The organism is Rhodococcus sp. IEGM 1305, from assembly GCF_030058635.1.
Lineage (GTDB): Bacteria > Actinomycetota > Actinomycetes > Mycobacteriales > Mycobacteriaceae > Rhodococcus_F > Rhodococcus_F opacus_D.
On record NZ_JASHKX010000023.1, the window covers coordinates 1 to 56,483 of the forward strand.

Genomic DNA, 56,483 nt, shown 5'->3' on the forward strand with positions numbered 1-56,483 from the left:
ACGGTGAGGTCGTCCCGCTCCCCGAGCCAGGCGTCGAGGACACGCTGCTGTAGCGGGGTGACGTCCTGGTACTCGTCCACGACGAAGCACCGGTATCGGTCGCGGAACTCCTCGGCGACAGCCGAATGCTCCTCGAGCGCTGCCGCCGTGTGGAGCAGGAGATCGTCGAAGTCGAGGAGCATCCCGTCCTGGCCGCGGGCCTTGAGCTGCTCGTAGCCGTGATAGACCTCGGCGACCTTCGCGGCGTCGACCGGCGCCTCCCGGCGTAACTTGGCCACCGCACGCGGGTAGTCCTCCGGCGCGATCAGCGAGGCCTTGGCCCACTCGATCTCGCTCGCCAGGTCGCGGACGCTCTCCGTGCTGGTGGACAACCCGACCCGTCCGGCGGCGGACGACACGACCGCGAACTTGCGGTCCAGCAGCCGCCACTCCGTGTCGCCGATCACCTGCGGCCAGAAGTACCTGAGCTGCCGGAGTGCGGCGGCGTGGAACGTGCGCGCCTGGACCTGCGCTCCCCCGTCGCCGATCCCCAGGCTGCGCAGCCGGCCGCGCATCTCACCTGCCGCGCGAGCGGTGAACGTGACCGCCAGCACCTGTCCCGCGGCGACGTGCCCACTGGCCACGAGGTGCGCGATACGCCGGGTGATGGTCCGGGTCTTCCCTGTTCCGGCCCCCGCCAGCACACACACCGGGCCCCGGGGAGCGAGTACCGCTGCGGACTGTTCGGGATCGAGACCGGTACTCGTCACCTCTGCTGCGCCGGCTGCTGACATGGCGTCCATCATGACAGGGGCAACCGACACGGCGCGAAGCGGACGAACACCGCAGTGGGAACACACGACGGAGTCGTGGTGTTATATCCGCCGTGACTGCTACCGACACCCCGGCCCTGACCATCTACTCCACCACCTGGTGCGGCTACTGCCGGCGCCTGAAGACGCAGCTGGACGAATCCGGCATCGGCTACATGGAGATCGACATCGAGGACGACCCGGCGTCGGCGGAGTTCGTCGGCAGCGTCAACGGCGGCAACCACGTCGTCCCCACCGTCAAGTTCGCCGACGGCAGCACCGCGACCAACCCGTCGTTGGCGCAGGTCAAGAAGCTCCTCGGCGTCTAGGACTCCGTCGCTGCTCCCGCCCAGGACTCGATGATTCCGCGAGCGATGGAAATCGAGCCCGGGAGCAGCAGCGGGGCGTCGGTGTCCGACGCCCAGTCGCCGAGTTCGAGTGCCGTGCGCACCTCGTCCCGAGTGAACCACCGGGCCTCGGCGATCTCGCCGTCCGCGAACGTCAGCGGGGCGTCGGGATCGCCGACGGCCGCGAACCCGATCATCACCGAACGGGGAAACGGCCACGGCTGGCTGCCCAGGTAACGCACGTCACGGACGTCGACACCCACTTCTTCCTTGATCTCCCGGACCACGCACGTCTCCAGCGACTCACCGGCCTCGACGAATCCGGCCAGGATCGAGAACCGCCGCGCCGGCCACGTGGGCTGCCGGGCTAGCAGGACGCGGTCTCCGCCGTCGTGCACGAGGCAGATGACCGCCGGATCGGTGCGGGGAAATTCTTCGTGCCCGGTGCTCGTCGAGATCCGCGACCACCCCGACGTCGTCGGCTCGGACGGCGCGCCGTCGAGCGCGCTGAAGCCCGCGCTGTCGTGCCAGTTGAGCATCGCGAGGGCCCCGGTGAGTACGCCGGCGTCCGCGTCGTCCAGCGTCCCGCCCAGCATCCGGAGATCCGCCAGTTCGCCGGTCAGCGCCTGCACCCGCACCGCCCACACGTGCCGGTCCTTGCGGATGCCGAGGAAGACCGCCCCGCGTTGCGGTTCGGGGCCGAGTTCGGTGGCCTCCGCGAAGACGAGGCCGTCGTCCCCTACCCGCACCTGTCCGCGGTGATTGACGCGCAGCAGCAGTGCATCCCGCCAGCCCGCTCGCAGCGCGTCCGTGTCCGAACGCAATTCCTCGGCCCGCCCGACGGCGGAGCGGGACAGGAGCGGGGTGTCGTTCAGCCGGAATTCAGTCACGCCGTCGACACTACTGCCGGTCAGTTGGCGACCCGACGGATGTACAGCAGTCGGTCGTTCTCCTCGATCGAATCGACCTCCGGTGAGCCGACCCGGATCAGCCGCCCGTCCCGCACCACGCCGAGCACGATGTCCGCGAGGTGACGCGGGGAGCCGCCGATCTCGTCCCGCTCCACGGGGCGCTCCGCGATCGCGAAACCGGCCTCCGGAGTCAGGAGGTCCTCCATCATCTCGACGACGCTCGGCGTCTTCGTGGCGATGCCGAGGAGCCGGCCCGCGGTCTCGGAGGACACGACGACCGAATCGGCGCCGGACTGCCGGAGCAGATGCGTGTTCTCGGATTCGCGGATCGCCGCGACGATCTTCGCCTTCGGTGCGATCTCGCGCGCCGTCAGCGTCACCAGCACCGCGGTGTCGTCACGGTTGGCCGCGACGATGATCGCCGACGCGTTCTGCGCGCCCGCCAACCGCAGCACGTCCGATTTGGTGGCGGACCCGTGGACCGTGACGAGCCCCTTGCTGGCCGCCGAGTCGAGCACCGCGTGATCGGTGTCGACCACCACGATCTCCGACGGCGGAACGTCGTCGCCGAGCATCGCGTCGATCGCGGTGCGTCCCTTGGTTCCGTAGCCGATCACCACGGTGTGATTGCGCACGTGCTGCCTCCAACGCTGGATTTTGAACGCCTGCCGGGAGCTCTGCGTGAGCGCGGAGAGAGTCGTACCGACGAGGACGATGAGGAAGAAGATTCGAAGAGGCGTGATCAGGAGAACGTTGACGAGCCTCGCGGACGGGGTGAACGGCGTGATGTCGCCGTAGCCCGTCGTGGACAACGACACCGTCGCGTAGTAGATGCAGTCGAGCAGCGACAATTCGTTGTCCTGCGCGTCGCGGTAGCCCGCCCGGTCGATGTAGACGATGAGAACCGCCAACATCAACGCCGCCAGGGCGATACCCACGCGGCGGTAGATCGCCCGCGCCGGACTGGTCTGCAGCTCCGGAATCCGGAGCACCCCCACCAACGCGAAGTCAGGCCGGTCGGTCAGGGTGTCCGACCTGGTCAATCTCTCACGCAGCCTACCGGCCATATGTTCGTCCCCACGTTGCACTGAACTCCGACATCGGCTGGCAGCCTAACCCCGATTGCCCCGTCGGTGACACGTCGGAGCCTCGTTGTCGCGAACCGAGTGGTTCGGGCAAGCTGACGTCATGCAACGAGAGAGCCACACACCACGACCGAGCCAGAAGCCCGCACTCCGCCTTGCCGCGCTGCTGCTCGGCGCCGGCACGATGCACTTCGTCGCCCCCAAGTTCTTCGACTCCACGATCCCCACCCAACTTCCGGGCGAGGCCCGCACCTACACGTACGTGTCGGGGGTCACCGAGCTCGCCATCGGCACCGCGCTCGCCGTGCCGCGAACCCGCAGGCTCGGTGGCGTCCTCGCTGCTCTCCTGTTCGTCGCCGTCTTCCCCGCCAACGTCAACATGGCAGTGGACTGGCTGAAGAGCTCCAAGACGACGAATGCGCAGAAAGCCGGTGTGCTGCTGCGTCTTCCGCTGCAGATCCCGTTGGTCACCGAGTCGCTGAAGGCTCGACGTCAGGCCTGATCTCCTCGTCGGGAGAACCGGCGGAACGGAGCAGACGGGCAAGCGCGTCGGCGTCGGGCAGGTGGTCCGGCGCGATCGTCCGCCCTGTCCGCACGTAGTGGAACGCGGCGCGAACCCGCTCGATCGGAACGTCCATCAGTTCGGCCCACGCCAGCCGGTACGCGGCCAGCTGCATCACGACGGCCTTCTCGTTGGCCGCGCTCGGCTCGGCGCCGGTCTTCCAGTCGATCACCGTCCACCCGCCGTCGGGGTCGGTGAACACCGCGTCGATCCGGCCGCGCAGCACCGTGCCCGCCACCGAAGTCTCGAACGGCACCTCGACCTCGGTCGGGTTGCGGTCCGCCCAGGACGAGCGCAGAAACGCATCCTGCAGGGTCGCGAGGTCGGTGTCGGGGCCCGCATCCGTGTCGGCGGCACCGGGCAGCTCGTCGAGGTCGAGCAGCCGGGTGGCCCCGAAGCGGCGCTCCACCCAGGCGTGAAACGCGGTACCGCGCCGCGCGAGCGGATTCGGCGGGAACGGCAGCGGACGCCGCAGCCGGGCGGCCAGGGCGTCCGGGTCGGCTTCCAACTCGACGAGCTGGCTCACCGACAACTGACCGGGCAACACCACCTCGGTGCGCGCGTTCGCCCGCGCCTCCCGCTCCGCGAGAAGCGCGTCGACGTCGGCTGCCCAGTTCTCGGGATCGTCGTCCTCGCCTGCCGGTGCCGGCTCGCCGGCACTCGTCAGCGCCGCGACGACCAGCGCCGCGCCCCGCTCGACCGACTCCCGGCGGAGCCCGAGCGGATCCCGCGGCCACACAGCCGACTTGGGGGTACTCGTCAGCGGGTTCTGCTCGTCGGGTTCGGGTGCGGGCGCCCAGATGTCGACGATCCCGATTCCCTCGTGCTCCTCGTCGGTCACCGTGTCGCGCAGTTCGGTGAGGAACTCCGACGGACCCTTGGGCTCGGTTCCGGATTCTGCCCAGTGGTGACCCGACGCGAACAGCACCCGTTCGGTGCGGGTGAGTGCGACGTAGAACAGCCGGCGGTCCTCGTCGAGTTTGCGCGACGCCAGCGCCGCCTTGTGCGCCTTCACGGCCTCCTCGAGGTCTTTCCGGTCGTACAGGTTCTCGAGCTCGAGAACGGGCACGCCGTCGGCCGACTCCCCCGGCCGCGCACGGTCTCCGCGCAACGACGGCGGCAGTTCACCGACGGCACCGAGCCAGGACCCGGACGCCGTCCGCGACGGAAAGACGCCCGCCGTGAGGTGCGGTACCGCCACCACTTCCCACTCCAGCCCCTTCGCGGAGTGCACCGTCAGCACCTGGACGCGGTGCGGGTCCACCTCGACTTCGCCCGGCGCCAAACCTTTTTCGACCGATTCGGCGGCCGACAGGAACGCGAGCAGTCCGGTGACGGTGGCCGACGTGCGGCTCGCGTACCCGGCGACGACGTCGGCGAAGGCGTCGAGATGTTCACGGCCGGCACTGCCCCGCGCCGACCGACGCGTCCGGGCCTGCGCCTCGATGCCGATACCCAGAGCCCGTTCCACCTCGGCCACCAGCTCGGTGAGTGGCTGCCCGATCCGCTCACGCAGAGACGCCAACTCCGCCGCGACGGCGGTGATCCGGGCGAAGCCGACCTGCGAATAGCGTTCGGCGGGGCCGGGATCCGCGAGGGCGTCCGCCAGCCCGGCCTGCTCCGCGTGTTCACCGGGCAACGCCTGGCCGACGGCGTCGGCCAGAGCGGACGAATCGGTGACGGCGCCGGTGGTGCCGTAGCCGGTTCCGATGGCCAGTTCGGATGCTCGCCGCGACAGCGCCGTCAGGTCGGCGGCCCCGATCTGCCATCTCGCCCCGGTCAGCATCCGCACGGCGGCACTGCCCGCCATCGGGTCGGCGACCACCCGGAGCATCGCGATCACGTCGGCCACCTCGGGGGTGTGGAGCAGTCCGCCGAGCCCGACCACTTCGACCGGCAGCCCCCGGGAACGCAGGACCTCCGCGATCGGTGCGGCGTCCGCGTTGCGGCGGATCAGCACCGCGGCGGTCGGCGGATCCTCGCCCCGGCTCGTGGCGTCCGCGTACTGTTCGGCGATGCGGTCGGCCACCCATTCGCGCTCCTGCACGACGTCACCGGTGAGGGCCAGCCGCACATCACCCGGGACGGCCTGTGGTCGTGCCCGCAGCGTGCTGACCGACACGCCCCGCTCGCGCAGGGACGCCGAAGCCATGTTGGCCAGCGCCAGGGCCTCCGGCGGGTTACGCCAGCTCGTGAGCAGTTCCAGGGTCGGCGCCGGATCTCCGTTCGCCAGCGGGAAATCCGTCGCGAAGCGGGGCAGGTTGGCCGCCGAGGCACCACGCCAGCCGTAGATGGACTGCATGGGGTCGCCCACCGCGGTGAGCGCGAGTTCGCCGTCGAGGCCTCCGCCGAACAGGGACGACAGCAGCACCCGCTGCGAGTGTCCCGTGTCCTGGTACTCGTCGAGCAGCACCACCCGGAAGCGGGTGCGCTCGGCGAGTCCCACCTCGGGATGGTCCGCGGCGACCCGTGCCGCCAGCGACATCTGGCTGCCGAAGTCGAGCGCACCTTCCCGGCGCAGAGTGTCCGCGAGACGGTGCACCAGTGGAAGGAGTTCCACCCGCCGGTGCTGGGTGTCGAGGATGTCGAGCAGTTCCTTTCCGGGGCCGCCGCGCTGCCGCGGTCCGGCGGGCAGGGTGTGGACGAGCTTGTCGAGCTCGGTGTGGGCCTCCCGCAGATCGTCCGGTTCGACGAGATGCTCGGCCAGTTGCCCGGACAGCGCGAGCACGGCTTCGGTGACGGACGCCGGATTCCGGTCGGTGTCGAGGTCGCCGTCCCACGAGCTGACCACCCGGTGCGCCAGCTGCCACAGTTCCGTCTCCGACAGGAGCGTCGCCGAGGGTTCGATGGGCAGCAGGAGCCCGTGCTCGGACAGCAGTCGCCCGGCGTAGGAGTGGTAGGTGCTGACTTCCGGTTCGCCCGCGAGGATCCGCGACCGCAGGTCGCCGCCCGGGTCGACCCTGCGGAGCAGGTCCGAACCCGCCAGCCGGGCAAGGCGTTTCCTGATCCGGGCGGTCAGCTGCTGCGCCGCCTTCCGGGTGAACGTCAGCCCCAGCACCGCCTCGGGGTCAACGACACCGTTGGCCACCAGCCACACGACGCGGGCCGCCATCGTCTCGGTTTTGCCCGCGCCTGCCCCCGCGACGACGAGAGTCGGGCCTAGGGGGGCCGCGATGACGGCAGCCTGCTCCGGTGTCGGTGGATGCTGCCCCAGGCCGACGGCGAGTTCCACCGGGTCGATACGGATCGTCATTCCGACGTCACCTGCCGTCCCTCGTCGTGCGCGGGGCAACTCGTGCGCACCGGGCAGTGCCGGCAACCGTCGTTGACGCGGGCGAGGAACTCCGGCCCCTTGGTGGCCGCCGCTGCCGCGTGGATGACCGCGAGCCACACCTCGAGGTCCTCGTCCTCCAGCGGTGCCTGCACCCGCTGGGTCGCGCCTTCCTTTTTGTGCGGTTTGGCGACGAAGACCAGCCGCGCCCCACCGGGTTTCGACGCCGGCTCCCCGTCGATCGCGCCGACCGCCGCCGCCACCTGGTACGCCGCCAGCTGGGCGTGCTGCTGGGCGTCGTCCTTGGTGACGGGTGAGCGGGCGGTCTTCACGTCGACGATGACGGGCCTGCCCTCGGCATCACGCTCGAGCCGATCGATCCGCCCCCGCAGCCGGATCGTCGGGGAACCCTCTTCCCGCGGTTCCAGGACGCCGTCGACTGCCACCTCGACACCGACCTCGGTGAGTTCGGACCGGGTGTTACCGAGCCAGGCGGTGAACGTGGCGAGCATGTCCCGGGTGCGGTCGAGTTCGCGCCGCGAGTACCACTGTGACCCCAGATCGATCGACTCCCAGGCATTCTCGAGCGCGCGTGCCACCTGATCGGGCGGTATCCGCCCGGCGAGCGCCTGCACCAGCGTGTGCACGAGCGTTCCGGCGATGGCGTGAGTGTTGTCGCCGTCCGTCCCGCCGTGGCGTTCGAGCAGCCACCGCAGCGGGCACGTGTTGAGCAGGTCGATGGTGGACGGCGACAGCGACACCGGGCCGTCCTCCTCGTTCCACAACGCCACGCCGGTGCTCGGCGCGGCGGTGCCGTACCACTGGTCCGGGTGTGCACCGCGCACTCCGGCGTCGGCGAGCCGGGCGAGTTGGCGCGCCGCGCGTTCCTGCCGGGCGGGGTCGGATTCCGCGACGTCCGGATCGCAGACCACGCTGCGCAATTCGGCGACCAGGGCGGGGAGAGCGAGGACCCGGGTCGCGGGATCCTCCGCCTGCACGACCGCCTCCTCGACGTCCGAATCCTGGTCTCCGGCGAGCAGTTCGTCGACGAAACGGGAGTGGACGAGGTCGGCGTCGCCGCTGGCCGAGTCGACCGCGGTGACGAGCAGACTCCGCCGCGCCCGGCTGCACGCCACCAGGAACAGCCTGCGTTCCTCGGCCAGGAGCGGTGCGGTGCGCGACATCCGGTCGGCGGCCGTCTCGCTGCCGTCGGACACTCCGGCGGTCAGATCGATCAGCGCCTCGGTGCCGAGCAGACTTCCGCGGGCCCGCAGACTGGGCCACAGCCCTTCCTGCACACCGGCGACCGCGACGACGTCCCATTCGCGGCCGGCAGCCGAGTGGGCGCTGAGCACCGAGACGGCGTCGACCGGGACTGCGGAGACGTTCCGTGTGGTGGGAATGGCCTGCCCGGTGAGGTAGTCGACGAACCCGGCGAGCTGTGCGCGCGGGAGGCGGTCGACGTAACTCGCCGCGGCGTCGAACAGGGCGACCACGGCGTCGAGGTCGCGGTCGGCCTGGGCACCGATCGGACCCCCGCGGGCGGAGGCCGCCGACCAGCGGCGTTCGAGTCCGGTGGCCTGCCATGCCGCCCACAGCACGTCCTCGATGCCGCGCCCGCGGTCCAGGGGAACCTTCGCCTTGCGCAGCACGGACAGCACCCGGTTCAGGGATGCCGCTTCGACGTCGGTCAGCTTGGCCGTGACCCTGCGGGTGCTGTCGGTCTCGCCCACCAGCACGAGACGGAGGAGCTCCGCCGAGTCGCGGTCGCCGCCGGACGCCAGCTCGGCGCGCCGCAGACCACGGCGAAGACGCCGGAGCGCCACGGGTTCTGCGCCGCCGACCGGGCCGGCGAGCAGGGCGAGCGCGTCCTCGCCCGTGAATTCCTGACCCGACAGGGCCCGCAGCACCAGCATCAGTCCCGACACCCCGTGCTGACGGGCCAGCGGCAGCTCGGACGCCGCGGTGGTGACGGGCACACCCGCACCCAGCAGGGCGCGGCGCAGCGGCGCCAGGGCCCGTGGAACCGAGCGCACGATCACCGCCATCTCCGACCACGGCACCCCGTCGAGGAGGTGGGCGCGACGCAGGGTGTCGGCGATGAGCGCGGCCTCTTTCGCCGCCGTGCTCAGCACCCGGACCGACGTCCGGCCACCGTCCTGCGCGGGGCTCCAGATCCGATGCGGCAGGTGTCCTGGTAGCCGGGACGTGATCCGGGCCGCCGTGGTCGCGACCTCCGCCGAACTGCGAAAGTTGACCGGCAGCAACACCTGCCGGGGATCGCCCTTGTCGGCCAGCTCGGCGAGGAATGTCGGGTCGGCTCCGCGAAAGCCGTAGATCGACTGGTCCGGGTCGCCGGCGACGACCGTGGTGCGGGTACCGGTGCCGAGGAGCCGGACGAGTTCCGCGGCCTGCGGATCGAGGTGCTGGGCGTCGTCGACGAGCAGGTGCCGCACCCGGGCCCGCTCGGTGCGCAGCAGGTCGGGGTCGGTGGCGAACGCGGTGAGGGCCGCGCCGATGAGTTCGGCGGCGTCGAGTGCGGGCGCCGTGGCCTCGGGGGCCTCGACACCGACGGCTCCGCGCAGCAGCATGCCGTGCTCGTACCGGGCGGCGAACATCCCCGCCGCCACCCACTCGGGACGGGAGTGCCGCTGGCCCAGCTTGATCAGGTCTTCCGGGCCGAGACCGCGCTCGCTCGAGCGCAGCATGAGGTCGCGTAGTTCGACGGCGAAGCCGCCCAGCGCCAGTGCGGGACGCAGACGTTCGGGCCACATCTCGCCGCCGTCCGCGATGTCGCCGTGCAGCATCTCGCGCAGCACCGCGTCCTGTTCGGCGCCGGTGATGAGCCGCGGGGGTGGATTTCCGTGGGCGGCGGCCTGCAGTCTCAGCACCGCGAAGGCGTAGGAGTGGACGGTGCGGACGAGCGGTTCGCGCGTGGCGCGGGGGCCGTGATGTTCGTCGTGGCCGATGAGGGCGGCGGTGACCGCTTCGCGCACCCGCCCCGCCGCTCGCTTCGACTGCGTCAGGACGAGCACCGACTCCGGGTCCTCGCCGCCGGCGATCCGGTCCACCGCGACGTCGACGAGAAGCGACGTCTTGCCCGTTCCCGGGCCGCCGAGCACCTGCCAGGGATTCCAGCCCAGGCCGAGGGGCGTTGCGGTGAGGACCCGCTGCGTGGCGTCGTCCCACACCCGGGCCTCGCGGACCGGGTTCTGGCGGTGCACGAGCCGGGCACGGGGAACCGACGTCCTGGTGCGCACCGCCGATTCCGTCATGGATGGCATTCCACCAGAGCGGTCCGACATCCCGTGCGGCGACCCGATCCGGCATCATGGGTCACGTGTCAGCACTGAATACGTACCTGTTCGGCGCCGAGGACGGCACGGAGATCCTCGCCCTGCACGGACTCACCGGTCACGGCAGACGGTGGGAGGCGCTGGCCACCGACCACCTGCCGGACGCCCGCTGGATCTCCCCCGACCTGCTCGGCCACGGCCGCTCCACGTGGTCGCCGCCGTGGAATCTCGAGGCCCACGTCAGGAGTCTCGTCGACACGCTCGACGCACACGCCCGGGGACCCGTGCTGGTCGTGGGTCACTCGTTCGGGTGTGCCCTGGCACTGCACCTGTCGCGGGCCGTCCCCGACCGCGTCCGGGGACTCGTGCTGCTCGATCCCGCGATCGGGCTCGATGCCGAGCTGATGCAATCGGTGGCGGATCTCACCATCTCCTCCCCCGACTACACCGACGTCGCGGAGGCCCGGTCCGAGAAGGTGCACGGCTCGTGGGGCGAAGTGGCCCGCGACGTCCTCGAGAACGAGATCGCCGAACACCTGGTGCCGCTGGCGAACGGCCGGGTCAACTGGCGGCTGTCCACCCCCGCCGTCGTCACGGCCTGGGGCGAGCTCGCACGCGAGGCCGTCCTGCCGCCCGCGCACCTGCCGACCGTCCTCGTGCAGGCGTCGAAGGTGCAGCCGCCGTACGTCACACCCGAGTTCCGCAAGGCTCTCACCGACCATCTGGGCGACAACCTCACCGCCGTCGACCTCGACTGCGATCACATGGTGCCGCAGGCCCGGCCCGACGAGGTCGCCGAGCTCGTCCGCACACTCCTCTGATGGTCGCGACGACGGAGGAACAGGTCGAGGCGGTCCGCGCGCTGGTCGCGTCGATTCCACCCGGCCGGGTGGCCACGTACGGCGACATCGCCTCGGCGGCAGGGCTGTCCAGTGCGCGGACGGTCGGCTGGATCATGCGCACCGACTCCGCCGACCTCCCCTGGCACCGGGTGCTGGGCGCGTCGGGACGACCGGCGCCGCACCTCGCGCACCGGCAGATCGCGAAGCTCGAACTCGAGGGTGTTCCCATCCGGGACGGCCGCGTGGATCTCGCGGCGGCCCGGCACCGGTTCGATCGGTCCGGCTGACGTCCCGCCCGCCTCAGCAGGTGCTCGGCGCGGGATCACCGCGGAACCGGGCGTCCATCCAGTCCAGCCCCTGCGGCAGTCCCAGCGCCGCCGCCGACAGGTGGTCGGGGGTCGGAGTGAGCAGCGTCTGCACCGGTGTGCCCGCGTCGCAGTACCGCCGCAGGGTGGTGTCGATCGAATCGACCGGGATCAGTGCGTCCGTCGGGCTGTGCCATTCGAAGATCGGCGTGGTGGGCACGCCCGCATACAGCTCCAGACTGTTCTCCTCCATCACCTTCCACGCTTCCGGATCGTCCATGAAGTTCTTGTTGTCGGTCATCTGTGACGCGCTGCGCCCGAGTCCGAACAGCATGATCTCGTTGGTGCATCCGTTGCCGATCATCTGCTTCATCCAGCGGCCCTGATCGTTGAGCTGGCCGCTGACGTCGATGCGGTCCGGGTATTCGCGTTCCAGGCCCAGTGCGGCGGCCATCGCGAGACCGAACGCGGGGTGCGGGTTGGTGCCGAGTGCCTCCGCCATCTTCACCAGGTTCATCGGGGTTCCGCCCTCGGCGGCGCCGACGATGTTCAGTTCGGGGGCGTAGCTCGGCGCCAGCGCCGCCGCCCAGGCCGTGGCCATGCCGCCGCCGGAGTATCCGCCCAGTCCGACCTTGCTGTTCTGCACCTGCAGTTCCGGGACCCGTTGCACGGCGCGGATGCCATCGAGGGTGATCTGGCCACCGAGCTTCGCTGCGCCGTACGCCATCCTCGGTCCGAGATGGTCGGGCAGCGCCACTGCCCACCCGCGCGCGAGTGCGATGTTGAGTCCCGCAGCCTCGCGGATCTGGTGCAGGGGGTCGGTGGTGTAGAGCTCGGTGACGATCTTGCACTTGTTGCCCAGCGAATTGATGATGTGCTGGTACGACACCAGCGGTCCGTCCGGGACGTGGTTCGGGGGCAGCACGTACGTGGTGTTCGCCGCGATCGGCTTGCCCTCGGAGTCGGTGGTCCGGAACAGCAGCTCCCACATCGCGCTGCCGGGGAAGTAGTACGACGGCGGCAGCTGCCGGATCTTCAGGACCTCGCCCGGTGCATGGTCGGCGACGTCCGCGGGCTGGAGGTAGAAGGGGTCGGGGTCGGCGACGGGGAAGATCGCGTCGGCAGCGGGTGCGGACAGCAAGGGGGGCAACGGCAACGGTGGTTGCGCCGAGGAGGTGCCTGCGCCCACGAGGGCGGCAGTCAGCGCGAGGACCGAGCCGAGTACAGCGGCGCCGAAGGATCTGCGGAACAACGAGCCCATGACATACCCCAATTCAGCGAGCGGTCGACGGCATCACTATGCCAGAGCGTCGATAAAGATCAGCCCCTTTCCCGGTACCGAACTGGTCTCTGACCGATACTTCGATTCACAGGTACTTTCACGCCGGACACCCGCGCGTCACACGACGAGCGTCGGCGCCGCGGACATCGACGCGTCGCCGGACACGACCAGGGTGGCAAGGATATTCACGGCTGCGGTCAGCTCGGACACCGGCCGCGTGAAGGGCAACCGCTGGTGGTCGTCGAACAGATGGCCGGTACCGAACCGGGGCCCGGGAGCCAGGAGCAAGCCCCTCGACCGGGCCGCGGCGACGAGTTCCGTCGAACTCGTTCCGGCCGGGAGCGCGCACCACAGGGACAGCCCCCCGGCGGGCAGCACGTAGTTCCACCCGGGCAACCGATCGTCGACAGCCGCCGCGAGCGCGTCCCGCTGCACCCGGAGGTCCCGGCGCCGCTGCGCGACCAGACGGTCGTGCCGGGCGAACAAGCGGACGGCCGCAAGCTGATCCAGCACCGAGACCGACAATTGCCTGCGTGCCATGATCTTGGCCATCTGTGCGGTGCGGGCGGCCTCGGCACGCACCCAGCCGATGCGGATACCTCCCCACACGGTTTTGCTGAGGCTGCCGATCGCCACAGCCGCCGATTCCGGGACCGGGACGCCGAACGGCTCGTGGTCGTCCGAACCGTCCAGCACGAGTTCCGCCGCCACCTCGTCCACGACGGTCACCACGCCGTGGCGCGCCAGGGTCGCGGCCAGTCGCCGCCTGCCCTCGGGGGTCGCCCTGGCTCCCGAGGGATTGGAGAAGTCCGGCATCAGGTACGCCACCGTCGGGGCGCTCTGCCGCGCGGCCCGGTCGACCTCGGCGACGAACGCGTCCGGGTCGGTCGCATCGATCGCCACCGGAACGGGTCGGCCGCCGGCCGCCTGCACGGACTCGACCGCCCCGGGATAGGTCGGGTGTTCGACCAGGACGCGGTCGCCCGCCTCGACCAGAGCCTCGAAGACCACTTCGGTGGCATCACCTGCGCCACCCGTGACGAGGATCTGATCCGGGGTGGTCGGGCGACCCCTGCGGGTGTAGTGGCCTGCTATCGCCGCCCGGAGCGTCGTCAGTCCGCCGGGGTGGTATCCGTGCTGGGACATGAAGCGGGGCAACTCGTCGACGGCGTCCAGGTAGGCCTCCCTGAGTTCGGGGGCCGCCGCCGGCGCGGCATTGACGAGGTCGATGACACCGTCCACCGGCGCGCCCACCATGCTTCCCCACGCCGGCGGTCCCGACGGCATCGCCACGAAGGTTCCCGATCCGTGTCGCGCCGACGCCCAACCGGACTCGCGGAGTTCGCGATACGCGGCACTGACCGTCACCCGGCTGAGCCGGAGCTCCTCCGCGAGGGCCCGTTCGGCGGGCAGCCGGACTCCCACGGCCATCGACCCGTCCGCCACTCTCTCGCGGAGGGCGTCGGCGAGCCCGCGGTACAGCGGTTGCCCGCCGGTGGGCGCCGCACCGAGCAGCACCGCCAACTCGGTCGCCGAGACGCTTCGGACTGGTTCGACACTCATATAGGCCACTTTCCCACAGAGGACTGGAATTCGCGGTCCACTTTGCCCCGACAATCGATACATGCTGGTAATTGGAATCCTCTTGGCCCTCAGCCTGGCGTCGGTGGCCTGGCTCTGCGTCAGCACGGCGCGCGGCGGACGGTCCGGGCTCGCCGGACCTCCGCGCAGCCACCTGCACAGCGACTGAGGATGTGCGGCAGCATGAGGGAATGAACTCTGCCGCACCCGTTCACGCGATCGTCCTCGCCGGTGGACGAGCCACTCGGATGGGCGGCGTCGACAAGCCGGCCGTGGTGGTCGGCGGACGCCGGATGCTCGACACCGCCCTCGACGCCGTCGACGACTGTGAGCGCATCGTCGTCGTGGGACCTCGGCGCGCCGACCTCGATTCGACGGTGCTCCAGACGCAGGAGACGCCACCGGGCGCCGGGCCGGTCGCGGGGGTGGCCGCCGGACTCGCCGTGCTCGACGCCGAACCGGACGACCGGGTGATTCTGCTCGCGTCGGACCTGCCGTTCGCGGAGCCCACGATGGTGGAGGCCCTCGCCGCCGCCGTGCAGGACGCCGACACCGTGTTCGCGGTCGACGAGTCGGGCCGCCTGCAGTTCCTGTTGTCCGCGTGGCGTGTCGGTGCGTTGACCGACCGCGTGCGCGCGCTCGGGTCGGCGGTCAATCAGCCGATGAAGGCGCTCGTTCCGGACGCGTTCGCGACGGTTCTGTTCCGCGGCGTCACCGATTGCGACACATCGGAGGACGTCGAGCGGGCCCGGAGCAGGGCCGCGGCGGCGCCCGTCACGATCGCCGAGGCCCGGGAGGCGATCCTGACTGCTGTCCCCCCGCTCCAGCCGCGGTCCGCGGCGCTCGGCACGGCGCTCGGCGCCACCCTCGCCGAGCCGCTGCTCGCCGCCGAAGCTCTCCCGCGCATCGCCGTCTCCGCCATGGACGGATACGCCGTCGCAGGCGACGGTCCGTGGGTGCTGCGCGACGACATCCGGTACGCGGGGAGCTCCGAGGAACTCGAGCTGGCGGAGGGCGAGGCGGCCCGGATCGCGACGGGTGCGCACCTCCCCAGTGGCGCCACCGCCGTCGTGCGGGACGAATTCGCCGTGGCGACAGACACCTCCGTGGGGCCGCGACTGTCCCGCCGGGAGGACGCCCCCGTGCGCGACGACGCGCGGCGGCGTGGCGAGGACTGGCACGAGGGGTACCGGCTCGCGGCGGAGGGCACGACCGTCACGCCCGCCCTCGTCTCCGCCGCCGCGAGCGCGGAGGTGACCACCGCGGGGGTCCGCGGACCAGTCCGCGCGCACGTGGTGGTGACGGGGGACGAGATCCGGCGGGACGGTCCGCTGCGACACGGGCAGACGCGGGATGCGCTGGGACCCGTTCTCCCCCAGTTCCTCTCGTGGTGCGGCATCCGGACGGTCGCGGACGCCCACCTGCGCGACACGTCCGACAGCTTCGACGAACTGTTCCGGGAAGTCCGCCAGCCGGATCTGATCGTGATCGTCGGGGCCACCGGCGGCGGCGCGGCCGACCAGTTGCGTGCGGCGCTCGACCGGGCGGAGGCCCGGACCGTGGTGGGGCGGGTGCGGTGCCGCCCGGGCGGTTCGCAGGTGACCGCGCTGCTGCCCGACGGGCGGGTGGTGCTCGGGTTGCCCGGGAATCCGTACGCCGCGGTCGTGACGCTCCTGACCACGGTTCCGTCCATCGCGGCCGCACTCACGGGCCGCACCCCGGCACCGCGTCAGCTGGTGCGTATTGCGAATGCGTCCGAGGTCAGTGGCGACGCCACCCGGATCCTGCCCGCGGTCCCGCAACCGGATGGCACGTGGCGCGTCGACCCCGGCATCCGCACCGCGCATCTCGCGGGCCTGATCGACCGCGAAGCGCTGGCGCTGGTACCGGCGGGCGCGGCCGACGGTGAGCTGGCCGAGCTGGTGCCGCTACCGCGCTGACGGGTCAGCGCTGGAACGACAGGGTGTGCAGCGCGGCCGGAATTCCGCTGCGGTAGCGCTCCGCCACGAGGTCGACGAGGGCCGGATCGACACCGAGCGGCTCGGCCACTCCGTCCGCACCGGCATCGGCGAGGCGCGCGTGGAACAGTCCGTGGGCCAGGAGATACGACGCGACGAACACGCGCTTCTCGCCGCTCGCACGCAATCCGGCCACCACGTCGGGGACGCGCGGCTGCGCTGTCGCCACGTAGCCGATCCGGACCCGCGACGCGACGAGCTCCGACAGCAACGCCGCGGCGCGCCGGACGTCGCGCAGGGCCCGCGGGTCGGACGAGCCGGCCGCGGCGAGCACGACCGCGTCGCCGGGCCGCCAGCCCGCGTCGACGAGGCGCCGCAGCAGGACCTCCGCGAGAACGGGGTCCGGTCCCAGCGCCCGGGTCACGGCCACCGAGGGGTGACCACTGTCCGCGACTTCCCGCGGAACATCGGTGTGGACGTGGTAGCCGGACGCGAGGAACGCCGGGACCACGACGGCGGGCCCGGTGATGTCGCGGAGCACCTCGGCCGGTGAGGGCCCGAGAACGTCCACGAAGGACACCCGGGTGGGTCCGACCTGCTCGGCGACGGCGTCGGCGAGCGCGGCGATCATCTCCACGCCCCGGGGACTCCGCGTGCCGTGTGCCACCAGTACGAGTGCTGTCTCGTTCATTGCTGTCCCTCCTCACGTGAATCGACGCAGTCGACGGGGTCGAGAGCGAGGCGGTATCCCCGCTTGACCACCGTCTGGACGGCTTTCGGTGCGCCCAGGGACGCCCGCAGCCTCGCCACGGCCGTCTCCACGGCGTGGGTGTCGCCACCACCACCGGGCAGCGCCGCGAGCAGTTCGTCCCGGGGTACGACCCGGCCGGGCCTGGCGCCGAGCGTGCGCATCAGCGACATCGCGGCGGGGGGCAGCTGCCGCACCTCGCCGTCGACGACGACGCAGCCGCCGCGGATGCTCAGTTCGTGTCCGGCGGTCTGGATCTTGTTCGCCCGCCTCGGCAGTTCGTCGGCGATGTGCCGCGCGAGGGCACCCAGCCGCGAGCGCGCCGGCGTCGTCGTCGGCACCTCGAGTTCGCGCAGCGGTCCCGCGGTCACCGGCCCCACACAGGCCGCGAGGACTCGGTGCCGGAACGAGTGCAGCACCATCTCGATCATTCCGGTCTCCTTGGCGCGGGTCAGCAGCGAGGCGACCGCCGGTGCGCTGGTGAAGCTGACCGCGTCGAGGCCGCCGGAGGCGATCAGTTCGATCATCCGGTCCATCGGGGCCTGGTCCTCGAGCGGTGTCCACCGGTAGACGGGGACGGCGATCACGTCGGCGCCCGCGCAGCGGAGCACCTCGCAGAAGTCCGCGACGGGCTCCCATTCCGTGGTGGCACCGTGCAGCTGGACCGCGATGCGCTTGCCTTCGACGCCCTCACCGAGCAGGTGATCGAGCACCTCGGCCGACGACTCCGAGGCGGGTGACCACTCTTCCCGCAGGTCCGCGGCCCGGATCGCGCCCTTCGCCTTGGGTCCGCGGGCCAGCAGGCGGCTCGACGCCAGTGCGCGGCCCAGCTCCTCCGCTTCGCCCCAGCCGTCCGCGGCCTCCATCCAGCCGCGGAAGCCGATCCCCGTCGTCGCGACGACGATCTCCGGCGGGTTGTCGATGATCTGGCGCGTGACGCGCTCGAGTTCCGTGTCGTCGGCCAGCGGGATGATGCGGATGGCCGGGGCGTGCACCACGGTGGCACCGCGCCGCGTCAGCAGCGTGGCGAATTCTTCCGCACGCCGGGACGCCGTGATTCCGATCGTGAATCCGCACAGCGGCGTGTCGTCGTTCACGCGTTCGTGCTGTGAACCTGGACGACGCCGGCCCACACCCGCACGTCGTACACGGGCAACCACACCGACTCGTCGTCGAGGCAGCGTCCGTCGACCAGCGAGAACACCTGCTTGAGCAGCGGCGACGCCACGGTGGGCTCGCCGGCCCGGTCACCAACGAGGCCGCGGGACATCACGGCCGCGCGCCCGAACGGGTCGATGTTGCCCACGGCGCGCAGCGTTCCGTCCTCGAGCAGGAACAGTGCCACCTGCTCCCCGCCTCGCAGCAGTACCGCCACCCCGAGACCGGGAATCAGCTGGCTGAGCGGGCACGCGGACGTCCATTCGAGACGGCCTGACTGGACGCTTTCACGCCTGGTTCCACTGGCACTGTGCACGTTCATGTCGACGACGGTCATCACAGTCCTCCTTCGGGCTGGTGTGTATCCGTGCTTGGATACATCGTTCGGGGTCGGTGTTTCCGCAGCGTTAAGCGGGGATTACTCCGGTGTAGAAGCTGCGAATTTCGGCATTCCCATCAACACGGGGACCTTTCGGACGCCCGTGTCGTCGAACGAGACGGTCGGATCGGCTTCCTCGGGCGCATTGACGAACGACACGAACCGCGACAGCTTCTCCGGGTCCTCGAGCACGCCCGCCCACTCGTCCTTGTATCCCAGAACGTGCTTGGCCATGGCCGCCTCGAGGTCGGCGGCGATGCCCAGGCTGTCCTCGCACACCACGGCCTTGAGGTGGTCGAGCCCGCCTTCGAGGGAGTCGACCCACGGCGCGGTGCGCTGAAGACGATCCGCGGTGCGGATGTAGAACATGAGGTACCGGTCGATGTAGCGGACCAGGGTCTCGTCGTCGAGCCCACCGGCGAGCAGCTGGGCGTGCTTCGGGGACTGGCCGCCGTTGCCGCCGACGTACAGGTTCCAGCCGTTCTCGGTGGCGATGACGCCGACGTCCTTGCCGCGTGCCTCGGCGCATTCGCGGGCGCAACCCGAGACACCGAACTTGAGCTTGTGCGGGGACCGCAGGCCCCGGTACCGGTTCTCCAGGTCGACCGCCATGCCGACGGAGTCCTGCACGCCGTACCGGCACCAGGTGGATCCGACGCAGCTCTTCACGGTGCGCAGCGACTTGCCGTAGGCCTGACCGGACTCCATGCCCGCGTCGACGAGTCGCTTCCAGATCGCGGGCAGCTGTTCGACGCGGGCGCCGAACAGGTCGATGCGCTGACCGCCGGTGACCTTGGTGTAGAGGCCGAAGTCGCGGGCCACCTCGCCGATGACGATGAGCTGTTCGGGCGTGCATTCGCCGCCGGGCATCCGCGGCACCACCGAGTAGGTGCCGTTCTTCTGGATGTTGGCGAGGAAGTGGTCGTTCGTGTCCTGCAGGCCCGCCTGGTTGCGGTGCAGGATGTGATCCGAGTCGGTGGACGCCAGGATCGATGCGACGACGGGCTTGCAGATGTCGCAGCCCGACCCCTTCCCGTACTTCGAGATGAGCGCGGAGAACGTGCGCGTGTCGGTGGCCTGCACGATCTCGAACAGTTCGGCGCGGGACTGCTCGAAGTGCTCGCACAGCGCCTTGGACATCACCACGCCGGACGACGCGAGGAGCTGCTTGATCGTCGGCAGGCAGCCGCCGCACGTCGTTCCGGCGTTGGTGCAGCTCTTGACCTGCGCGATGTCGCAGGCACCGTCGGCGATGGCCCCGCAGATGGAACCCTTGGTGACGCCGTTGCAGGAGCACACCTCGGCGTCGTCGGGCAGGGAGCCGGCGCCGGGCTTCTCCCCCGCCGGCGAGATGAGCGAGGCCGGATCGCCCGGCAGTTCACGGCCGACGAGCGGGCGCAGCGACGCGTATGCGGACGCGTCGCCGACGAGGATGCCGCCGAGCAGCGTCTTCGCGTCGTCGGACACCACCAGCTTGGCGTAGGTGCCCTTGGCGGCGTCGCTGAGGACCACCTCCAGGGCGCCGGGGGTCTGAGCGTGCGCGTCGCCGAAGCTGGCGACGTCCACACCCATCAGCTTGAGCTTGGTGGACAGGTCGGCGCCCGGGAACTCCGCCGCCCCGCCGAGCAACCGGTCCGCGACGATCTCCGCGGTGGTGTAGCCGGGTGCGACGAGGCCGTAGCACCGTCCCTCCACCGCGGCGCACTCGCCGACCGCGTAGATGTTCTCGTCCGACGTGCGGCAGCCGAGGTCCGTGATAATCCCGCCCCGCTCGCCGACCTCGAGTCCGGCGTCGCGGGCCAGCTGGTCCTGCGGCCGCACACCCGCGGAGAACACCAGCAGCGCGGCCTCGATCACCGAACCGTCGGACAGTTCGACGCTGATCCCGTCCGGACCCTCGGTGATGCCTGCGGTGCCGACACCCGTGTGGACGGTGAGACCCAGGTCGGTGACCAGGTTGGCGAGCAGCGCTCCACCGCCCTCGTCCACCTGCAGGGGCATCAGCCGGGGTGCGAACTCGACGACGTGCGGTGTCATGCCCATCAATTTGAGGGCGTTCGCGGCCTCGAGTCCGAGCAGACCACCGCCGACGACGACACCGACGGCGCCGGGACCGGCCGCGTCGGCCCGCTTCCGGATGCCGTCGAGGTCGTCGAGCGTGCGGTAGACGAAGCACTCCGGCCGGTCGTGCCCGGGGATCGGCGGCACGAACGGGTACGAACCGGTGGCCATCACGAGAGCGTCGTACGCGACGACCTCGCCCGAATCGGTGGTGACCTTGCGGGACTCCCGATCGATGGTCGCGGCCCGGCGGCCGATCCGGAGATCGACGAGAGCGTCGTCCGGGTAGTCGTTGCCCGCGAGCGCAAGCTCCTTGGGGTCCCACGCCCCCACGTAGGAGGACAGTCCCACCCGGTCGTACGCGGGGAGGGGCTCCTCGCAGAGCACCGTCACCGACCAGTCGTCCGACTCGTCGCGCGCACGCAACGCCTCGACGAATCGATGTCCGACCATTCCGTGTCCGATGACCACTGCTGACTTGCGGCTCATGCCGTCGCTCCTTCTAGCTGAATTACTCGAGTTCATGCGGTACTGCGTGAGGTCACGCCGAGACCGACACCTTTTCGTCGTCGCCGGAGACGGTGAGCCCACGGGTGACGGACGGGCGGCGCAGGAAGACGAACCAGGTGACGAAGATGCAGGCGATGTAGAAGGCGAGGAACACCCAGAACGCCATGGTCGCCGACTTCGCGGTGCCCCCGTAGGACGCGCGCAGCACCAGGTTGATGCCGACGCCGCCGAGGCCACCGATGGCGCCTGCGAACCCGATGAGCGCGCCGGACATCGCCCGCGACCACGCCGCCTTGGCGTCCCGGCTCAATCCCTCGAGTCCCTGCGCCTTGGCCTCGAAGATCGACGGAATCATCTTGTAGACCGAGCCGTTGCCGATGCCCGCCAGCAGGATGAGGGTGATGAAGCCGAACACGAACGCCACCAGCACTCCGGCCGTGGCCGCGCCGGGCGTGCCGTCGTCGATGGTCCCCGCGGTGACCAGCACTGCGGCGGCGAGCGCCATGGCGACGAACGTGTACAGCGTGATCTTGCCGCCGCCGATGCGGTCGGCGAGCTTGCCGCCCATCGGCCGCGCGATGGAGCCGAGCAGCGGTCCGATGAAGGCGATCTGGGCGGCGTGCAGCGCGGCCGCGGCGGGGGTGGCGCCGCCGGCGAGGAAGTTGATCTGCAGCACCTGGCCGAACGCGAAGCTGAAGCCGATGAACGAGCCGAACGTGCCGATGTAGAGGAAGCTGATGACCCACGAGTCGGAGAACTTCAGCGCCTTGGCCATCGACCGGAGATCGGACTTCTGGTTGCCGAGGTTGTCCATGAACAGGGCGGCGCCGACCGCGGCGACGGCGATGAAGACCAGGTAGACGGCGCAGACGATCCACGGCTCCGTGTTACCCAGGGTGGCGATCACGAGCAGGCCGATCACCTGGATCATCGGGACGCCGATGTTGCCGCCGCCTGCGTTGAGGCCGAGCGCCCAGCCCTTGAGGCGCTGCGGGTAGAACGCGTTGATGTTGGTCATCGACGAGGCGAAGTTGCCGCCGCCGACGCCGGCGAGGGCGGCCACGAGGATGAACGTCGTGTACGACGCGCCGGGGTTCATCATCAGGTACAGCGTGAACAGCGTCGGCACGAGCAGGACGAGGGCGCTGAAGACGGTCCAGTTGCGGCCGCCGAAGCGGGCCGTCGCCACCGTGTACGGGATCCGCAGAATCGAGCCGACGAGGGTCGGGACCGCGACGAGGAAGAACTTGCCCGCCGCGTCGATGCCGTAGATGTCGGTCGGCATGAACAGGACCATGACGGACCAGATCGACCAGACGGAGAAGCCGACGTGCTCAGCGACTACCGACCAGATCAGGTTCCGCTTGGCGATGTCCTTGCCGCCCGCCTCCCAGGCGTCGACGTCTTCCGCATCCCAGTGCTCGATGTAGTGCTTCTTCACCCGGGCCTCCTCGTTGTGTGGGAGACCCAAAGGTAGAAAACCGGTGTTGCGGCGGTGCTGCGGTCGGTGACCGCAACGTCAACTGATCCTCACTTTTCAGCTGGGCCGATGTGAGGTTTCCTGCATGTTTCCTAGACGTGTCGAAGAGCGTCCTGCGGCTCCGAATCGACGTGCCAGCTGTCCTCGAGCATGCGCGGCTTGCATGCCTGGAACGCTGCGATGAGGAGGATCACCACGCCGCACGTCAAGAATCCGAACGACAGGGTCCACCCGCCGGAGGCATCGTGGAACACGCCGAACAGTAACGGACCGAGGCACGCGACGGCGTAACCCACACCCTGGGTGAAACCGGACAGCGTCGCCGAGCCGAGATGGCTGCGCGTGCGGAGATTGATCAGTGTCAGCGACATCGGGAAGGTGCTGGGCCCGAGCCCGAGCAGCACGATCCACAGGATCGGCGCGCTCATCGGGGCGAGCAGGAGTCCGCTGAAGGAGACGAGGTAGCAGACCGCGCACCCGATCACGATCGGGAACGGGTTGCGCATACGCGCGCACAGCGTGGGGGCGCCGAACGCTGCGACGAGGCCCATGAACGAGAACAGTCCCACCATGGCACCGCCGAACGCCTCACTCGCGCCGGCGTCGGACAGGATGTCGGGAATCCAAGTGAACATCGAGTACGTGATCATCGACGTCATCCCGAACATGCCGGCCATTCCCCAGCCGACGGGCGATCGCCAGGCCTTCCCGTGGGGACGCTCGGCCGGAACGTCCGCCGGCGGCTGCGCCGTCACGACCACGGCGCGACGTCGTTCGCGGGCGAGGAGGAAGATCCACGGGACCGCCGCGGCGAAGCCGAGGAGCGCCCACACGCCGATCGAGAACCGCCAGCCGAATGCCTCGGCGAGGGGGACGGCCACGAAGGCGGGCGCGATGGTGCCGAGCTGCACGCCGACGATGTACACCGAGCTCATCACGGCCAGCCGGTCGGAGAAGTAACGCTTGACGAGCGGCGGAATCACCACGTTGCCGATTCCCATGCCTGCCAGCGCGAGCGCCGACAGTGCCAGCAACGACCAGGTGTCGCTCATCAGGGCTCTCGTGAGCATGCCGACCGCGGCCATCAGCATCGCGACGAGGGCGGTCCGTTCCAGGCCCCACCGCTTGGCGATGAGCGGCGTCCCCAGTCCGAACAGCGCGAACATCGCCGTCGGCACCATTCCGAACACCCCGACGACCGTCGGCGAGAATCCGATGTCCTCCCGGATCTGCGAGGCAAGCGGGGTGAACGAGGTGACCGCCAGCCTCAGCACGAGAGCAGACATGGCGATCGCACAGAAGACGAGGAGGCGGCCGCGTAGAAGAGTCACAAGAGAAATCATAGGATGACAGGATGACCTTTGGAAAACCAGTGCGCCGCTCGAGTCTGATCTCACAGGTCACCGAGCAGCTGCGCGACGAGATCTGCAGTGGTCGGTGGGCGGTCGGCGCGAAGATCCCCACCGAGACCGCGCTGTCCGAACTCACCGGAACGGGACGCAACACTGTCCGCGAGGCGGTGCAGGCCCTCGTCCACACCGGCCTGCTCGAACGGCGGCAGGGATCCGGCACGTACGTCGTCGCCACCTCTGACGTCGGGGGCACACTCGGCAAGTACTTCGCCGGCGCACACGAGCGCGACGTCACGGAACTGCGGCAGGCGCTCGACGTCACCGCCGCCGCGCTCGCCGCCCGGCGCCGCACCCCGGACGACGTCGCACGCCTGCAGAGCCTCCTCGACGAGCGCTCCCGGTGCTGGGCCGAATCCGACACGGAGGCCGCCGTCGCGGCGGACGTGAGCCTGCACCGCGCGATCGTCGAAGCGAGCCACAACGCCGTGTACCTGGAGTTCTACGACTCGCTTCTGCCCTCGATCGCCCAGACCGTCGACCGGCACGTCCACGCGACCGGTGTCGGGTTCCACGACGAGCACGGGCGTCTGATCCAGGCGGTGGTCGACGGGGACGAGGCTGCCGCGACCACGGCCGCCCGCGATCTGTTCGCGGAGCTGCTCACCTAGAGCAGGAGGCGTACCACGTCGGCCGTGCGGGCAAGTCCGGGAAACGCCTCCGCGGTCGAGCGTGGGTGCAGCACGTGGACGGCGAGCCTGAACAGCACCGCACGCAGGAGCATTTGCGGCCATTCGGGCAGATCTTCCCAACGGCCGATGAGGGCCTCGTCGGCTCCACCCCAGGAAATGGCATCCACCACGGCCACCGCCGCCGCCCACGACGCGGGACGCCAGTACGGAGTGATGTCGGTGATCCCGGGCGCGAGGGCACCGGCGAACAGGACGGTGCCGAACAGGTCTCCGTGCACCAGCTGGTCCGGGCCCGTGACGGGCTTGCGCAGCGTCGCGAGTCCGGTGATCAGTTCCAGGCTCTTGCGACCGTCGGGGGACGGCGTCTCGAGCTGTTCCGCACCCTTCGCGCTGCGCAGCGGGATCTTCTCCCAGGCGGCGCGATCCGCAGCCACGAACACGTCGACCTCGGCCCACGGCGCAACCGGGGGCTGCACGAGGAACCGGGGACGGTCGAGCTGCGAGGTGGCGGCGTGAAGCCGCCCCGACATCGACACGACCTCGTCGTGACGCGGTTCGGGCGTGCCCTCGATGAACGTGTCGGCCCGCCACCCGGACACCACATACCGGCCGTCGGTGGACCGCACAGGACGCGCGAGCCGCACCCCGTCCACCTCCAGCGTCTCGCGGATCTTGGCGGACCACGCGGCGCGCGCGTGGTCGGCGACGGCTGACAGGACTACGTCTCCACAGAGCCACCCGCCGTCCCAGTCCGCACCGAGTGGGATGGGCTCGACTTCCCGGAGGCCGAACGTGGAGCACACGTGTTGAGGGGGTTGGCCTGTGCTCACGGACTCAACGCTACCGCCGGGTGGGCCGGTGACACTGCAAGGCGCGCTGGCCCGGGCACGGGCAATCACGCCACGACGAAGGTCAGTAGACGGGCAGGCTGGTGTCCACCTGTTTCGCCCACGCGATCACGCCGCCCTGCAGATGTGTGGCGTCGGAGAAGCCGGCCTTCTTCAGCGCGGCCAGCGCTTCCGCCGAGCGGACGCCGGTCTTGCAGTGCAGCACGATCGGCTTGTTCTGCGGAAGCTCCGACAGCGCCTCCCCCGACAGGATCCGGTCCTTGGGGATCAGCACGGCACCGGGCAGGTGGACGATGTCCCACTCGACCGGCTCGCGCACGTCGATCAGTTCGATCTCCTTGCCGGAGTCGAGGAGATCACGCAGCTCCGTGGCCGTGATGGTCGAACCGGCCGCCGCCGCCTGACCCTCGTCGGACACCACGCCGCAGAACGCGTCGTAGTCGATCAGTTCGGTGACCGGGGTCCGCGCCGGATCCCGGCGCAACGTGATGGTGCGGTAGGTCATGTCCAGTGCGTCGTAGACCATCAGCCGTCCGAGCAGCGACTCCCCGATGCCGGTGATCAACTTGACCGCCTCGGTGGCCATGATCGAACCGATCGACGCGCAGAGCACACCGAGCACACCGCCCTCGGCGCACGACGGCACCATGCCCGGCGGGGGCGCCTCCGGGTACAGGTCCCGGTAGTTGAGTCCGCGACCGTTCGGCGCATCCTCCCAGAACACGGACGCCTGGCCCTCGAATCGGTAGATCGAGCCCCACACGTACGGCTTGTGCGCGAGGACGGCGGCGTCGTTGACGAGATACCGGGTGGCGAAGTTGTCGGTGCCGTCGAGGATCAGGTCGTACTGCTCGAACAGTTCCACGGCGTTGTCGGGCTCGAGCCGGAACTCGTGCAACCGGACGTCGACGTTGTCGTTGATCTCGCGGATCGAGTCGCGCGCACTCTCGGCCTTCGGACGGCCCACGTCGGACCGGCCGTGGATCACCTGCCGCTGCAGGTTCGACATGTCGACCTCGTCGAACTCGACGATGCCGAGCGTCCCCACACCCGCCGCCGCCAGGTACAGCAGGGCGGGTGACCCGAGGCCGCCCGCGCCGATGACGAGGACCTTCGCGTTCTTCAGACGTTTCTGCCCCGCCATACCGACATCCGGGATGATCAGGTGCCTGCTGTACCGCGCCACCTCGTCGCGGGAAAGTTCGGCGTCCGGTTCCACCAGCGGCGGCAGTGCCTCGGTGGTCTTCACAGAACGGTCAAGCGACACGGCCCACTCCTGACGTTGCGCGACAGCTTCCGATGCGTCGGACAGCATTGACTTCAACGCTCCGACAGGGTCCATTCTTCCCCTCCCGCCGGCAGTCGCGCGGGGCGGCCCCTGCTCACGCCCTCGGGAACGGCCACGGATTGAAATGGCAGGTCAGACCGTTCATTGGGACGATACCCTCGGGGTCGAGCTGCGCGATGTCGTTGTTGGCCGTGCCGAACGTCTGTTGCATCATCACCGGCGCGAGGCCGCCCTCGGTCTCGCACGGCTGGTGGTCCTGGTAGCCGATGGCGTGCCCGACCTCGTGGTTGATCTGGTACTGCCGGTACGACCCGATGTCGCCCTGGAACGCGATGGCTCCCCGCACCCAGCGCGGCTCGTTGAGGACGACGCGATCGATGCCGGGGTTGTAGCAGGACACCTCCAGCTGGATGTCGTAGCCGCACGCCTCACGGATGGTCATCTGCGACGTCAGCGACACCCGGAAGTCGGGGTCGCCCTGGTCGACGCGGCGGAACGCGAACCGCGGGTCCTTCGTCCAGCTCTTCGGATTCGACAGCGTCTGGTCGACCATCCGGCCGAACGACTCGTCGCCGCCGAACCCGGACGTGTCGACCCCGTCCTCGATCTCGACGCTGTACGTGAATTCGCGTTCGGTGCCCTGCCCGATCTTGGTTCCGCTTCCGGGAACCACATGCCAGGTGCCTGCGCCGACCGCCGTGAACGGACCTCCCTCGGGCAGCGCGCCCGAGGGAAGTTCGGCGGCGAAGTTACCGTCGGCCTCCGGCGGGATCCCGATTACGCTCGAACCGTCGGTGTCGCGGGACAGGGTGCCGAATCCGGGGGTGTCGGTCTCGGCCGTCGTCTCGCTGCCGCCGCCGGTGTCCCGGACCGCGTCGACCACCACGAGAACGGTGACCACCAGCAGGATCGGGATCGCGTAGGCCCGCCAGCCGTAGGTGGAGACGAACCGGCCGATGCGACTCTGCTTCCGCGCCTGCCGCTCGGGGCGCGGGTTCCGGGGCCTGCCGACGTCGCGGCTGGTCGGGTCCCATTGCGCACGGAGCGGTTGATGCGACTGTGGTGCCGACTGCGAAGTGCGGGGACGGACGTCACGCTGGTCGATGCTGCGCGATCGTCGCTCCCCGTCCTCGGAGCTCTGGGGAGCCCGGCCGCGAACACGCGGTCCTCCTCGGTCAGTCACGCAGCCCAGAATCTCACAGTCCGGCACCGCCTCGTCCCAGCGCACCACCCGCAGGTCATTCGGCGTGTCACGCAGAGGCGATCCGCAACGTCGCGGCTACCCGGACGACCAGGCGCACCCGACCCCCACAGGGTCCCAGTTACCGGTCAGGCAATATCCTTGACCGGGCGAGTCCAGCGAGTCCACCATGAACGGTTCACTACGCGCGGGTATCGTTCACACAGTTACACAGAATGTGACGCGGAATACTTGTGCAGATTGGAAGCGCTATGACTGAACTCGCGGATCGGACGAACTCCGATCGCGATGCCACCCCCGGAAAGGGCACCGGGGCCCGTCGCAGCACGCGACTCCCCCGTGACGCCCGGCGACTGCAACTACTCGCCGCAGCCAGCGAGGTCTTCGTCACACGCGGATACCACGCTGCCGGTATGGACGAGATCGCCGAGTGCGCCGGTGTGAGCAAGCCCGTCCTCTACCAGCACTTCCCCGGCAAGCTCGAGCTGTACGTGGCGGTGTTGCAGAGCTATGTCGACAGCCTGATCTCCGGCGTCCGGCAGGCGCTGCGCTCGACCACGGACAACAAGCAGCGTGTCCGCGCCGCAGTGCAGGCGTTCTTCGACTTCGTCGACAACGACTCGCAGGGCTTCCGGCTCGTGTTCGAGTCGGACCTCATGGGTGAGCCCCAGGTGCAGAGCCGCGTCGAGCAGGCCACCGAGGCGTGTGTTGACGCCGTGTTCGACCTCGTCAGCCACGACTCCGGTCTCGATCCCTACCGCGCCCGCATCCTCGCTGTCGGCCTCGTCGGCGCCAGCCAGTTCACCGCGAGGTACTGGCTCGAGGCGTCGCGCCCGATCCCGAAGGAAGAAGCGGTCGACACGACGGTCACGCTCGCGTGGGGCGGTCTGTCCCGCGTGCCGCTGCATCCCGAACAGCGCTGACACCGTGCACGAGAAAGGGCCCGCAGTCGAGTCGACTGCGGGCCCTTTCTCGTGTGTTCACTTGGTCGGAGCGAATCCGACCTTGCGGATATCGGACGGGCCGATCTCCACGTAGGCGATCTTGCTGGACTGCACGAGGTACTTGCGTCCCTTGTCGTCCTGCAGAGACAAGATCCCGTCGCCACCGGTGAGGGCGTCCGAGACCAATGTCTCGACCTCGTCCGGGGTCTGCTCGCTGCTGACGATGAGCTCACGCGGGCTGTCGATTACACCGATCTTGACCTCCACGGTCAACCTCCGAACTCTCCGAGAAACATCAGCTGTCCTGGCAAGGCTAATGCAGTGGCCGCCGCCGGTGCGCGTCCGTGGGCTGTGCCCTGAGCGAACATGCCGTCACACGTCACACAAGCCCGAGCACGGCCATGCGTTCGGCGTGCATCTCCTGCATGCGGTCGAACAGTGCGACGACGCCGTTGAGGTCGCCGGACGCGGAGATGACGAGTTCGGTGAGCGCCTCCCGCTGCGCGAGGACGAACTGTGCCTGGGTGATGGCCTCGCCGAGCAGTCGCCTGCCCCAGAGCATGAGGCGGTCCTTGTCGCGGTTGCTGGCCTTGATCGCCTGCTGCACCTCGTGGACGACGAACTCCGAGTGGCCGGTCTGCGAGAGCACCTCCTCGACCGTCCGCGAGACCTCGGCGGGCAGCGAGTGCCCGATCTCGCGGTAGAAGTCGGCGGCGATCCCGTCACCGACGTAGGCCTTCACCAATGCCTCGAGCCACGTCGACGGTGTGGTGGACGCGTGGTAGTTGTTCAGGGGGCGGACGAACGGATCCATCGCCTCGAAGATGTCGAACCCACGCGCGGTCAGCGCCTTCTCGAGCATCTCGAAGTGGCCCATCTCGGCGGCGGCCATGCTTGCGAGCGCCACTTTGCCCTGCAGGGTCCGCGCCATCTGCGCGTCCTCGGACAGCCGGTAGAACGCGGAGATCTCGCCGTACGCGAGGACCGCGAAGAGTTCACTGACGCCGGGGTGATCAGCGGGAATGGTGGAATCAGAGGATGCAGGCGTGTTGGGCTCCATGGCGCCACAGCCTAGTGGGTCACCCAGTGATGTTTGCCATGCGTAACCGGTTGTGGGGCGTTCTCCGGCTACAATGATCATGGGCAACCGCTCGTCACCACGTTCGCCTCCACGGAGAACGCGGTTTGAGTGATGATCGATCACGATCCGATCAGCGGTTCCCACCGATAATGTGCGCGCACCTGATCGACGGTCCCAGCCGCGCCTCGCCGAAATCTTCGATTTCAGCGCTGAGGCAGTGGCAGGATCGACTCGGAAGAGGACATCGACGAGCGTCGACTGGGAAATCGGGCCGACCAGCGGCCTGGCCCTTACCTCGTGCGTGCGTGCAGCTACGAGGAAGGCCAGTCCCCTGAGCAAGATCACTGTCGACCATGAAGACGACGCAACCGAGACCACGCTGTCGGCGCAACTCGACTCCACGCACGTCGCCCCCACTTTCGCCGAGCTCGGAGTGCGTGACGAGATCGTCCGCGCTCTCGACGAGATCGGCATCGAGCGGACGTTCGCGATCCAGGAGCTGACGCTCCCCCTCGCCCTCGCCGGCGACGACCTGATCGGTCAGGCCCGCACGGGCATGGGCAAGACGTTCGGTTTCGGCGTCCCGCTGCTCCACCGCATCTCCAGTGGCACCACCGGGACGGCCGCACTCGACGGCACTCCCCGCGCGCTGGTCATCGTCCCCACCCGCGAGCTGTGCATCCAGGTCACCAAGGACCTCGAGGGCGCAGCGAAGTACCTGAAGGGCGAGAAGAACAAGCTCGAGGTCCTCGCCATCTACGGTGGCCGCCCGTACGAGACGCAGATCGCGACGCTCCAGAAGGGCGCCGACGTCGTCGTGGGCACCCCGGGTCGTCTGCTCGACCTCGCCAACCAGGGTCATCTGATCCTGGGCAAGGTCGAGGTCCTCGTTCTCGACGAGGCCGACGAGATGCTCGACCTGGGCTTCCTGCCCGACATCGAGCGCATCCTCGGAATGGTGCCGGACAAGCGCCAGACGATGCTGTTCTCGGCGACCATGCCGGGTCCGATCATCACGCTCGCCCGCACGTTCCTCACCCAGCCGACGCACATCCGCGCCGAGCAGGCCGACGACTCGGCGGTGCACGACCGGACCAGCCAGCACATCTACCGGGCGCACGCGCTCGACAAGGCGGAGATGGTGGCCCGCGTGCTGCAGGCCGACGGCCGCGGCGCGACGATGATCTTCACCCGCACCAAGCGCACCGCCCAGAAGGTCGCCGACGATCTCGCCGAGCGGGGTTTCTCCGTCGGCTCCGTCCACGGCGACCTCAATCAGGTTGCTCGCGAGAAGGCGCTGAAGGCGTTCCGCACGGGCAAGATCGACGTGCTGGTCGCAACGGACGTCGCGGCCCGCGGCATCGATATCGACGATGTCACCCACGTCATCAACTACCAGTGCCCCGAGGACGAGAAGACGTACGTCCACCGGATCGGCCGCACCGGGCGGGCGGGCCGCACCGGCATCGCCGTGACGCTGGTGGACTGGGACGACATCCCCCGCTGGCAGCTCATCGACAAGGCTCTCGGCCTCGGCATCCCCGATCCGGCGGAGACGTACTCCAGCTCCCCGCACCTGTTCGAGGAGCTGTCGATCCCGGCCGGCGCGACCGGCACGATCAAGCGCCCCCGGGTGGAGAAGGCCGAGAAGGTCGCATCCGAGCGGAGCGAGAACACGGGCGCCGAGCGGAGCGAGAGCTCCGATATCGAGCAGGGCGAGAAGGCCGAGCGCACGGAGCGTCCGGCACGCACCCGCACCCGCCGCCGCACCCGTGGTGGCCGCCCCGCGGACTCTGTGGGCCCCAAGTCCGTGTCGCCGGAGCCGACGGCACCCGAATCCGCTGCTTCGAGCGGGGACACCGACGGCGAGGGTGCCTCCAAGCCCCGCCGGCGTCGTCGCCGCCGGACCACGAAGGTCGGCGCCGCCGCGACGAACGCGGAGTAAACAACCACCGTGCTCGCACCTGAGCGGCGCTCGCGCGCCGATCTCGTCGTCGCTGCCGGAATCGCCGTCGCGGTCGTGGTCGCCCTCACCGTGGTGTGGTTCCGTAGCGATGCCCGGGGCACCACCTCGGTCACCGCCGCCGAGCCGCCGCCTGCGCTCGTCACGGCCCTGACGGTTCCTGAGACGCTGAGCCCGATCTGGGACTCCGCCAGTTCCGCCACCTCCGCGCCCCTCGTCGTCGCTGGTGCGGTCGTCACCGCCGACGGTGGGGACGTCGTGGGACGGGACCGGATGTCGGGTACCGAGCTGTGGCGGTACGAGCGTGATCTCGACCTGTGCGGTGTGACGGCGTCGTGGGAGAAGGTCGTGGCCGTCTACCGCGACGACCGCGGCTGCTCCCAGGCCACCGAACTCGACGGCGGTACCGGTGAGCGTCTGGCCCAGCGGAGCAGCGACGCCGATTCCGAGGTGACGCTGAAGGCCGACGGTACGTATGTGGCATCTCTCGGCGACCGCCGGCTGGAATTGTGGCGCTCCGACCTCGTCCGCACCGTCGAGTACGGCCGGGTGGACGCGCCCGTGAATCCCAGGAAGCAGCCACGCAGCGGATGCACGCTGATCGACGTCGGTTCGAGTAGCAGCAGGCTGTCCGTTCTCGAGCGCTGTCCCGGCGAGGTAGCCGATCGTCTGACGGTCATGAACCCGTCGCCGAAGGACAATCAGGAACCCGAGGAGTACGGGTCGAGCGTCCTGGCGGGGGTGGATGCCGGCGTCGAGGGCGCTCGCATCCTCGGGGTGTCCGGCGAGACCACGGCCGTCTACCTACCCGCCGGCCCGTCGTACGGACCGCGGATCGGCCTGTTCGACGGCACCGGCAACGCCGTGTCCGAATACGCGCTCACCGCCCGGGTCGGCCCGGACCCCGTCACGTCGACAGGCAGTTCGGCGGTCACCTGGTGGACCGGTTCGGACGTGGTGTCGCTCGGCGCCTCCGATCTCGTACCGCGCTGGATCTTCCCGGGCGCTCTCGGCCCGGGAGCGGTGATGGCCGGAAACCTGCTGGTTCCGGTGGAATCCGGCATCGCCGTGCTCGACTTGTCGACCGGCGCGTTGCTTCGCACGATCCCGGTTGCGCGTGACGCCGCGGCGGGGCCGATCCTCACGACGGTGGCCGGCGACGTCGTCCTCGAACAGCGCGGCGATGCTGTCGTGGCGCTGCGCTGAGATCGCCCGTCACGCCGGTTCGGCGAACACCACGAGATAGCCGTCGAGGTCGCGGATCCAGATCTCGCGATGTCCCGCATTGGGATTGACGTGCACGTCCGTGACCACGTCGGCACCCGCCTCCCGCACCCTCGCAACGGTGCCGTCGAAGTCGGGGGTCTCGAACCAGAGCGCCACCCCGTTTCCCCGCGGGAGCGAAGGATCGCCGAGGGGGCCGTGGTGGTGGCCCTCGTCGAGCCGGTGCAGTTGCAGGATCATGTGCCCGTCGACGAGGAGTTGCTCGTAGTCCCGTCCACCGTGGCCGCTGCGCGCGTCCAGGACCTTCCGGTACCACTCGCCTGCGCGTTCGACGTCGTCGACGGCGAGAAGCGGCTGCGCCCGCATCGTCAGGGTGTTGCTTCGAGGCGTGTCCGAGACTGTCATGCCCCCGACGTTAGCGCCGTGCACTCCCCCGCACTTGGACGAATGAGCATGCCGTCAACGGAAAGTGGCGCGGTACGCGGACGGTGAGACGCCGACCGTGCGCGAGAGGTGTTGTCGCAGCGACGTCGCGGTGCCGAATCCCGCGGCCGCCGCCACGTCGTCCACCGGCAGGTCGGTGTTCTCGAGCAGTTCGCGGGCGCGGATGATCCGCTGTTCGAGAACCCACTGCGTCGGCGACATCCCCGTCTCGGCCCGGAATCGCCGGGTGAACGTGCGCACGCTCATCGACTCCCACGCGGCCAGCTCCCGCAGCGACAGCGGTTGATCGAGATGCGACAGCGCCCGCGCCCGCGCTCGCGCCGTGGACGCACCGTCGGCGTCCGGGACGGGCTCGGTGATGAACTGCGCCTGACCACCGCTGCGATGAGGCGGCACGACCGTTCCCCGCGCCACCTCGTTGGCCACCGACACACCGTGGTCGAGACGAATCATGTACAGGCACAGATCGATTCCGGACGCGACGCCGGCGGCGGTGAGCACGCCGCCGTCGTGCGTGTAGAGCACGCCGGGGTCCAGGTGCACGTCCGGGTAACGCCGCCGGAACGCGTCCGCCGACTTCCAGTGCGTCGTGGCACGCCGGTTCTCGAGAAGCCCTGCCGCGGCGAGGACGAACGAGCCCGTGCAGATCGATGCCACCCGCGTGCCCGGGCGAATGTGCGCGAGGGCGTCCGCGAGGTGGCGGGGCAGGCGCCCGTCCTCCGGCGGGTCGTAGTCCTGATCGGACGCCGGGATCACGACGGTGTCGGCCGTGCCGAGAAGTGCCGGGCCGTGCTCGACGGTGATCGTCACGTCGGTGTCGGTACGGACGGCGCCGGGTGTGAGGGTGCACGTGAGGACCTCGTACAGCGGTTCGCCCTCCCGCGATCGCGCCTCACCGAACAATCGGTGGACGATTCCGAACTCGATCGGGAGCAGACCGTCGCGCACGAACACGACCACGCGATGGCGACGCACGGTCCGCTTACCTCTCGAATCGGACATGGCCCGATTATTTCACATATCGTCCCACCGGCCACTGTCGCGGCCACCGCCGCGCGTCCATGATCGGAGAGGTCAGGACGACCGAGCGGAAGGCGAACCATGAAGATCCTGTGGGTATCGGCACATCCCGAACCGAAGTCCCTGAACGCGGCACTCCGCAGCGACGCCCTCTCGGCACTGCGCGGCGCCGACCACGACATCCGGACCTCGGACCTGTACGCGATGCGATGGAACCCGGTGGTGACGGCAGACGATTTCGGACACGACCCCCACCACCGCCTCCTCGTCGGCGCGCGGTCGGGTCAGGCCCTGACCGAGGGCACCCTGGCCCCCGACATCCGCGCCGAGCAGCGCAAACTCGCGTGGGCCGACGCGGTGATCGTGCAGTTCCCGCTGTGGTGGTACGGCATGCCCGCGATCCTCAAGGGCTGGTTCGACCGGGTCTTCGTCGAGGGGTACGGCTACGGACTGCGCCGCGAGGACGGCTCCACCCGGCGGTACGGCGACGGAACCCTGGCCGGCAAGCGGGCGATGACGGTCGTCAGTTTCGGCGGCAGCGCCGACAGCGCGGGCGCACGTGGGATCAACGGCCAGATGGACGAACTCCTGTTCCCGATCCACCACGGAATCTTCTGGTACACCGGGATGTCCGTACTGCCCCCGGTCCTGATCGACAGCGCGGACCGGTTGCCCGCCGAGCACTAACCGGGTGTCGCGGCCCGGTTGATCGATCGCCTGTCCGGCCTGTTCACCGACGCGCCGTTGCCTTTCCGCTCCCAGAACGGCGGCGACTACGACGCCCGGTTCGTGCTGCACGAGGACCGGGCGCCCGGCGTCACGGGACTGCGCGCCCACTACGCCGACGCGGAGTCCGGAACGCGTGAATCGGAGTCCGAAGTCCGCACCGCCGCGATCTGTAACGTGTTCTAATTCACGGCATGGCAACCTACGTGATCACCGGCGCCGCCTCGGGCATCGGGGCGGCGAGCCGCCGCACGCTCGAGTCCGGCGGTCATACCGTCATCGGAGTCGACCTCGCACACACCGACGTGACCGCCGACCTGTCGACCCCCGGCGGACGAACCGCGGCGGCCGACGCCGTGTCCGAGGCAAGCGGCGGAGTCGTGGACGGTCTCGTCTGTTGCGCCGGACTCGGCTCGCTGTCGCACGTCCCGGGCGGCAGGCTCGTCGCGGTCAACTACTTCGGGGCCGTGGAACTCGTGACGGCCCTGAAGCCCGCCCTCGAGCGCGCGGGCGGCGCCTCGGTGGTGGTGATCTCGTCGAGCAGCACCACCACGCAGCCAGGGATTCCCGAGAATCTGGTGACCGCGTGCCTCGACGGCGACGAGGCGGAGGCGGTGCGCATCGGCGACCAGGTGACCGCCATCCCGGCATACCCCGCGTCCAAGCTCGCACTGGCCTGGTGGATTCGGCGCGAAGCGGTACGGCCCGAGTGGATCGGCAACGGCATACGACTCAACGCGATCGCGCCGGGCATGATCGACACACCGATGACCAGCGGGGACGACCTCGACCCCGAACTGGCGAAGGCGCTGGACTTCTATCCGGTCCCGCTGGGCAGACGCGGACGCCCGGACGAGATCGCCGCGCTCGTCGAGTTCCTGCTCGGACCGGGTTCGACACTGTTCTGCGGCAGCGTCGTCTTCGCCGACGGGGGCACGGACGCCCAGTTACGCCAACAGGATTGGCCCGCCGCGTGGAATCCGACGCCGGAAGAACTTACTCGGCACTTCCAGGCGAAAACGTAGCCAGCTCGGATCCCGCCCAGTGCTTGGCGAGGTTCTCGGCCAGGTCCCGGTACGCCTGGGCACCCTTGTTCTTGCGCCCCGCCAGCACCGTGGCACCCGACGCCGTCGCCTCCGCGAATCGCACCGTCCGCGGGATCGGCGGCGCGAGGACCGGCAGGTTGTAGCGGTCGGACACGTCGGAGAGCACGTCCCGGCTGTGCGTCGTGCGGGCGTCGTACAGCGTCGGCAGCGCTCCGAGCAGCACCAGGTCGGGGTTGGTGATCTGCTGCACCTCGGTGACCGTCCGCAGCAACTGCCCCACACCGCGGTGGGCGAGCGTCTCGCACTGCAACGGCACCAGTACCGACTGCGCCGCCGTGAGCCCGTTGAGCGTGAGCACACCGAGCGACGGCGGGCAGTCGAGGATGATCGTGTCGTAGTCGTCCAGCAACGGCGCCAGAGCGCGCTTGAGGGCGAACTCACGACCGGGACGCATGAGCAGCAACGCTTCCGCGCCCGCGAGGTCGATCGTCGCGGGCAGAAGGGCGACACCGTCCTCGGTGTCGATCACGGCCTCCTGCGCCGCCAGATCACCCGTCAGCACCTCGTGGACGGAGGCGTCCAGGCGGTCCGGGTTGTGCCCGAGGGAGAACGTCAGACATCCCTGCGGGTCGAGATCCACCACCAGGACCTTCTGGCCCAGCCCGACGAGGGCTGCGCCGAGAGAAGCGACCGTGGTGGTCTTCGCGACCCCACCCTTCTGATTTGCCACTGCTAGAACCGTTGTCACGGCTCGATCCTTACCTACTTCGTCCCCGGAGGCGAGCCATACACGCAGATTGACTGACATGATGGATGGATGCCACCCAGTGATTCGCCGCGCGGCCGTCGGATCGTCCTCCTCCGACACGGCGAAACGGAATGGGCCCGTTGGGGTAAACACACCGGTCGGACCGACGTCCACCTCACCGAACTGGGTGAAGCCCAGGCGCGGCGGGTGGGTCCGGCGATGGACGCCCTCGAACTGCGCGACCCCCTCGTCATCGTCAGCCCGCGGCAACGCGCCCGGGAGACGGCGGAGCTGGCGGGATTGAAGATCCAGCGCACCTGGGACGCGCTCGCCGAATGGGATTACGGGATCTACGAGGGCATGACGACCCCCGAGATCAGGCAGCAGGTGCCGGACTGGACCGTGTGGACGCACCCGTGCCCTCGCGGCGAACAGGCCGAGCAGGTGCACACCCGGTGCGACCTCGTGCTGTCTGTCGCTCATTCGCAACTCGTCGACCGTGACGTGATCCTCGTCGGGCACGGTCACTTCTCGCGCGGGCTCATCGCCCGCTGGGCGGAGCTTCCCATCAGTGAGGGACGACGGTTCGCGATGTCGCCGGGCGCGTACTCCGTCCTCGGCTTCGAGCACGGGGCGCAACAGGTGGTCAGCCACAACGTGACAAGCGAGGAAGGTGCCCGATGATCCGACGCGCAGTACCTGAGGACGTCTCCGCGATCACCGCCATGATCTACGAACTCGCCGAACACCAGCGGGCCCGTGACGAGTGCACCGTCACCGCCGACCAGATCGACGACGCCCTGTTCGGTCCGCAGCCGTCGACCTTCGCCCACGTCGCGACGAACGACGACGACCGGGTCGTCGGGATCGCGGTGTGGTTCCGGAACTTCTCCACCTGGGACGGAACGCACGGCATCTACCTCGAGGACCTGTTCGTCAGCCCGTCGGAGCGCGGTTCCGGGCACGGCAAGGCCCTGCTCGCCACACTCGCGAAGGAGTGCGTCGACAACGGCTACACGCGACTGTCGTGGTCGGTGGTCAACTGGAACAAGCCGTCGATCGCGTTCTACGAGTCGCTGGACGCGCACCCGCAGGACGAATGGACCACGTACCGGCTGACCGGGGATCCGCTCGGCCGCCTCGCGTCCGAGGTGAGTTAGCGGTCCGATGGGTTGTCGGCGTCGGCCTCCTGGCCGTACTCGGCAGCCATCCACTTCGACGTGGGACTGCTGAACAGGCACCCGAGGGCCGCCACCACGACGACGCCGAGCAGAACACCGAAGAACGGCTGGTGCGAATCGGTGAGCAGCGACCACGCCACCGGGAGCAGGAGCAGTTGGGCGACGATCGCGATCGCCCGCCCCCAGCGCCGGCCGAAGATCAGGGCGAGCCCGGCGGCGAGCACGGCGCCACCGAGAATCGCGAACCAGGCCGCGGTGCCGTATCCGCTGCTGACGCTCTGGTCGTGCCCGAGCAGTCCCCGGATGACCAGCACCACGGCGACACCGACCGCCACCGCGCCCTCGAGCGACACCAGGGCGCCCGCCGCGCGGACCGTGGTGGGCGTGGACTTGCTGAGAGACGGCTTCGGCACGTCGGCCAGCCTAGAACACCCCGTCGCCGGCGGCCTCGGATGGTGACACGTCCCGCCCCCGCTAGGCTTGGGCCCCGTGCGCGCGCTGCTGATCGTCAACCCCAATGCCACATCGACGACTCCGGCCGGGCGTGATCTCCTCGCCCACGCGCTGTCGAGCCGGGTGCGGTTGACGGTCGCGCACACGACACACCGCGGTCACGCCGCCGAACTTGCGCAGCAGGCCTGTGTGGACGGGATGGGCCTGATCATCGTCCACGGCGGAGACGGCACCGTGAACGAGGTGGTCAACGGACTGCTCGGCACCCCGGTACCGAAGTCGATGAGCGCGGTGACGGTGGGGCCGATTCCCCCGATCGCCGTCGTCCCCGGTGGGTCGGCGAACGTGTTCGCCCGCTCGCTCGGCATCGCGCCCGACCCGGTGGACGCCACCAACCAGCTCATCGATCTCCTCGCCCGCAGGCAGCGGCGCCGGATCGGGCTCGCGCACTGCGACAACCGCTGGTTCACGTTCAACGCCGGTCTCGGCTGGGACGCCCAGGTGTGTGAGGCGGTCGACATGCACCGCAAGAACGGGCGGCCGGCCACACCGGCGCAGTATGTCCGCGCGGCGGTGCGGGTGTTCTTCCGGTCGAAATACGCGGAGCCGACGCTCACCGTCGAGGTTCCCGATCACGATCCGGTCGAGGGCGTTCACTACGCATTCGTGTCGAACGCGAGTCCCTGGACGTATCTGAACAAGCGGGAAGTGCACACGAATCCCGACACCACCTACGACACCGGCCTCGGCGTCTTCGCGATGCGGTCCACCGCGATCCTCACCACGCTGCGGGTGGCCCGCCAGCTGCTGACCCCCGGAACCCGTCCGAAGGCGAAGAAGCTGGTCCGGGTCGACGACGTGCCGTCCGTGCGGATCTCCGCGTCGGAACCCATCGGACTGCAGATGGACGGCGACTACATCGGACTGCGCAAAGTCGTCGAGTTCGTGTCGGTGCCCGAGGCGCTGGATGTGGTCGCGCCGGCGCGACCCTGAGCAATTCTCGAGAATCGCCGTTTTCACCTAGCGGGAAGTGCCTGCACCGGGTACAAAGGACGGCGCACCTCGAAGGGCAGCCTAAGTACGTGAGCTCCCCCACGGTGCGGCGGTTTTCTATTGACATCCCGCCAGTTCGTGAAAGCATTCACAAGCAACAGTGCGGAAACATTCTCTACGCACACATGAACTCATGAAGACGAAACGGTGCATTTAGCACCCAGTTAAGGAGCAGAAGGATGGACTGGCGCCACAAGGCAATCTGTCGCGACGAAGACCCCGAGTTGTTCTTCCCTGTGGGCAACAGCGGTCCGGCTCTCGCGCAGATTGCTGATGCCAAGGTTGTCTGCAACCGCTGCCCGGTGACCGCCGAATGCCTCTCGTGGGCACTCGAGTCGGGCCAGGACGCCGGTGTGTGGGGCGGCATGAGCGAAGACGAGCGACGCGCACTCAAGCGCCGCAACGCTCGGACGCGTGCCCGCACCACCGTCTGATACATCAGAAGGAGACGGGCCCGGCACCACATGGTGCCGGGCCTTTTGCTTGCCCCCCGATCAGTACCGCGGCCCACGACGGCCCAGCGGTACGCGTAACACGGCATCCGTTCCACCCTCCGGCCCGGGATGCAGCCCGAGGGAGCCGTTCAGCTCGGCGGCCACCAGAGTCCGGACGATCTGCAGACCGAGACGGTCGGACCGCTCGAGGCTGAAACCGGGCGGCAATCCCCTGCCGTCGTCGTGGATCACGACGTCCAGCCACCGCGCAGAACGCTCGGCCCTCATGGTGACCGTGCCCGGAGCGCCGGGTTCGAAGGCGTGCTCGATCGCGTTCTGCACGAGTTCGGTCAGCACCATCACCAGCGGCGTGGCCCGCTCCGCGGAGAACACCCCGAAGCTGCCCTCCCGGCGGACCTTGATCGGCGTACTCACCGTCGCCACGTCGGACAGGATCGGCACCAGACGGTCGACGACCTCGTCGAGGTTCACTTCCTCGTCCACCGACATCGACAACGTGTCGTGCACGAGGGCTATCGACGTGACGCGGCGCACCGATTCGCTCAGCGCCTGCCGGGCTTCCTCGTTGTTGGTGCGGCGGGCCTGCAGTCGCAGGAGCGCCGCCACGGTCTGCAGATTGTTCTTCACCCGGTGATGGATCTCGCGGATCGTCGCGTCCTTGCTGAGCAGCGCGCGATCCCGCCTCTTCACCTCGGTGACGTCCCGCACGACGACGGCGGCGCCGACGCGCTTCCCGCCGGGTTTGAGGACCAGCGCCCGGAGCAGGACGGTCGCTCCCCTGGCCTCGATCTCCATGCGGCGGCCCGGCTTGTCGGCGATGGTGTCGCGGATGTACCCGGCGACCTCCTGCGACTCGAACGGATCCGTCACGAGCGACCGCGTGGTGGCGGCCAGGTTCTGGCCGATCAGGTCCGAGCTGAGACCCATCCGGTGATAGGCCGACAGCGCATTGGGACTCGCGTAGACCACGCTGCCGTCGGTGTCGAGGCGGATGAAGCCGTCGCCGGCGCGGGGACTCGAGTTGGTGTCCGACCGGGCCTCCCGGATCGGGAAGGTTCCGTCGCTGATCATCTGGCACAGATCATCGGCGCAGTCGAGATACGCGACCTCGAGCGGGCTCTGCGCCCGCTGGTGCGACAGGTTGGTGTCCCGGCTCAGGACCGCGATCACTTCGCCGTTCCACCGCACCGGGACCGCTTCCCCGCGCGGCGGCAGACCGGCGTGCCCGCCGCCGTCCTCGGGGCGCACGACGCGGCCCTCGAGCAGCGCCTGCAGCACCTGCGGGTGTTCCGACTCCGACACGACCGTCCCGACGACATCCTCCGGGAAGGCGGTCGACGCGGTGGTGGGCCTGCAGTGCGCGACGCAGATCACGGTGCCGGTCGAGTTGGTGGCCGCGGAATCCGTTCCGACCCAGAGCAGAACGTCCGCGAAGGAGAGGTCGGCGAGCAACTGCCACTCACCGACGACTCGCTGGAGGTGATCGACGGCCTCGCCGGGCAGGTCGGTGTGTTCGGCGAGCAGGTCACTCAGTGTGGACATCGTCGGTGGGTGTCAGCTCAGGAGATCACTGCGATCAGGTCGCCCTGCTGGATCACGTCGCCGACCTTGACGTCCACGGAGGTGACCGTGCCGGGCTCTTCGGCGATGACGGGGATCTCCATCTTCATCGACTCGAGGATGACGAGGGTGTCGCCCTCCTTCACCTCGTCACCCGCGCTCACCACAACCTGATACACCGTCGAAACCATTTCGGCGCGCACGTCTTCTGCCATTGTGATCCTTCACTCCCGGGTGTCGAGAAAGCCCTGTTGCAAGGACACCCAACCACACGTGGAAGACTGTGGTGAAAAGAAGGGAGATCTACTCATGGGTAAGCGTGGTCGTAAGAAGCGCAGTCGCAAGGGCAACGCCGCAAACCACGGCAAGCGTCCCAACGCCTGACGCGCCGTAGAACGCACCAGGGGCCGGAAAGCAGCGATGCTTTCCGGCCCCTGATTGCTGTTCTGACGAGTTATGCGTCGGGTTCGGTATTCGTAATGAGGATCGTCCGCCGCAACTCGATGGAGAGCCTCTGACGGAGGCTTTCCGGTGCGTGCTCCCCGCCGCACTTGCGGTTCACGAGGGACTTCACCTTCTCCTCGATGCCGTACGCCTCGAGGCACGACCCACACTCGTCGAGGTGCCTCTGCAGCCGCGCCCGCGACGCCTCATCGCATTCACGGTCCAGCATCAGCCAGACGTCCGCGATGACGGCGGAGCAGTCGAGCTGCTCGAATTCGTCCTGCTCGCTCACCGAGAAACCTCCTGCTCCGCGCTCACTGCACTGTCGCCGGGCACGTCGTCGGTGCCCCCACGGTTGAATCCACGTTCGCGTGCGACGTCGGCGAGCAGACCTCGGAGCTGCTTGCGCCCACGGTGCAGTCGCGACATCACGGTCCCGATCGGGGTGCCCATGATCTCGGCGATCTCCTTGTAGGGGAACCCCTCGACGTCGGCGTAGTAGACGGCCATCCGGAACTCCTCCGGCAGGGCCTGGAGTGCTTCCTTGATGTCGTCGTCGGGCAACGCGTCCAAAGCCTCGACCTCGGCGGACCGCAGACCGGTCGACGAATGTTCCGCCGTCGCCGCCAGCTGCCAGTCGGTGATCTCGTCGGTGGGGTACTGCGCGGGCTGGCGCTGCTTCTTGCGGTACGAGTTGATGTACGTGTTCGTGAGAATCCGGTACAGCCACGCCTTGAGGTTGGTGCCCTCGCGGAACGAACGGAACGCCGTGTAGGCCTTCACGTACGTCTCCTGCACGAGGTCCTCGGCGTCCGCCGGGTTTCTGGTCATCCTCAGAGCAGCGCCGTACAGCTGATCCAGAAGTGGGAGCGCGTCCCTTTCGAAACGCGCGATCAACTCGTCCTGTGGCTCGGCCTGGTCTGCCGTCGGACGGTCATGTTCCTGCACGCTGATCCCTTCGGTCGCCGTGGGCGTCAACGTTACCGCCAACTGCAGACGCGACGTGGGCTCCATCACCGAGGACATCACGATACGGACCACTCCCTTCGATGCACTGTTGTTCTGCAGGTACCAACACGCCTCCCGTCCGGTGTGTTCCCGACCGCGTGGCAGAGTGTCTGTCCATGGCCGGAACTGCCACTCCCGCGACGAAGCTGCTCGTGAAACACCGCGTCGACCACGCCGTGCACAGCTACGCGCACGATGCGCGGGCGGAGTCGTACGGTTCGGAGGCCGTCGACGCCCTGGGCGACACGGTCGGCGTCACCGCCCATCAGGTGTTCAAGACGCTGGTGATCAAACTCGACACCGGCAAGCTGGCTGTGGCGGTCGTGCCGGTGCCGGAGAAATTGTCGCTGAAGGCGGCGGCCGCGGCGCTGGGCGCGGGCAAGGCCGTGATGGCGGACCGTACCGAGGCGGAGCGCTCCACCGGGTACGTCTTCGGGGGCATCTCACCGCTCGGACAGCGCAAGGCACTCCCGACGGTCGTCGACGCGTCGGCGCTCGACTGGGACCGGGTGCTGTGCAGCGCCGGCAGGCGCGGACTCGAGATCGAACTCGCGCCCGCCGACCTGGTGCGGCTCAGCGGAGCCGTCACCGCTGCGGTCACAGCAGGCTGATCTGCTCCCCCACCTGCGCCTCGTCACGACCGGTTGCATCGGGGTCGAGGAGTTCCGGTCCGTTGTTCTTCACGCTGTTGACCAGCGTGGACACCCGCCGGACGGTGATGTCGGCGATGGCGTCGGGTGACACCTCGAGCAGATCCGTCGACGCGGGATGCTCGGGATCGAGCCACGCGGACCAGCGCTCGCGGGGCATCACCAGCGGCATCCGGTCGTGCACGTTCTCGAGCTGGGCGGCTGAGTCGACCGTGATGATGCTGCAGCTCAGGACAGGGGGCGACTCCGCGACCGCGGGATCGTGCCAGACCGACCACAGTCCGGCCATGTACAGGCGGGAGCCGTCCTCCGGCGACATGTAGTACGGGATCTTCTTCGCCTTACCCGACTTCTTCCCGGCGGCCGCCGCATCGACCTCGGTCTGCCACTCGTACCAGCCGTCCATCGGAACGAGGCAGCGCTTGTATGCGAACGCGTTCCGGAAGGCCGGTTTGTTGTCGACCGAATCCGCTCGCGCGTTGAACAGCACCGGCCCCTTGCCGAGCTCCTTCGTCCACGACGGCACGAGCCCCCACCGCATCCGCCGGATCCGCCGGGCGTCGTGGCGATCGACCACTGTCAGGACCTGCGTGGTGGGCGCCACGTTGAAGTCGGGCGGACTCTCCTCCTCGCCCGCCTCGTTGATCGCATCGAGGTCGGCCGCGAGTGTCGCGGGATTCGCAGTGGTCGCATACCTGCCGCACATGGCCACCAGAGTGGCACGAACCACCGACACCCGCGACACGCCGCCCACCCCGCCCGGCGACCCGCCCGATAGGCGAAGATGGAGACCGTGAGCCTGAGCCTGTGGAACGCCCCCCGTGCCGAAGCGCCCGTCGTCGCGACGGTCGCCCTTCCCGGATCGAAGTCGATCACCAATCGCGCGCTGATCCTCGCCGCACTCGCAAACGGTCCGTCCACCCTCACCGGGGCACTGCGCAGCCGGGACACCGACCTCATGATCGATGCCCTCCGCACGCTCGGCATCAGCATCGAGACGGTCGATGCCGACACGACGCTGCGGGTCACCCCCGCACAGCTCCAGGGTGGTGCGGTCGACTGCGGCCTGGCCGGGACCGTCATGCGGTTCCTTCCTCCGGTCGCGGCGCTCGCGAGCGGAACGGTTCACTTCGACGGGGACGAGCAGGCGCGGACCCGGCCCCTCGACACGATCCTCGACGCGCTGCGCGGTCTCGGCGCGGACATCGACGGCGACTCCCTCCCGTTCACGGTCCGCGGTGCGGGCTCGCTGCGCGGTGGGCGGGTCACCATCGACGCGTCCGGCTCGTCACAGTTCGTCTCCGGGCTGCTGCTGTCGGCGGCCGCGTTCGACGAGGGCGTCACCGTGCATCACGACGGCAAGACGGTCCCGTCCATGCCGCACATCGACATGACGGTCGAGATGCTGCGCGAGTCGGGCGTCGAGGTCACGACCCCGGCGACGGGCGGGGAGGCCGACACGTGGCGGGTGAGCCCCGGCGTCGTCCGGGCCGTCGACCGGGCGATCGAACCCGACCTGTCCAATGCCACCGCCTTCCTGGCCGCCGCCGCCGTCACCGGCGGCGAGGTGACCGTTCCCCTGTGGCCGAGCAGGACGACGCAACCCGGAGACGCGATCCGCGAGATCCTCCTGGCGATGGGCGCGGACGTCCGGCTGGACGGCGCGGACCTCACCGTCCGCGGTCCGCAGCAGCTGACCGGCATCGACATCGACCTGCACGACGTGGGCGAACTCACCCCGACCGTCGCGGCGCTCGCCGCACTCGCGGACGGGCCGTCGCACCTGCGGGGCATCGCGCACCTGCGCGGCCACGAGACCGACCGGCTGGCCGCACTCGCACACGAGATCAACTCGCTGGGCGGAAACGTCACCGAGACCGAGGACGGCCTCACGATCGTCCCGGCAGCCCTGCACGGTGGAACGTGGCGCTCCTACGCCGACCATCGGATGGCGACCGCGGGCGCCATCGTCGGACTGCGGGTCGACGGCATCGAGGTCGAGGACGTCGGCACCACCGCCAAGACCCTGCCCGGATTCGAGAACCTGTGGGCCACAATGCTGTCCGCAGCCGCGGGCACCGAGCGGAAGGCGAGCTTCTGAGTCGCAGGCAGTACGACGAGTCCGACGTCCGGGTGCGCCCGGGCCGAGGAACGCGCCCGCGCACGAAGACCCGGCCGGAACACCTCGCCGCGGAGTCGGCGATGGTCGTCTCGGTCGACCGCGGCCGGTGGGGTTGCGTGCTGGGCGGCGACCCCGAGCGTCCCCTCGTCACCATGCGCGCCCGGGAACTGGGTCGCACGCCCATCGTGGTGGGCGACGAGGTGAGCGTCGTCGGTGACCTGTCCGGCAAGCCCGACACCCTGGCGCGGATCGTGCGGGTCGCCGAACGCTCCACGGTGCTGCGACGCACCGCCGACGACACCGATCCGTACGAGCGGATCGTCGTGGCCAACGCCCAGCAGCTGCTGATCGTCGTGGCGCTCGCAGACCCGCCGCCACGGACGGGATTCGTCGAACGTGCCCTCGTCGCCGCGTACGCGGGCGGGCTGAGTCCCATCGTGTGCCTGACGAAGAGCGATCTCGAGCCGCCCGAGGAGTTCGCGAGCGCGTTCGCCGACCTCGACGTTCCCGTCGTGGTGGCCGGTCGCGACGATCCGGTCGACGAGGTGCTGTCGATGCTGTCGGGCCGGCTCACCGCGCTGATCGGCCATTCGGGGGTCGGGAAGTCGACTCTCGTCAACCGCCTCGTGCCCGACGCCGATCGGGCCGTGGGCGTGGTCTCGGGCGTCGGCAAGGGCAGGCACACGTCCACGCAATCGGTCGCACTGCCGCTTCCGACGGGCGGCTGGGCGATCGACACTCCCGGCATCCGGTCGTTCGGACTGGCCCACATCTCCCCGGAGAACGTGGTGGCCGCGTTTTCCGATCTGGCCGCGGCCATCGAGGACTGCCCGAGAGGGTGTACCCACCTCGGCCCGCCCGCGGACCCGGAATGCGCGCTCGACCAGCTGGAGGGCAAGGCCGCCAAACGCGTCGACGCGGTCCGTCACCTCCTCACGGCCATCGCGTCCAACGAAGCCTGGTGAGGGACGAACCGCGTCTGTAGCGGAACTTTCCAGCGGAACTTTCTAGCGGGACAGCAGCGCGCGGAGACCGCGGCGCTTGCGGGTGCGCTTGATCGCGGTACTCAGCCCCTGACGGCGGCCGGTCACGGGATCGATTGTCGCCGTGGTGTTTCCACCGAACTTGCGCTCCGATGCCGTCTCCGGTGCGTCGTCCGCGGTCGCCTTGAGATACTTGTTCGGCAGCGACAGCTTGGCGATGGTGCGCCACGACTTCCCGTACTGCACGAGGAAGGGCCCGGTCGTGTACGGCAGGTCGTACTTGTCGCACAGTTCCCGCACCCGCACAGCGATCTCCGCGTAGCGGTTGCTCGGCAGGTCGGGGAACAGGTGGTGCTCGATCTGGTAGCTGAGGTTGCCGGACATGAAGTCCATCAGCTTGCCGCCCTCGATGTTCGCGCTACCGAGCATCTGCCGCAGGTACCACTGGGGCTGCGTTTCCTTGTCGATGTCCGCCTTGGTGAACTTCTCGGCGCCGTCCGGGAAGTGCCCGCAGAAGATGATCGCGTTGGTCCACACGTTGCGGATCATGTTCGCGGCGATGTTGGCGGTGAGCGTGCTCTTCCACGCGGGACCCGTGACCGCGGGGTGGATGACGTAGTCCTTGAGGATCTGCTTGCCGACCTTCTCGCCGACCTCGCGGAGCTTGCGCTGGGTCTCCTCGCTCGGCACGCGCCCCTTGGCGACCTTGCCGAGTTCGAGATGCTGCGCCGCGATTCCGTACTCGAAGAACAGCGCGAGCAGCGTGTTGTACAGGAGATTGCCGGTGTTGAACGGCTTCCACCGCTGGTCGCGCGTGACGCGCAGCAGTCCGTATCCCACGTCGTCGTCCATGCCGAGGACGTTGGTGTACTTGTGGTGAATGTAGTTGTGCGTCTGCTTCCAGTGAGCGGACGGACCCGTCACGTCCCACTCCCACGAGGTGGAGTGGATCTCGGGATCGTTCATCCAGTCCCACTGGCCGTGCATCACGTTGTGGCCGAGTTCCATGTTCTCGATGATCTTCGACAGCGAAAGCATGGCCGTGCCCGCCAGCCAAGCGGGACGCCGCTTGCTCGCGAAGAGAACGGCTCGGCCACCGATTTCGAGGGAACGCTGCAGTCTGATCGTGTTTCGCACGTACCGCGCGTCACGCTCCCCGCGGGACTCTTCGATATCGCGCCGGATCGCATCGAGCTCGCGTCCGAGCGACTCGATGTCGGCTTCGGTGAGATGTGCGTATTCCTTGACGTCTGCAATCGCCATGGGGGACCTCCTCCTGGCTGGGTCGACAGTTCACACCCGTGGGCGCTGACTCGACCTACCGTACCGTAAGTTACGACACCGTAGGTTACCTGAGTGTAGGTGTGAGTGAAATCACCGTCGGCGTCGCGGAATCCTGGCCTCCGCGCGGGCGCGCAACGCCGACAGCAGACCCCGCCGCTGCCCCGTGACGGGATCCGTACGCAACGTCTCGACCATGGCGGCACCCGCATCACGGGCGTCACGGAACTTGCGTTCGGAGGACGTCTCCGGGGCGTCGTCCGCCGTCGCCCGCAGGAACCGGTCGGGCAGCGCGAGTTTGTGGATCGTGCGCAGAGCCAGCAGGTACTGCTTGGCGAGCGAACCCGTGGTGTACGGCAGGTCGTACTTCTCGCACAGCGCCCGGACCTTCACCGCGATCTCCGGGTACCGGTTGCTCGGCAGGTCCGGGAACAGGTGATGCTCGATCTGGTAGCTGAGGTTCCCGCTCATGAAACCCATGACCTTGCCGGAATCGAAATTCGCGCTGCCGAGCATCTGCCGGAGATACCACTCGTGCCGGGTCTCGTTCTCGTATTCGTCCACCGTGAACTTCTCGGCACCGTCCGGGAAGTGCCCGCAGAAGATCACCACATAGGCCCACAGATTCCGCACGAGATTGGCGGTGGCATTGGCCGTGAGCGTCGACTTCCACGCCGGCCCCGCGAGCACCGGGAACAGGAGGAAGTCCTTGCCGACCTGGCGGAAGATCTTGCGACCGAAATCCTTGTTGGCCTGGGAATTGAGCTGCCCCTTCTCCGCACCCTCGAGCTCGGCAGCGAACGTGAGGTCGTGGAGCGCAATCCCCCACTCGAACGTGGCGGCCAGGATGATGTTGGCGAAGGGCTGCAGCAGATTGATCGGCCGCCACTCCTCGTCGCGGGTCATCCTGAGGATGCCGAACCCCACATCGGAATCCATTCCCACGATGTTGGTGAACGTGTGGTGGGAGTAGTTGTGCGCCCGCTTCCAATGCTCCGAGGGGCCCGTCTGATCCCACTCCCACGACATGGAGTGGATCTCCGGATCGTTCATCCAGTCCCACTGGCCGTGCATCACGTTGTGGCCGAGTTCCATGTTCTCGATGATCTTCGAGAGGGACAGCATCGCGGTGCCCGCGAGCCACGCCGGGCGGTAGCGGCTTCCGAACAACGCAAGCCGGCCACCGAGCTCCAACAGCCGTTGCGCCCTGATGGCCCGGCGGATGTAGCGGGCGTCGCGAACGCCCCGCGAATCCTCCACGTCGAGCCGGATCGCATCCAACTCACGCCCGAGCGATTCGATGTCCGCTTCGGTCAGATGCGCGAACTCTTTGATGTCGGTGATCGCCACCGTGCTCCTCCGTCTGGTGAGAGTCCGAGAATAGCGGAGTCAGGTGAACAACACGCTCACGCTTACGCGTCGAGCGTGCAGTCCCCTGCCGCCGCGGAGATACAGGTCTGGACTCGGTCACCTTCGGCGTGCTGCTTGCCCGACCTCAGGTCGATGGCATGCCCAGCGAGAATCGGCACGACACAGGTCTGGCAGATACCCATCCGGCAGCCGAACGGCATCAGTGCCCCGACCTTCTCACCGGCCTCGAGGAGAGTGGTCGCACCGTCGATCGACACGGTCTTGTCGGCCTTGGCGAACGTCACGGTCCCGCCCTCGCCGGACGTGTCCGCGCGGGAGACGGCGAACCGCTCGAGGTGCAACTTGTTCTCGATGCCCTCGTCGCGCCACAGCGTCTCGATCTCGTCGAGCATCGGCAGCGGGCCGCAGGCCCACGTCTGCCGTTCACGCCAGTCCGGGCACACCTCGTCGAGCGAGGACAACGCGAACTTGCCCTGACTGCGGGTGAGCTGGATCTTGCACCGGAAGTCGTCGTGCTCCTCGTGGAGCTGGGTGAGCTCGTCGGCGAACATCACGTCGGCGTCGGTGGGCGCCGAGTGGACGTGGAAGACGTCGGGAAGCTGACCGCGCCGGTTCATCGTGCGCAGCATCGCCATCACGGGCGTGATGCCACTGCCCGCGGTGAGGAACAGGATCCGCTCCGGCGGCGGGTCGGGCAGCGCGAAGTTGCCCGTGGGGGTCGCGAGCCGCACGATCGTCCCCGAGGGCACACCGTTGACGAGGTGACTCGACAGGAATCCCTCGGGCATCGCCTTGACGGCGATGGAGATGAGCTTGTCGTCCCAGTTCGGCGGCGAGGTGAGCGAGTACGAGCGCCAGTGCCAGCGTCCGTCGATGTGCAGACCGATCCCGATGTACTGGCCGGGCTCGTAGTCGAAATCGAATCCCCAGCCCGGCTTGATGACGATCGTGGCCGAGTCCGCGGTCTCCGCGCGCACCTCCACGATCTGTCCACGCAGTTCGCGAGCCGACCACAGCGGGTTGGCCAGGTGCAGGTAGTCGTCGGGCAGCAACGGCGTCGTGAGCCGTGCCGCCGCGCCACGCAACCAATTGAGCTTGGACCGCTTGGCGGGCACGACCGCTGCTGCGGGCGCCTCGATCCAATCCTTCAGACCCATCCGACCTCCACCTTTTCCGTCATGACCTACGCTACCGTAGGTTATCAAGTTACGGTACCGTAGGTTACCCCAAGGTAAGAGGACGTACCGGTCAGAGTAGTTCGAGCAGGAACGGAAGCTCCTGAGTGGCGTACCACGCCAGCACATGATCCTCCGCGTCACCGAGAACGAACTCTGCGTCGGGGTCCCCGAGATCCGCCTCGTCGATCGCCGACACGGCCCGCTCGATGTCCGGCTCCGCCTCCGCCAGATCCACGTGCACGGACGCGACCGTGCCGATCGTCACCGGACCGGGCAACCGGACCACGGCGTCGTCGAGGTCCGGCCGCGGCGTCACGTCGTCCACGTCCGCGGCGACCACGGCGCGACGGAACCGAACCCCGTCGCTCCCGCTCTCCCCCACCCGGCCCGCGATCAGTCGCAGCGAGGCCCGGGCGGCCTCGGCCATCGCGACCTCGGCCAGTTCCTCGTCGTCGCCCGACGAGTACGCCTCGCGGAGCGTGGGGGTGACGGCGAACGCGGTACGGCTCATCGGATCGAACTCCCGGTCGGTGAGGAGCCGCTGGAGGATCTCGATCGTCGCGGGAACGTATACCCTCGTCATGCGGCACCCGTCATTCGCACCGCGGACTTCTCACCGGCTGGCATCCAACAACTCCTCGAGAGATTCGTACAGCAGCGCCGCCACCACGTCCACGTCGGCCATGGCGTCACGGTCTGCATTCAAACCGTAGTAGACGTTGCCGTCGTAGGACGTCAGGCCGATGCTCAAAGTCTGGTTTTTCAGCAGCGGCGACACCGGATACATCTCGAGCATCCGCGCTCCCCCGACGTACAGCGGCAGCTGCGGACCCGGCGCGTTGGTGATCATCAGATTGAACATTCGCTGCGAGAAACTGCTCGCGACACGGGCACTCATCGCGTGCAGCGTGGCCGGCGCGAATCCCGACAAACGCACCAGGGTCTCCGCGGTGACCCGCTGACTCTGCTTCGCGTGCGCCTCCATCGCATGCGCCACGTGCGACAGCCGCACCACGGCATTCGGTTCCCCGACCGGCAGGTCGATGAGGAACGACGACACCATGCTCCGCGGATCCGCCCACTCGTCGCGGCGTGACGCCTCGTCGTCGGCCTCGGGATCCGTCGCGTACACGGACATCGGGACCATGGCCCGGACCGTGGTCGACTCGGCCACCGGCTCGCCGCGGGAGAGCAGCCAGTACCGCATCGCACCCGACACGACCGCGAGGATGACGTCGTTGACCTCACACCCGTACTGCGCGCGGATCTTCCGGTAGTCACCCAGTTCGGTCTTGACCACCGCGAAGCGCCGATTGCGGGAAATGGTCGCGTTCAGCGGACTCGCCGGCGCCACCTGCGTGGCGGTGCGCACGACGGCGGCCACCTTGCCGACGGCGCGCACTGTCTCGCCGAGCGCAGACGCCATGTCACCCAACGTCATCCGCAGCGCCGCCAGCCCTTCGCCCGGCCGCGCCACCATCTCCGCCAGCGCCCCGGCGATGAGGGTGGACTCACTGGGGGCGGGGCTCGGCATCCACAGTTCCTCGGCCATGGGCCGCCGGGTCTTCGCCGGGTCCAGGATCACCTGGCCGATCTCGAGCGCCGTCTCGCCGTCGACCAGCGAGGAATGGGACTTCGTGAAGATGGCGAAGCGATTGTTCGACAACCCCTCCACCAGGTACATCTCCCACAGCGGTCGCGTGTTGTCGAGCGGCCGCGACGTGAGCCGCGCGACCAGATCGTGCAACTGGGCATCCGATCCCGGCTTCGGCAGCGCCGACCGCCGGACGTGGTACTCGATGTCGAAGTCCTGGTCGTCCACCCACACCGGCCGCGACAGTCCCAGCGCCACCTCCCGCACCTTCTGCCGGTAGCGGGGCACCAGGCTCAGCCGTTCTTCGACGAGGCTCAGTAATTCCTCGTAGGACAACCCGTTTCGCGGCTTGCGGAAGATCGCGAGCGACCCCACGTGCATCGGCGTGCTGCTCGCCTCGAGAAAGTAGAACGACGCGTCCTGCGTAGTCAGTCTCGTCACCATGTCGGCGCCTGTCCCCCTTGCATCCCGTCTCGATCGACCTCGAGAAGTATCGCTATCTCGTCCGCGGTGGCGCCGCCGTCGACGTGGTGGATACCCACCATCCCGACGGCCACCGCACCCCGGACATTGACCGACAGGTCGTCGACGAAGATACAGTCCCCCGGGGCCAGACCGAGCGCGTCGGCCGTCAGCCGGTAGATCCGCGGATCAGGTTTGGCGACACCGACATCCCCGGACAGCACGACCTGATCGACCAGCCGGCCGTCACCGAGTTCCCGCAGCCACTGCGCGCCGGGACCACCGGGATCGTTACTGAGGATCGCGGTACGCACCCCACGAGTCCGGGCACCGGCGAGGACGGACGACAGGCCGTCCATGTCCGAACCGGGACCCGCGAGAACTCCTCCGAAGTCCAATATCAATCCCCGCACGTCCCCACCCTAGGGTCCGCTCACCGGTTCGGCGACACGACGACGGGATCCGTGCGAGTATGACCGCTACGACGGCCGTCTCATGCCGAAACCGGGGGGTAAGAAATGAGTGAGTCCTACACGTTCCTGTCACGGGTGCCGCGCTTCGAGCCGGCCGCCGGTGACGTCCCCGCACCACCTCTGCCGGGGCGTTCGGCGGTGCCGTCGGGCGGGCGGCACGCGGCCGGGCGCGGCAGGCACCGCTCGTCGCCCCACTCGGGGGCGTCGCCACGCACCGCCGCGACGCAGCCGGGAACTCTGCCTCTTCCGTCGCCGGACGTCCAGCGATTCACTGAGCAGGCGTTCCGGCTGGTCCTCGAAGTGCTGGATCGGCGCCGCAACGTGCGGCAACTGCGGCCGCTGGTGACGCCGTCGCTCGTCGACGTCGTGCGCACCCTCGCGCTGTCGGAGTCGCGTGCCCGGCGACTCGGTGTCGCGACGCTCGTCCGCGTACACCTGCGCGCGGTGGAGCCGTGCGCGTTCGAGGCCTTCGGCACCTACGGCCGGGGACCGCGGATCTTCGTGATCGCAGCCCGTGTCGAACAGCAGTCCGACACGGGCTGGACCGTCACCTCGCTGGTGATCGGCTGATCGACTCCCGCGGTCAGCGCTTGCGCTTGGTCCGCGGGGCCTTCTTGCCCTTCGACTGCGACCGCGCGGCCTCCCGCCGCTGACGACGGGTTCCGGCGTCGGCGGCATCGTCCGACTCGGCCGCTCCGCGGCGGCTGAGCTGCGCGTTGCCGTCCTCGGCAGGCCCGGAGTAGGTGAGCCCGCGGGGCTCGCCGTCGTCCAGCCCCTTCGCGCGGAGGGCGGACGGCGCCGCCGTGCCCTGCGCCTGCTGCGCCGCCTCCTGGGTGGGCAGTGGCCGCGGCGCGGTCGGAGCGGGCGAGGCCGACGCCGTCGCCGCTGCGGAAGCCGCGGTGACGCTGACGCCCGGGGCCTGCGCCGCCTGCGGGGCGGCCGCCTCGACCTGAAGGTTGAACAGGAATCCGACCGACTCCTCCTTCAGGCCCTCGAGCATGCCGCCGAACATGTCGAAGCCTTCGCGCTGGTACTCGACGAGCGGATCACGCTGGGCCATCGCCCGCAGGCCGATGCCCTCCTTGAGGTAGTCCATCTCGTAGAGGTGCTCGCGCCACTTGCGGTCGAGCACGCTCAGCAGGACCCGTCGCTCCAGTTCGCGCATCGATCCCTCGCCGGCGACACCGTCGATCTCGGCCTCTCGCCGGGCGTAGGCGTCGTGTGCGTCCTTCAGCAGGGTCTCGCGCAGCTCGTCGGCGGTGATGTCGTTGGTCTCACCGTCGTCGCTGTCGCCGACCAGTTCCTTGTAGTCGACGCCGACCGGGTACAGCGTCTTGAGGGCCGTCCACAGTTGTTCGAGATCCCAGTCCTCGACGTATCCCTCGGCGGTGGCGCCGTCGACGTAGGCGGTGACCACGTCGGTGATCATCTTCTCGACCTGGCCCTCCATGTCCTTGCCTTCGAGGATCTGGCGGCGCTCGTTGTAGATGACCGTGCGCTGCTGGTTCATCACCTCGTCGTACTTGAGGACGTTCTTGCGGATCTCGAAGTTCTGCTGCTCGACCTGCGTCTGAGCGCTCTTGATGGCCTTCGAGACCATCTTCGCCTCGATGGGAACGTCGTCGGGCAGGTTGAGCCGGGTCATGATCGACTCGAGCGCCGCGCCGTTGAACCGTCGCATCAACTCGTCGCCGAGCGACAGGTAGAACCGTGACTCACCCGGATCGCCCTGACGGCCGGAGCGGCCGCGCAACTGGTTGTCGATACGCCGGGACTCGTGCCGCTCGGTGCCGAGGACATAGAGTCCGCCCGCCTCACGAACCTTGTCCGCGTCGGCCTTGACCTCGGCCTTGACCTGGTCGAGGACGTCGTCCCACGCCGCCTCGTAGTCGTCGGGCGTGTGGACGGGGTCGAGCCCCTGCTTGCGGAGCGCGATGTCCGCGATGATGTCGGGGTTGCCGCCCAGCACGACGTCGGTACCGCGACCGGCCATGTTGGTCGCCACGGTGACGGCGCCCGACCTGCCGGCCTCGGCGATGATCTGGGCTTCCTGCTCGTGGAACTTCGCGTTCAGCACGTTGTGCGCCACGCCGCGCTTGGTGAACTGCTTCGACAGGTACTCGGACCGCTCGACGCTGGTGGTGCCGATCAGGACCGGCTGGCCCTTCTCGTGCCGCTCCACCACGTCGTCGACGACGGCGTCGAACTTGGCTTCCTCGGTCTTGTAGATCAGGTCGCCGTTGTCGACGCGGACCATCGGCCGGTTGGTGGGGATCGGGATGACGCCGAGGTTGTAGATCTGGTGCAGCTCGGCGGCCTCGGTCTCGGCCGTACCCGTCATGCCCGACAGCTTGTCGTAGAGACGGAAGTAGTTCTGGAGTGTGATCGTGGCGAGGGTCTGGTTCTCGGCCTTGATCTCGACCTTCTCCTTGGCCTCGATCGCCTGGTGCATGCCCTCGTTGTACCGGCGGCCGACGAGGACGCGGCCGGTGAACTCGTCGACGATGATCACTTCGCCGTCGCGGACGATGTAGTCCTTGTCCTTGGTGTAGAGCTCCTTGGCCTTGATGGCGTTGTTCAGGTAGCTCACGAGCGGCGAGTTGGCGGCCTCGTACAGGTTGTCGATGCCGAGCTGGTCCTCGACGAGCTCGACCCCGGCCTCGTGGACGCCGATGGTGCGCTTGCGGATGTCGACCTCATAGTGCACGTCCCGCTTGAGCAGCGGCGCGATGCGAGCGAACTCGGCGTACCACTTGCTCGAGGCGTCGGCGGGACCGGAGATGATGAGGGGGGTCCGGGCCTCGTCGATGAGGATGGAGTCGACCTCGTCGACGACGGCGAAGCTGTGACCGCGCTGGACGAGATCGTCCAGGGAGTGCGTCATGTTGTCGCGCAGGTAGTCGAACCCGAACTCGTTGTTGGTGCCGTATGTAATGTCGGCCGCATAGGCTGCGCGACGCTCGGCCGGCGACATGCCGGACAGGATCACGCTGGTGTCGAGGCCGAGGAAGCGGTGGACACGGCCCATCCACTCGGAGTCGCGCTTGGCGAGGTAGTCGTTGACCGTGACGACG

The 56,483-nt window shown here is 68.9% G+C and carries 54 protein-coding genes and 1 pseudogene (1 of these 55 running past the window's edge); 21 read left to right on the forward strand and 34 right to left on the reverse strand.

Annotated features, from left to right (window positions below):
- On the reverse strand, positions 1-785 hold a 785-nt coding region (locus tag QM693_RS25565), incomplete at its 3' end, for a UvrD-helicase domain-containing protein (RefSeq protein ID WP_283353775.1).
- Between the two features lie 80 nt (positions 786-865).
- Here QM693_RS25565 and QM693_RS25570 point away from each other — a divergent pair.
- Complete coding sequence (locus QM693_RS25570; RefSeq protein WP_105413134.1) at positions 866-1,120, forward strand: mycoredoxin; 255 nt, start codon at positions 866-868, stop codon at positions 1,118-1,120.
- Here QM693_RS25570 and nudC read toward each other — a convergent pair.
- Both nudC and QM693_RS25580 read right to left on the reverse strand, forming a co-directional pair.
- A complete protein-coding gene (gene nudC, locus QM693_RS25575) occupies positions 1,117-2,028 on the reverse strand; it encodes an NAD(+) diphosphatase (RefSeq protein WP_283335239.1) in 912 nt (303 codons plus the stop codon). The two genes, QM693_RS25570 and nudC, sit on opposite strands and share 4 nt — an antisense overlap.
- A 20-nt stretch (positions 2,029-2,048) precedes the next feature.
- Positions 2,049-3,116, reverse strand: coding sequence for a potassium channel family protein (locus tag QM693_RS25580; protein ID WP_009479578.1), 1,068 nt, complete (start codon positions 3,114-3,116; stop codon positions 2,049-2,051).
- A gap of 121 nt (positions 3,117-3,237) precedes the next feature.
- Here QM693_RS25580 and QM693_RS25585 point away from each other — a divergent pair, with 121 nt between their 5' ends.
- Entirely contained in the window at positions 3,238-3,636 is a 399-nt protein-coding gene (locus QM693_RS25585; RefSeq protein WP_283335238.1) for a DoxX family protein, read from the forward strand.
- On the opposite strand, the gene QM693_RS25590 is transcribed toward QM693_RS25585, so the two are convergent.
- Together QM693_RS25590 and QM693_RS25595 are read right to left on the reverse strand one after the other, a co-directional pair.
- Entirely contained in the window at positions 3,602-6,949 is a 3,348-nt protein-coding gene (locus QM693_RS25590) for an ATP-dependent helicase (protein ID WP_283353750.1), read from the reverse strand. The genes QM693_RS25585 and QM693_RS25590 overlap by 35 nt on opposite strands.
- Positions 6,946-10,242 carry an ATP-dependent helicase gene (locus QM693_RS25595; RefSeq protein WP_283353751.1) on the reverse strand — a complete coding sequence of 1,099 codons (3,297 nt, stop codon included), beginning with the start codon at positions 10,240-10,242 and terminating at the stop codon, positions 6,946-6,948. Before QM693_RS25595 ends, QM693_RS25590 begins: the two co-directional genes overlap by 4 nt.
- Positions 10,243-10,298: 56 nt before the next feature.
- Here QM693_RS25595 and QM693_RS25600 point away from each other — a divergent pair, with 56 nt between their 5' ends.
- Positions 10,299-11,084, forward strand: a complete 786-nt coding sequence (locus QM693_RS25600; protein WP_283335274.1) for an alpha/beta fold hydrolase — start codon at positions 10,299-10,301, stop codon at positions 11,082-11,084.
- Positions 11,084-11,392: an MGMT family protein gene (locus QM693_RS25605; RefSeq protein ID WP_009479577.1), complete on the forward strand. Its 309-nt coding sequence runs from the start codon at positions 11,084-11,086 to the stop codon at positions 11,390-11,392. The genes QM693_RS25600 and QM693_RS25605 overlap by 1 nt, the downstream gene beginning before the upstream one ends.
- 13 nt (positions 11,393-11,405) lie before the next feature.
- Here QM693_RS25605 and QM693_RS25610 read toward each other — a convergent pair whose 3' ends face one another.
- Positions 11,406-12,671, reverse strand: coding sequence for a lipase family protein (locus QM693_RS25610; RefSeq protein WP_283335234.1), 1,266 nt, complete (start codon positions 12,669-12,671; stop codon positions 11,406-11,408).
- Between the two features lie 138 nt (positions 12,672-12,809).
- Positions 12,810-14,255 carry a MocR-like transcription factor YczR gene (gene yczR, locus QM693_RS25615; protein ID WP_283335233.1) on the reverse strand — a complete coding sequence of 482 codons (1,446 nt, stop codon included), beginning with the start codon at positions 14,253-14,255 and terminating at the stop codon, positions 12,810-12,812.
- Between the two features lie 61 nt (positions 14,256-14,316).
- On the opposite strand from yczR, the gene QM693_RS25620 reads away from it, so the two are divergent.
- Positions 14,317-14,442 carry a hypothetical protein gene (locus QM693_RS25620; RefSeq protein WP_274542819.1) on the forward strand — a complete coding sequence of 42 codons (126 nt, stop codon included), beginning with the start codon at positions 14,317-14,319 and terminating at the stop codon, positions 14,440-14,442.
- Positions 14,443-14,464: 22 nt separating this feature from the next.
- A complete protein-coding gene (locus QM693_RS25625) occupies positions 14,465-16,213 on the forward strand; it encodes an NTP transferase domain-containing protein (protein ID WP_283353752.1) in 1,749 nt (582 codons plus the stop codon).
- A 4-nt stretch (positions 16,214-16,217) separates the two neighbouring features.
- On the opposite strand, the gene QM693_RS25630 is transcribed toward QM693_RS25625, so the two are convergent.
- From QM693_RS25630 to QM693_RS25655, 6 genes are all read right to left on the reverse strand, one after another.
- Complete coding sequence (locus tag QM693_RS25630) at positions 16,218-16,922, reverse strand: sirohydrochlorin chelatase (RefSeq protein WP_283335230.1); 705 nt, start codon at positions 16,920-16,922, stop codon at positions 16,218-16,220.
- Positions 16,919-18,076: a uroporphyrinogen-III synthase gene (locus tag QM693_RS25635; protein WP_105413145.1), complete on the reverse strand. Its 1,158-nt coding sequence runs from the start codon at positions 18,074-18,076 to the stop codon at positions 16,919-16,921. The genes QM693_RS25630 and QM693_RS25635 overlap by 4 nt, the downstream gene beginning before the upstream one ends.
- Positions 18,073-18,474, reverse strand: a complete 402-nt coding sequence (gene nirD, locus QM693_RS25640; RefSeq protein ID WP_280781654.1) for a nitrite reductase small subunit NirD — start codon at positions 18,472-18,474, stop codon at positions 18,073-18,075. The genes QM693_RS25635 and nirD overlap by 4 nt, the downstream gene beginning before the upstream one ends.
- 81 nt (positions 18,475-18,555) lie before the next feature.
- Positions 18,556-21,066, reverse strand: coding sequence for a nitrite reductase large subunit NirB (nirB, locus tag QM693_RS25645; RefSeq protein ID WP_280781653.1), 2,511 nt, complete (start codon positions 21,064-21,066; stop codon positions 18,556-18,558).
- 52 nt (positions 21,067-21,118) lie between these two features.
- Positions 21,119-22,528, reverse strand: a complete 1,410-nt coding sequence (locus QM693_RS25650; RefSeq protein ID WP_283335227.1) for an MFS transporter — start codon at positions 22,526-22,528, stop codon at positions 21,119-21,121.
- Between the two features lie 131 nt (positions 22,529-22,659).
- Positions 22,660-23,910 carry a CynX/NimT family MFS transporter gene (locus QM693_RS25655; protein WP_280781652.1) on the reverse strand — a complete coding sequence of 417 codons (1,251 nt, stop codon included), beginning with the start codon at positions 23,908-23,910 and terminating at the stop codon, positions 22,660-22,662.
- 11 nt (positions 23,911-23,921) lie between these two features.
- On the opposite strand from QM693_RS25655, the gene QM693_RS25660 reads away from it, so the two are divergent.
- A complete protein-coding gene (locus QM693_RS25660; RefSeq protein ID WP_280781651.1) occupies positions 23,922-24,587 on the forward strand; it encodes a FadR/GntR family transcriptional regulator in 666 nt (221 codons plus the stop codon).
- Here the strand turns inward: QM693_RS25660 and QM693_RS25665 are convergent.
- The 3 genes from QM693_RS25665 to QM693_RS25675 all read right to left on the reverse strand — a co-directional run bounded on the left by QM693_RS25665 (position 24,584) and on the right by QM693_RS25675 (position 27,972).
- The gene (locus tag QM693_RS25665; protein ID WP_280781650.1) at positions 24,584-25,438 is read right to left on the reverse strand and encodes a TIGR02569 family protein; all 855 of its coding nucleotides are present in this window, start codon (positions 25,436-25,438) and stop codon (positions 24,584-24,586) included. The two genes, QM693_RS25660 and QM693_RS25665, sit on opposite strands and share 4 nt — an antisense overlap.
- An 82-nt stretch (positions 25,439-25,520) precedes the next feature.
- On the reverse strand, positions 25,521-26,705 hold the full coding sequence (moeZ, locus tag QM693_RS25670) for an adenylyltransferase/sulfurtransferase MoeZ (RefSeq protein ID WP_016883159.1): 1,185 nt from the start codon (positions 26,703-26,705) through the stop codon (positions 25,521-25,523).
- A 133-nt stretch (positions 26,706-26,838) separates the two neighbouring features.
- Entirely contained in the window at positions 26,839-27,972 is a 1,134-nt protein-coding gene (locus tag QM693_RS25675; protein WP_283335272.1) for a DUF3152 domain-containing protein, read from the reverse strand.
- Between the two features lie 224 nt (positions 27,973-28,196).
- On the opposite strand from QM693_RS25675, the gene fasR reads away from it, so the two are divergent.
- Positions 28,197-28,868 (forward strand): HTH-type transcriptional activator FasR, encoded by a 672-nt coding sequence (fasR, locus tag QM693_RS25680; protein ID WP_009479561.1) that lies wholly within the window; start codon positions 28,197-28,199, stop codon positions 28,866-28,868.
- A gap of 57 nt (positions 28,869-28,925) precedes the next feature.
- Here fasR and QM693_RS25685 read toward each other — a convergent pair whose 3' ends face one another.
- Both QM693_RS25685 and QM693_RS25690 read right to left on the reverse strand, forming a co-directional pair.
- Complete coding sequence (locus QM693_RS25685; protein WP_005259708.1) at positions 28,926-29,156, reverse strand: DUF3107 domain-containing protein; 231 nt, start codon at positions 29,154-29,156, stop codon at positions 28,926-28,928.
- Between the two features lie 112 nt (positions 29,157-29,268).
- On the reverse strand, positions 29,269-29,949 hold the full coding sequence (locus tag QM693_RS25690) for a ferritin-like fold-containing protein (RefSeq protein ID WP_009479559.1): 681 nt from the start codon (positions 29,947-29,949) through the stop codon (positions 29,269-29,271).
- Between the two features lie 322 nt (positions 29,950-30,271).
- Here QM693_RS25690 and QM693_RS25695 point away from each other — a divergent pair, with 322 nt between their 5' ends.
- Positions 30,272-31,915 (forward strand): DEAD/DEAH box helicase, encoded by a 1,644-nt coding sequence (locus QM693_RS25695; protein WP_280781648.1) that lies wholly within the window; start codon positions 30,272-30,274, stop codon positions 31,913-31,915.
- A gap of 9 nt (positions 31,916-31,924) precedes the next feature.
- A complete protein-coding gene (locus QM693_RS25700; protein ID WP_283353753.1) occupies positions 31,925-33,139 on the forward strand; it encodes an Rv3212 family protein in 1,215 nt (404 codons plus the stop codon).
- A gap of 9 nt (positions 33,140-33,148) precedes the next feature.
- On the opposite strand, the gene QM693_RS25705 is transcribed toward QM693_RS25700, so the two are convergent.
- Both QM693_RS25705 and QM693_RS25710 read right to left on the reverse strand, forming a co-directional pair.
- Positions 33,149-33,562 carry a VOC family protein gene (locus QM693_RS25705; protein WP_283353754.1) on the reverse strand — a complete coding sequence of 138 codons (414 nt, stop codon included), beginning with the start codon at positions 33,560-33,562 and terminating at the stop codon, positions 33,149-33,151.
- A gap of 54 nt (positions 33,563-33,616) precedes the next feature.
- On the reverse strand, positions 33,617-34,603 hold the full coding sequence (locus tag QM693_RS25710; RefSeq protein ID WP_283353755.1) for a GlxA family transcriptional regulator: 987 nt from the start codon (positions 34,601-34,603) through the stop codon (positions 33,617-33,619).
- A 99-nt stretch (positions 34,604-34,702) separates the two neighbouring features.
- Between QM693_RS25710 and QM693_RS25715 the strand changes: the two are divergent.
- A pseudogene (locus QM693_RS25715) lies at positions 34,703-35,533 on the forward strand (NAD(P)H-dependent oxidoreductase).
- An 8-nt stretch (positions 35,534-35,541) separates the two neighbouring features.
- Positions 35,542-36,372 carry an SDR family oxidoreductase gene (locus tag QM693_RS25725; protein ID WP_283353758.1) on the forward strand — a complete coding sequence of 277 codons (831 nt, stop codon included), beginning with the start codon at positions 35,542-35,544 and terminating at the stop codon, positions 36,370-36,372.
- Here the strand turns inward: QM693_RS25725 and QM693_RS25730 are convergent.
- A complete protein-coding gene (locus QM693_RS25730; protein WP_105413157.1) occupies positions 36,344-37,141 on the reverse strand; it encodes a ParA family protein in 798 nt (265 codons plus the stop codon). The genes QM693_RS25725 and QM693_RS25730 overlap by 29 nt on opposite strands.
- Positions 37,142-37,210: 69 nt before the next feature.
- Between QM693_RS25730 and QM693_RS25735 the strand changes: the two genes are divergently transcribed.
- Positions 37,211-37,825: an acid phosphatase gene (locus tag QM693_RS25735; RefSeq protein ID WP_283335223.1), complete on the forward strand. Its 615-nt coding sequence runs from the start codon at positions 37,211-37,213 to the stop codon at positions 37,823-37,825.
- Entirely contained in the window at positions 37,822-38,301 is a 480-nt protein-coding gene (locus tag QM693_RS25740) for a GNAT family N-acetyltransferase (RefSeq protein WP_280781641.1), read from the forward strand. Before QM693_RS25735 ends, QM693_RS25740 begins: the two co-directional genes overlap by 4 nt.
- On the opposite strand, the gene QM693_RS25745 is transcribed toward QM693_RS25740, so the two are convergent.
- Entirely contained in the window at positions 38,298-38,735 is a 438-nt protein-coding gene (locus QM693_RS25745; protein WP_005240102.1) for a hypothetical protein, read from the reverse strand. The two genes, QM693_RS25740 and QM693_RS25745, sit on opposite strands and share 4 nt — an antisense overlap.
- 76 nt (positions 38,736-38,811) lie before the next feature.
- On the opposite strand from QM693_RS25745, the gene QM693_RS25750 reads away from it, so the two are divergent.
- Positions 38,812-39,768, forward strand: a complete 957-nt coding sequence (locus QM693_RS25750) for a diacylglycerol/lipid kinase family protein (RefSeq protein WP_105413159.1) — start codon at positions 38,812-38,814, stop codon at positions 39,766-39,768.
- Between the two features lie 239 nt (positions 39,769-40,007).
- Positions 40,008-40,262, forward strand: a complete 255-nt coding sequence (locus QM693_RS25755) for a WhiB family transcriptional regulator (RefSeq protein WP_005240099.1) — start codon at positions 40,008-40,010, stop codon at positions 40,260-40,262.
- A gap of 60 nt (positions 40,263-40,322) precedes the next feature.
- Here the strand turns inward: QM693_RS25755 and QM693_RS25760 are convergent, their stop codons facing one another.
- Entirely contained in the window at positions 40,323-41,825 is a 1,503-nt protein-coding gene (locus QM693_RS25760) for a sensor histidine kinase (RefSeq protein ID WP_280781639.1), read from the reverse strand.
- A gap of 17 nt (positions 41,826-41,842) precedes the next feature.
- A complete protein-coding gene (locus QM693_RS25765) occupies positions 41,843-42,058 on the reverse strand; it encodes a biotin/lipoyl-binding carrier protein (protein WP_005240095.1) in 216 nt (71 codons plus the stop codon).
- 94 nt (positions 42,059-42,152) lie between these two features.
- On the opposite strand from QM693_RS25765, the gene QM693_RS37905 reads away from it, so the two are divergent.
- Entirely contained in the window at positions 42,153-42,227 is a 75-nt protein-coding gene (locus QM693_RS37905; RefSeq protein WP_022597109.1) for a 50S ribosomal protein bL37, read from the forward strand.
- Positions 42,228-42,297: 70 nt separating this feature from the next.
- Here the strand turns inward: QM693_RS37905 and rsrA are convergent, their stop codons facing one another.
- A complete protein-coding gene (gene rsrA / locus QM693_RS25770) occupies positions 42,298-42,579 on the reverse strand; it encodes a mycothiol system anti-sigma-R factor (protein WP_005240092.1) in 282 nt (93 codons plus the stop codon).
- Positions 42,576-43,313: a sigma-70 family RNA polymerase sigma factor gene (locus QM693_RS25775; protein ID WP_280781772.1), complete on the reverse strand. Its 738-nt coding sequence runs from the start codon at positions 43,311-43,313 to the stop codon at positions 42,576-42,578. Before QM693_RS25775 ends, rsrA begins: the two co-directional genes overlap by 4 nt.
- 98 nt (positions 43,314-43,411) lie before the next feature.
- Between QM693_RS25775 and ybaK the strand changes: the two genes are divergently transcribed.
- Positions 43,412-43,906 (forward strand): Cys-tRNA(Pro) deacylase, encoded by a 495-nt coding sequence (ybaK, locus tag QM693_RS25780; RefSeq protein WP_280781638.1) that lies wholly within the window; start codon positions 43,412-43,414, stop codon positions 43,904-43,906.
- On the opposite strand, the gene QM693_RS25785 is transcribed toward ybaK, so the two are convergent.
- Positions 43,893-44,651 carry an SOS response-associated peptidase gene (locus QM693_RS25785; RefSeq protein ID WP_283353776.1) on the reverse strand — a complete coding sequence of 253 codons (759 nt, stop codon included), beginning with the start codon at positions 44,649-44,651 and terminating at the stop codon, positions 43,893-43,895. The genes ybaK and QM693_RS25785 overlap by 14 nt on opposite strands.
- 78 nt (positions 44,652-44,729) lie before the next feature.
- On the opposite strand from QM693_RS25785, the gene aroA reads away from it, so the two are divergent.
- On the forward strand, positions 44,730-46,046 hold the full coding sequence (gene aroA, locus QM693_RS25790) for a 3-phosphoshikimate 1-carboxyvinyltransferase (RefSeq protein WP_283353759.1): 1,317 nt from the start codon (positions 44,730-44,732) through the stop codon (positions 46,044-46,046).
- Complete coding sequence (rsgA, locus tag QM693_RS25795) at positions 45,992-47,032, forward strand: ribosome small subunit-dependent GTPase A (protein ID WP_280781635.1); 1,041 nt, start codon at positions 45,992-45,994, stop codon at positions 47,030-47,032. Before aroA ends, rsgA begins: the two co-directional genes overlap by 55 nt.
- A 42-nt stretch (positions 47,033-47,074) precedes the next feature.
- On the opposite strand, the gene QM693_RS25800 is transcribed toward rsgA, so the two are convergent.
- From QM693_RS25800 to QM693_RS25825, 6 genes are all read right to left on the reverse strand, one after another.
- Positions 47,075-48,313, reverse strand: a complete 1,239-nt coding sequence (locus tag QM693_RS25800) for a fatty acid desaturase family protein (protein WP_105413163.1) — start codon at positions 48,311-48,313, stop codon at positions 47,075-47,077.
- A gap of 111 nt (positions 48,314-48,424) precedes the next feature.
- On the reverse strand, positions 48,425-49,681 hold the full coding sequence (locus tag QM693_RS25805; protein ID WP_283335218.1) for a fatty acid desaturase family protein: 1,257 nt from the start codon (positions 49,679-49,681) through the stop codon (positions 48,425-48,427).
- Between the two features lie 62 nt (positions 49,682-49,743).
- A complete protein-coding gene (locus QM693_RS25810) occupies positions 49,744-50,859 on the reverse strand; it encodes a ferredoxin reductase (protein WP_105413165.1) in 1,116 nt (371 codons plus the stop codon).
- 91 nt (positions 50,860-50,950) lie between these two features.
- Positions 50,951-51,463 (reverse strand): DUF6912 family protein, encoded by a 513-nt coding sequence (locus tag QM693_RS25815; protein ID WP_283335217.1) that lies wholly within the window; start codon positions 51,461-51,463, stop codon positions 50,951-50,953.
- Positions 51,464-51,493: 30 nt separating this feature from the next.
- Entirely contained in the window at positions 51,494-52,918 is a 1,425-nt protein-coding gene (locus QM693_RS25820) for a WS/DGAT/MGAT family O-acyltransferase (RefSeq protein ID WP_280781633.1), read from the reverse strand.
- Positions 52,912-53,349 carry an HAD-IA family hydrolase gene (locus tag QM693_RS25825; RefSeq protein ID WP_037204691.1) on the reverse strand — a complete coding sequence of 146 codons (438 nt, stop codon included), beginning with the start codon at positions 53,347-53,349 and terminating at the stop codon, positions 52,912-52,914. The genes QM693_RS25820 and QM693_RS25825 overlap by 7 nt, the downstream gene beginning before the upstream one ends.
- Before the next feature lie 105 nt (positions 53,350-53,454).
- Here QM693_RS25825 and QM693_RS25830 point away from each other — a divergent pair, with 105 nt between their 5' ends.
- Positions 53,455-53,979, forward strand: coding sequence for an Rv3235 family protein (locus QM693_RS25830; RefSeq protein WP_283335216.1), 525 nt, complete (start codon positions 53,455-53,457; stop codon positions 53,977-53,979).
- A 13-nt stretch (positions 53,980-53,992) separates the two neighbouring features.
- Here QM693_RS25830 and secA read toward each other — a convergent pair whose 3' ends face one another.
- On the reverse strand, positions 53,993-56,483 hold the 3' portion of the coding sequence (gene secA, locus QM693_RS25835; RefSeq protein WP_283353777.1) for a preprotein translocase subunit SecA. Its footprint extends 380 nt past the window's final position; the window shows 2,491 of its 2,871 coding nt (coding positions 381-2,871); the start codon falls outside the window, past its right edge — the gene reads right to left on this strand; it ends in the stop codon at positions 53,993-53,995.

What these genes read in the sequence shown, in the direction of transcription:
- QM693_RS25580 (WP_009479578.1), bottom strand. Translation starts at nt 3,116, where the DNA reads ATGGCCGGTAGGCTGCGTGAGAGATTGACCAGGTCGGACACCCTGACC.
- QM693_RS25585 (WP_283335238.1), top strand. Translation starts at nt 3,238, where the DNA reads ATGCAACGAGAGAGCCACACACCACGACCGAGCCAGAAGCCCGCACTC.
- QM693_RS25590 (WP_283353750.1), bottom strand. Translation starts at nt 6,949, where the DNA reads ATGACGATCCGTATCGACCCGGTGGAACTCGCCGTCGGCCTGGGGCAG.
- QM693_RS25595 (WP_283353751.1), bottom strand. Translation starts at nt 10,242, where the DNA reads ATGACGGAATCGGCGGTGCGCACCAGGACGTCGGTTCCCCGTGCCCGG.
- QM693_RS25600 (WP_283335274.1), top strand. Translation starts at nt 10,299, where the DNA reads ATGGGTCACGTGTCAGCACTGAATACGTACCTGTTCGGCGCCGAGGAC.
- QM693_RS25605 (WP_009479577.1), top strand. Translation starts at nt 11,084, where the DNA reads ATGGTCGCGACGACGGAGGAACAGGTCGAGGCGGTCCGCGCGCTGGTC.
- QM693_RS25610 (WP_283335234.1), bottom strand. Translation starts at nt 12,671, where the DNA reads ATGGGCTCGTTGTTCCGCAGATCCTTCGGCGCCGCTGTACTCGGCTCG.
- yczR (WP_283335233.1), bottom strand. Translation starts at nt 14,255, where the DNA reads ATGAGTGTCGAACCAGTCCGAAGCGTCTCGGCGACCGAGTTGGCGGTG.
- QM693_RS25620 (WP_274542819.1), top strand. Translation starts at nt 14,317, where the DNA reads ATGCTGGTAATTGGAATCCTCTTGGCCCTCAGCCTGGCGTCGGTGGCC.
- QM693_RS25625 (WP_283353752.1), top strand. Translation starts at nt 14,465, where the DNA reads ATGAACTCTGCCGCACCCGTTCACGCGATCGTCCTCGCCGGTGGACGA.
- QM693_RS25630 (WP_283335230.1), bottom strand. Translation starts at nt 16,922, where the DNA reads ATGAACGAGACAGCACTCGTACTGGTGGCACACGGCACGCGGAGTCCC.
- nirD (WP_280781654.1), bottom strand. Translation starts at nt 18,474, where the DNA reads ATGACCGTCGTCGACATGAACGTGCACAGTGCCAGTGGAACCAGGCGT.
- nirB (WP_280781653.1), bottom strand. Translation starts at nt 21,066, where the DNA reads ATGAGCCGCAAGTCAGCAGTGGTCATCGGACACGGAATGGTCGGACAT.
- QM693_RS25655 (WP_280781652.1), bottom strand. Translation starts at nt 23,910, where the DNA reads ATGATTTCTCTTGTGACTCTTCTACGCGGCCGCCTCCTCGTCTTCTGT.
- QM693_RS25660 (WP_280781651.1), top strand. Translation starts at nt 23,922, where the DNA reads ATGACCTTTGGAAAACCAGTGCGCCGCTCGAGTCTGATCTCACAGGTC.
- fasR (WP_009479561.1), top strand. Translation starts at nt 28,197, where the DNA reads ATGACTGAACTCGCGGATCGGACGAACTCCGATCGCGATGCCACCCCC.
- QM693_RS25690 (WP_009479559.1), bottom strand. Translation starts at nt 29,949, where the DNA reads ATGGAGCCCAACACGCCTGCATCCTCTGATTCCACCATTCCCGCTGAT.
- QM693_RS25705 (WP_283353754.1), bottom strand. Translation starts at nt 33,562, where the DNA reads ATGACAGTCTCGGACACGCCTCGAAGCAACACCCTGACGATGCGGGCG.
- QM693_RS25710 (WP_283353755.1), bottom strand. Translation starts at nt 34,603, where the DNA reads ATGTCCGATTCGAGAGGTAAGCGGACCGTGCGTCGCCATCGCGTGGTC.
- QM693_RS25725 (WP_283353758.1), top strand. Translation starts at nt 35,542, where the DNA reads ATGGCAACCTACGTGATCACCGGCGCCGCCTCGGGCATCGGGGCGGCG.
- QM693_RS25735 (WP_283335223.1), top strand. Translation starts at nt 37,211, where the DNA reads ATGCCACCCAGTGATTCGCCGCGCGGCCGTCGGATCGTCCTCCTCCGA.
- QM693_RS25740 (WP_280781641.1), top strand. Translation starts at nt 37,822, where the DNA reads ATGATCCGACGCGCAGTACCTGAGGACGTCTCCGCGATCACCGCCATG.
- QM693_RS25755 (WP_005240099.1), top strand. Translation starts at nt 40,008, where the DNA reads ATGGACTGGCGCCACAAGGCAATCTGTCGCGACGAAGACCCCGAGTTG.
- QM693_RS25760 (WP_280781639.1), bottom strand. Translation starts at nt 41,825, where the DNA reads ATGTCCACACTGAGTGACCTGCTCGCCGAACACACCGACCTGCCCGGC.
- QM693_RS25765 (WP_005240095.1), bottom strand. Translation starts at nt 42,058, where the DNA reads ATGGCAGAAGACGTGCGCGCCGAAATGGTTTCGACGGTGTATCAGGTT.
- QM693_RS25775 (WP_280781772.1), bottom strand. Translation starts at nt 43,313, where the DNA reads ATGTCCTCGGTGATGGAGCCCACGTCGCGTCTGCAGTTGGCGGTAACG.
- ybaK (WP_280781638.1), top strand. Translation starts at nt 43,412, where the DNA reads ATGGCCGGAACTGCCACTCCCGCGACGAAGCTGCTCGTGAAACACCGC.
- QM693_RS25785 (WP_283353776.1), bottom strand. Translation starts at nt 44,651, where the DNA reads ATGTGCGGCAGGTATGCGACCACTGCGAATCCCGCGACACTCGCGGCC.
- aroA (WP_283353759.1), top strand. Translation starts at nt 44,730, where the DNA reads ATGGAGACCGTGAGCCTGAGCCTGTGGAACGCCCCCCGTGCCGAAGCG.
- QM693_RS25800 (WP_105413163.1), bottom strand. Translation starts at nt 48,313, where the DNA reads ATGGCGATTGCAGACGTCAAGGAATACGCACATCTCACCGAAGCCGAC.
- QM693_RS25810 (WP_105413165.1), bottom strand. Translation starts at nt 50,859, where the DNA reads ATGGGTCTGAAGGATTGGATCGAGGCGCCCGCAGCAGCGGTCGTGCCC.
- QM693_RS25815 (WP_283335217.1), bottom strand. Translation starts at nt 51,463, where the DNA reads ATGACGAGGGTATACGTTCCCGCGACGATCGAGATCCTCCAGCGGCTC.
- QM693_RS25820 (WP_280781633.1), bottom strand. Translation starts at nt 52,918, where the DNA reads ATGGTGACGAGACTGACTACGCAGGACGCGTCGTTCTACTTTCTCGAG.
- QM693_RS25830 (WP_283335216.1), top strand. Translation starts at nt 53,455, where the DNA reads ATGAGTGAGTCCTACACGTTCCTGTCACGGGTGCCGCGCTTCGAGCCG.